Here is a 57,671-nt window from a genome sequence, read left to right on the forward strand (position 1 = left end):
GCGGCTCACTTTTGAAGAGCGCAAAAGTAAGCAAAACGCTCTTGCCCCAACACTCGGCACCTCGCTCACGCTCGGTGTGCCCGTAATCCGACAGGTATTTGGGGGGCCGCCGCCACGCGCCATCCATGGCGCGGGGCGGCTAAACCGGCATCCCTGCCGGTTTACCCCCCAAATCCCTGTCGAATTCCGGCCAGCGTGTTTGACGGGGCGCCTCAGATCAAAAGCGAGATCAAGATCAAGATCAAGAGCGGCTCGCTTCGCATCGTGGTTAGCGTTGGTTGCTACAGCGTTGTGTCGGTACCTATGGCCATCGTAGGCAAGCCAGCTCTCGCAGGGTTAATCGTATTTAGGTGGTTGTCTTGGGGGGCGTCAGGCACTCGATGGAGCGATCCACGGTGGTCTTGGCAATCTCCAGTAAATGCCACACCGCCAGGATCTTCGCCCGCTCGGGATTATCCAGTGTCTCTCCACAATCCAGCGCGGTCGCCGATGCACTGTCGAGCAAGCTGGCGGTGTAGAGCAGAGCGTCTTCGAAGCTGAGGTCTTCGTTGATGGAGTGGAAGCCCTGGGTGGGCAGGTAGTGATCGATGGCGCGGTTGAAGGCGGCGCGGTCTTTGGTGGGGTCGTTTGCGTCTTTGTTCATTGTTTAGCTTCCTTTTGGACTCAGGGAGCCGAACCTTCCGCGACTAAACGTAGGGTGGCGGCTGTACGCAGGTTAGTCGACCGGCCAAAAGGCAAAATCCGGCGCACCCAAGGGCGCCCTGCGCACAGCCACCATTAAACCTCATGGAGGATCATGCGCCTTTTGGAATACCGGGCGACTAAACCCGATCACTGAATTGGCAGCGACGGACCGCAGACTAGCCACCGATTCCAGCAGGCACAAGGCGGCGAGGATTGTCTAGGAAACGTCCTGCAATTAAAAGGGACCTGCCTTGCTGGCCCTTTACAAACCATGACCAAATGCCACTAACCGCTCGCGGGCGGGTCGTCTCGCAGGCCTATGGCTTCAACTGTTTCCATTCAATGGCAAAGCGGGCCAGGTATTTGGTGGTGGTCGCTTCACCACGCCGCACATGAGCGACCATCTGCACAGCAATATGCAGGTGGTCCAACGCTTCCTGCCCGTGGTGATCGAGTGCCGCGCCCGCTAGAGGTTCTCCGACGTCACAATCTGCGGCGATATATACACCCGATGCCGCACCGGATCGAACCCCTCGGTGCGCTCCCGTTCCTCACTCTGCAAGGCCACCAGCAACTGCACCAGTGCGGTCGCCGTCTGCCCCGGCTGCGAATCCATCACCACATCGATCAACCCCTGGCGCAGCGCCTGGCGTGACAGCTCGGTCGACTCCTGCAAGATGCAGCACAGCGCTGGTCGCTTGGGCAACTGCGCCAGGGCGCTGATGATGCCGTCACCGCCGCCGCCCACCACGCACAGGCCGCGCAGGTCGCTGTGGCGGCTGATCAGGTCAAGAGTGGCTTCCTCGGTGATGTCGCAGTTATCCAGGTTGATCAACGGCTCGAGCGGCTTGAGCCCCGGCGCGTGTTCGGCCAGGTAGCTGTGCAAGCCTTCGACCCGCGCCTGGTGGCCGAGAAAACGATGGCCGCCGAGCAGGATCCCCACGCTGCCTTTGCGCGCGCCGCCAGTGCGCGCGAGCAACCAGCCCATGGTGCGGCCGACCACGTGGTTGTCCTGGCCCACGTAGGGCTCCAGGGCTTGCTCGTGGATATCCGAGAGCAGGGCGACCACGGGCACGCCGGCTTCGCGGATCTGCTTGAGGCAGGCGTTGATCAGCGGATGGGCAAAGCTGACCACCGCGAGGCCATCGCATTGCACGGCCAACTGTTCGATCTGCGCAACGATAGCGCTGGGGGTGCGATCCACGATGTATTCGAACTGGCACGTCAGGTTGGCCGTGGCGTGATGCTGCGCCGCGGTGCTGATCGACTGCGCCAGGTTGGCATAGAACGCTTGGGCGGTCCCCAGCAAGAGGATGCCGAAACGATAAGTCGGCCGACGTTCGCGAATGCGCTGGCCGATCAGCCGCGCGGCAAAATAGCCCACGGCTTCGGCGGCCTGGAACACCTGCTCGGCGGTGTCCGGGTTGACCGGCGCACGCGCATTCAATACGCGGTCGACGGTGGCCACACTCAGCCCTGCATGGGCGGCAACGGTGGCGATGGTTGGGCGTTTATTGTTGTTCATGACAAGCCCTTTGAACGTCTTGATAGAAAACTATCAAGCTCCGCTAGGCCTGGATGATAGCTTGATAGGGAATGGAATCAAGGCCTTGAGGGGGATTTACCGGTTCTCTATGGTGGGTTTCGTAAAGCACTAGAAACCACCGCTTGCGGAGAACAATAACAATGCCTGAACACACCGCTCACACCGCCCGTCGCGACTACAGCCTCACCGGCCCCGAAGCCGCCCGCGCCGCTGAAAAAGGCCTGGTCTCGGCCAACTGGTACCAGTCGCCCATCTCGCGTAAACGCATGAAAGAACTGATGCAGCGCCGTGACGGCCCGGCCTTGCTCGACACCGCCATCTGGGTGGTCGCGCTGTTGGCCGCAGGCTTCGGGGCTTATTGGTTCTGGGGCACTTGGGCCTGCGTGCCGCTCTTCCTCGTCTATGGCGTGCTGTACGGCACCGCGTCCAACCCGCGCTGGCACGAAACCGGCCACGGCACCGCATTCAAGACCCGTTGGATGAACGACGTGCTGTACCAGGTCGCCAGCTTCATGTGCATCTTCGAACCCCACGTGTGGCGCTGGAGCCATGCCCGTCACCACACCGACACCATCGTGGTCGGCCGCGACCCGGAGATCGTCGAGCCGCGTCCACCGAGTTTCTTGATGATGTTCCTGAGCCTGTTCAATTTGCCCTTGGCCTGGAAGACATTCGGCGGCGTGGCGCGCCATGCCATTGGCAAGATGAGTGCCCAGGAAGCGGACTTCATCCCCGAATCCGAATGGCCCAAAGTGTTTCGCGCAGCGCGGATCTGGGTCGGCATTTATGCCGTGGTGATTGGCACCGCCTTGTACCTGCATAGCTGGTTGCCGCTGATGCTGATTGGATTGCCGAGTCTCTACGGCGCTTGGCTCGGCTACGTCTTCGGCCTTACCCAACACGTCGGCCTGGCCGAAGACGTGCTGGACCACCGCAGTAACTGCCGCACCATCTACATGAACCGCGTGCTGCGTTTTATCTACATGGACATGAACTACCACCTCGAACACCACATGTACCCGATGGTGCCGTACCACGCGCTCAAGCACCTGCACGAAGAAATCCGCAGCGACTGCCCGCCGCCCTACGCCAACCTGTTCGAAGCGTACAAAGAGATCCTGCCGACGATCTGGAAACAGCGCAGCGACCCGACCTATTTCGTCCAGCGCCCACTGGCGAACGACGCTGAGGGTGGCGAGGGAGCTTGCTCGCGCTGGGCTGCGCAGCAGCCCCAATAAAACCACCGCATTCATTCAGACATAACTCGACTGCCGATCTTGGGGCCGCTTCGCCGCAGCCCAGCGCGAGCAAGCTCGCTCGCCACAACAAGCGCGCTTGCCACAGGGGCAGTCAGTCATTTGGAGACAAACGCCATGAACGATCAATGGATCGACGTCTGCGCCGTGGGCGAAATAGACGAAGAAGACGTGCTGCGCTTTGACCACGGGCCGCATACCTACGCGGTGTACCGTTCGGCCGAGAATGAGTTTTTCGCCACCGCCGGCCTGTGCACCCACGAGAAAATCCACCTGGCCGACGGCCTGGTGATGGACCACGTGATCGAGTGCCCCAAGCACAACGGGCGCTTCGATTACCGCACCGGCAAAGCCATGGGCGCGCCGGTGTGCGTCAACCTCAAGACCTACCCGGTGCGGGTCGAAGCGGGGCGGGTGTTGCTCGCCGTCACGGCGTGACCATGAGCGCACCCCTGATCATCGTCGGTGCCGGCCATGCCGGTGGCCGTGCAGCGCTGACCCTGCGCGAAGAGGGTTACACCGGGCGCCTGATCCTGATCGGCGATGAGCCGCACTTGCCCTACGAGCGACCACCGCTGTCCAAGGCTGTGCTGCAGGGCACCGTGGACCTGGCCGGGTGCAGCCTGTGCGACAGCGCACGGCTGGCAGAGTTGGGTATCGAGCATATCGCCGGTGACCCGGTGACCCAATTGGAGCCGGAACACCATCGCCTGCAACTCGCCGACGGCCAGTGGCTGCCGTATGCCGGTCTGCTGCTGGCCACTGGCGGACGGGCACGACGCTTGCCCCAAGAGCAGGCCCATGTGCTTTACCTGCGCACCCACGATGAAGCGCTGGCCCTGCGCAACGCGCTAAAGGCCGGGACGCGGCTGGTGGTGGTCGGTGGCGGTTTTATCGGCCTGGAAGTGGCAGCCACGGCACGTGGCTTGGGCTGTGAAGTCACGCTGCTCGAAGCCGGGCCGCGTTTGGCGGGGCGGGTATTGCCGCCGGTCATCAGCGAGGCGCTGCTGGCGCTGCATCGCCAACACGGCGTGGATGTGCGCTTGAATGTGGCCTTGGAGTCCATCCAGGCCGACGCCGTGCTGCTGGTGGACGGGCAACGGTTGCCGTGCGATCTGGTTGTCGTCGGCATCGGCATGCAGCCCAATATCGAGTTGGCCACGGCGGCGGGGCTGGACGTGGGGCAGGGCATTCGTGTCGATACGCACCTGCGCACCAGCGCGCCCGACATCTATGCCGCCGGTGACGTGTGTGAGTTTCGCCTGGGCGGTCTCTACCAGCGCCAGGAAACCTGGCGCAACGCCGAGGTCCAGGGGCGGCATGCGGCGTTGAATCTGCTGGGGCGCGACGTGCCGTTCGACGCGCTCCCCGGTTTCTGGTCCGACCAGTACGACTGGGGCTTGCAGACCGTGGGCGTGATCACGCCCTTGACGGTCAGCCGCCCATTGGCGGGCGGCGGCGTGCTGCTGTTCTACCTGGATGCCGAGCACCGTTTGCACGGTGCCTGCGGTTGGGCGCCGGGCAACAGCGTGGCCAAAGACATCAAGCTGTGTGAGCGCCTGATCAGCGCACGTATACCGCTCAACGCGGCCAGCCTGGCCGACCCCGAGCTGTCCCTCAAACACCTGCTGCGAGGCTGATATGCGCCAATTCCTGGTGTTCCAATCCCTGTGGGCGATGCAAACCGAGCCTGGCACCCTCGACGACCAACTCGACCGCATCAAGGCCGCCGGTTTCGACGGCATTACCGACCATTACTACACACCCGCCGACGTCGCCCGCTTGCACGCCGCCGCCACGGCCAGGGGCCTGCAGATCGAAGGCCAGCTGTTCCCGCATTCGGTGGATGACCTGGCGGCCGCGCTGGATGTGATCAGCGGCTACGGCTGTCACCACCTCACCCTGCAAGCCGACGTGCGCCCGCGTACTCAACGCGAAGCGGCGCGACTGGTCGAAGGCTGGCAACGCCTGGCCGAGCAGGTGGACTTTCCGGTGCTGCTGGAAACCCACCGTTATCGGCTCACCAATGACCTGCTGTTCACCCTCGACCTGCTGGCGCAGATGCCCGACTTGAAACTGCTGGCCGATCTGTCCCACTACGTGGTCGGGCGTGAACTGCCGGAGCCTGGTGCCGCCGAGGACGATGAACAGATCCGCACTGTCCTGCGCCACAGCTGGGGGTTTCACGGCCGCGTGGCCAGCAGCGAACAGGTGCAGGTGTCGTTGGATTTCCCCCAGCATCACGCCTGGGTGCAACGTTTCACCGAGTGGTGGCGCTACGGGATTGAACACTGGCTGGCGCGGCCCGACGCACCACAGAGCCTGTCGTTCACCTGTGAACTGGGCCCGCCGCCCTATGCGATCACCGGCGCAGATGGCCGTGAAATCAGCGATCGCTGGGCCGAAGCGCTGAAGATGCAGGCGTTGATTCGACAGGTGTGGCAGCGCTGTCAGTGATGACCTTGAACCCGCTCAGTCATGAGCACTGTGTTCAAGACCAAGCAGTTCGAATTGCGATAACCCTAGGTATCTACGCATCTTTTGACTGTAGTGAGCGGGCTTGCCCCGCGCTGGGCTGTGGAGCAGCCCCAAAAAGGAGGAACCTGGTGTATCAGATACGCTTCATCGGTCGGTTTTAGGGCGGCTTCGCAGCCCAGCGCGGGGCAAGCCCGCTCACTACAGTGTCGTACTGGGGGTGTGGCGAGGGCGCTTGCTCCCGTGGCCGCTGCTTTCAGCTCAGCAGCCCGGTGCTGACCGCCACAATCAGAAACACCCCCAGCAGCGCGCGGTAGATCACGAACGGCCAGGTGGAGAACCGCTCCAAAAACTTCATCAGCCCCCAGATCGCAAAAAATGCCGAGATGCTCGCCACCACCAGGCCGAACAGCAGGTGCGGCCAGGCATGCACGGGCATATCGGCATGCAGCAACACCCACAATTCTTTCAAACCGGCGAGGGCGATGGCGGGCAGGCCCAGCAGGAAGGAAAACCGTGCGGCTTCCTCACGCTTGAAGTTGAGGAACAGCGCGGCGGTCAGCGTGGAGCCGGAACGCGAGACGCCAGGAATCAACGCACCAATTTGCGCAATCCCCACGATCAACGCATCCCGCAGGCGCATTTCGCTGACTTCGCGGGTGTGGCGTGCACGCACTTCCGCCACCGCCAACAGCACCGCCATGACCACGCAGGAAATACCGATCACCATCAACCCGCGCAACGGCGAGTTGCAGGCATTCAACGTCGACGACAACGCCAGCCCGGCAATGCCGATGGGGATCGTCGCCAGCACAATCGCCACCGCCAGCTTGAACCAGGGGTCGTTGTAGTCGCCCCGGCGCACGGCGCCGATGCTGCCGGTGGTCACCTGGCGCACATCCCGCCAGAAGTAACTAACCACCGCCGCCAGCGCCGCCAACTGCATGGCCGCGGAAAACGCCGAGCCGGGGTCTTGCCAGCCGAGCAGGGCGGGTACCACGCGCATATGGGCGGTGGACGACACCGGCAACAGTTCGGTAACGCCCTGGATCACGCCCAGGATGAAGATCTGCAGGTAGTCCAGGGAGGCAAACCCCACATCCAGGCCGGCGGAACAGACGTTGCTCACAATACGTGTCCTTGAAAAAGAGAGGCAATTTCGCGGAGTTTATTCGAAATGTTTCAGGGTTTCGGGGGAGGCAACGCCTATTTGCAATTGGTTCAGCAAGTAGAAAGGTTGGCGACTCTATTGGACTGTCCCGGCGTTTTGTGAACAATGGCGCCCTGCATTTTTGACCGAGAGCCCCATGCCTGAAACCACCGTCGAACTGATCCAGACCGGCCCGGAGCACGCCGAGCTGATCCGCAATCTCTACCAGTACTACGCCTACGAGTCGTCGGACTGGGAACAGGAAGATGTCGAGGCGGATGGCCGCTTCTATATCCATGACGAACACCTGACCCGTTACTGGCAGGACCCGCAATGGAGCGCCAACCTGTTGCTGGTCGACGGCTACATCGCCGGTTTCCTGCTGATCGAAGGCAGCGAACTGCCGGGCATCGACGCCCTGGAACTGGCCGACCTGTTCATCCTCAAGCGCTATCGCCGCAAAGGCATTGGCCGCGCCATCGCCACCCAGGTGCTGTGCAGCGGCGAGGCCAATTGGCTGGTGCGGTTCTATGATCAGGACGAAGTGTCCCAGGCGTTCTGGCGCACGGTGCTGGATAACCTGCCGCGCCCGGTGCAGACGATTGAACTGGAGGATGACCCGCAGTTGGTGAGTTACCTGATTACGCGGGCGGCGCTGCATTAAAGGCCTGCTGCATCACCTGCGGCGGTTGCCCGAACGCCCTTAAAAACGCCTGGCGCATGCGCTCGCGATCACCAAACCCGGTCTCGCGGGCCACCACCTCGACCGGGTGGCGACTGGTTTCCATCAGCGCCCGGGCGGCTTCGACCCGCAGGGACTCGATGGCCTTGGCCGGTGTCTGCCCGGTTTCTTCACGGAACACCCGGCTGAACTGGCGCGGGCTGAGCCGCGCGACATCGGCCAGGGCTTCCACCGAGAGGTCATGGGTCAGGTTCTCGCGGGCGTAGGCCAGGGCCAGTTGCACGCGGTCCGATTTAGGGTCCAGCTCCAGCAGGGCCGACAACTGCGATTGCTCGCTGCCGCGACGCTGGGCGATCACCAGTTTGCGTGCAATGCGCCGCGCCAGGTCGCTGCCCAGGTCGTTCTCTACCATCGCCAACGCCAGGTCCACGCCGGCGCTCATGCCGGCGCCGGTCCAGATGTGGCCGTCGACGATAAACAGCTTGTCCTCTTCCAGGCGGATATCCGGGTAGCGCTTGCGAAAGGCCGGTGCGTGGATCCAGTGGGTGGTGGTGCGCTTGCCTTCGAGCAGACCGGCTTCGGCCAGCACGAAGATGCCCATGCACAGCGAGGCCACACGCCGCGACTGGGCGGAGGCGGCCTTGACCAGTTCCAGCAGGTTGGCTTCCGGCAGGCGGAATTCCAGGTAGCCGCTGACGATCAGCGTGTCGTAACCCTCCGGCCGGATCGGTGTGGTGTTCACCGAAAAACCCTGGGACGTCATCACCGCGCCGCCGCTTTCCGACACCAGGTGAAACTCATAGGCCGGCTCACCGCGCAGCAGGTTCGCGCACTCGAATACCGAGCCCAGGCTGAGGCTCAGGGATTGGAAGTTCGGGTAAACCATCAGCGCAACGCTGTGCATCGCATGTCTCCAGGGGTGTGGGGGGCAGGGATTGTCGGCGGCTGCCGGGAAAACGGCAACCCACTTTGGCGCATGTCCGAAATCCTTGCGGATCTGACATTGTGCGCGTTTCGCCTGGCTCCTAACATTCACTCAACGAACTAGACGACTGGTCTAATCGATCGAGATGAAGCATGAGCCGCGAAACTAAAAGTGCAAGGCAGGCGATTCTGGAAACGGCGCAGCCGATTGTGGGCGCCAAGGGATTTTCTGCGGTGGGGTTGAACGAAATACTTCACGCCGCCGATGTGCCTAAAGGCTCGTTCTATCACTACTTCAACTCTAAAGACGCGTTCGGGGTGGTATTGCTCGATACCTATTTCGATAACTACTTGAACGTTATGCAACAGCTGTTCAATCAGCCGGGCTTATCTCAACACGCCAAGTTGATGTGTTATTGGCAAAGCTGGATCAACAACCAGACCGGCTGCACCGACGCCGGCAAATGCCTTGCCGTCAAACTCGGTGCAGAGGTGTCAGACCTTTCAGAGCCGATGCGCCTGGCCCTGCAACGCGGCACCGCACGCACCATCGGGTTGCTCAGCGAGGCCTTGCAGCAGGGCGTCGAAGACGGCTCGGTAACGATCACGCAACACCCCGAAAGCCTGGCCCGGCGCCTGTATGCGTTGTGGCTGGGGACCAGCGTCATGAGCAAGATCACCCATACAGCGGCGCCGTTCGACGAGGCGCTGGGGCTGACCCGACAGTTGTTGGGGCAGCCGGAAGAAACTGACACTCACCCCTATCGAGGCACTGGAAAATGAAAGTATTAATGGTACTGACCTCTCACGACCAGCTCGGCGATACCGGACGCAAGACCGGCTTCTGGCTCGAAGAATTTGCCGCTCCCTACTACGCGTTCAAAGACGCCGGTGCCGACGTGGTGCTGGCATCCCCGGCCGGCGGTCAACCGCCGCTGGACCCGGTCAGCGACCAGCCGGACGCCCAGACCGAACAGACCCATCGCTTCGCCGCCGACCCGGCCGCCCAGCAAGCCCTGGCCACCACGGTGAAACTGGACACGGTCAACGCCGACGACTTCGACACCGTGTTCTACCCAGGCGGCCACGGCCCGCTGTGGGACCTGGCGGAATCGCCGGTGTCGATCGCGCTGATCGAGTCCTTCGAGCGCGCCGGTAAGCCCATCGGTTTCGTCTGCCATGCACCGGGTGCCCTGCGTCACGTCAAGGCAGTCAATGGTGAGTCGTTGATCAAGGGCCGTCGTGTCACCGGGTTCTCCAACTCGGAAGAGGCGGCGGTGGAGTTGACCGATGTGGTGCCGTTCCTGATTGAAGACGAGTTCAAGAAACTCGGCGGCCACTATGAGAAGGGGGCCGATTGGCAATCCTTTGTGATTACCGATGGCCTGCTGGTCACCGGGCAAAACCCTGGCAGTTCCAGTGATGTGGCTAAAGCCCTGCTGACACTCACCGCTTAATTAACTAACCGCTTGATGCATTGGCGACTTTTATAAGTCGCTAATGCTTTAGCGCGCCCGCTATTTGGACAGTATTCAATGAATGACCCTATTTTAAGTACCCCGGTAAAACTGGGGCACCACACGCTGAACAACCGTATTGTGCTGCCGCCGTTGACGCGCCAGCGCAGTGCCCAGCCCGGCGATATCGCCACCAACTTGATGGCCGAGTATTACCGCCAGCGCGCCACGGCCGGTTTTATGGTCAGCGAAGGCACGCAGATTGAACCGCGTGGCCAGGGTTACGCGTGGACGCCGGGTATCTACACCCCGGCGCAGATCGACGGCTGGCGCACCGTCACCGAGGCTGTGCATGCCGAAGGCGGGGTGATCTTTGCCCAGTTGTGGCATGTCGGTCGCGTGTCCCACAACGCGTTGCAGCCAGACGGCGCCGCCCCTGTCGCGCCGTCGGCGATCCAGGCGTTGCAGGCCAAGGCCTTTATCGAAACCGGGCCTGGCATGGGCGAACTGAAGCAGCCGCCGGTGCCACGTGCATTGTCCGTGCTTGAAATCGAAGAATTGGTCGGGCACTACGCCCAGGCCGCCCGCAATGCGCTGGATGCCGGGTTTGACGGGGTGGAAATCCATTCGGCCAATGGTTACCTGGTCAACCAATTCATCTCCGCCCATTCCAACCAGCGCGAGGATGAATACGGTGGCTCGCTGCACAACCGCCTGCGCTTTCTGCGCGAGATCGTCGAAGCCGTGAGCGCCGTGGTCGGGCCGCAGCGTCTGGGCGTACGGTTCTCGCCGTTATTCAGCGGCACCGATCAGGACCGTGTCTACATCGGCCTGGTGGAAGACGACCCGCACCACACCTACATCGAAGCGATCAAAGTGCTGGAAGAGTCGGGCATCGCCTACGTTTCCATCGCCGAAGCCGACTGGGACAACGCCCCGGTGTTGCCCGAGTCGTTCCGCCGAGCGGTGCGTGAGACCTTCAGCGGGCGGATCATCTACGCCGGTCGTTACACCGCTGAGCGCGGTGCTGATCTGGTCGAAGCGGGTCTGGCGGACCTGATTGCGTTCGGGCGGCCGTTCATTGCCAACCCGGATCTGCCACAACGGATTTTCAATGGCTGGCCGTTGAACCCGCTGAAGGCGGAAGGGCTGTATGGCGGGACAGAAGCGGGTTACATCGATTACCCGGTCTACCGCCCGGTAGCCCGGTAGCCCGGTAGCGCTGTAACGCTGAACCCTGTGGGCGCTGGCTTGCCTGCGAAAGTATCACCTGGGTACGCCTGACTCACCACGTTGCCTGCATCGCCGGCAAGACTGCTCCACACCACTCAAGCCGGCTGTCAGGCCGCTGTGCTTTTGCTTTTGATCTTGATCTTGATCTCAAGCGCCCCGTCAAACACGCTGGCCGGAATTCGGCAGGGATTTGGGGGGTAAACCGGCAGGGATGCCGGTTTAGCCGCCCCGCGCCATGGATGGCGCGTGGCGGCGGCCCCCCGAATTCCTGTCGGATTACGGGCACACCGAGCGTGAGCGAGGTGCCGAGTGTTGGGGCAAGAGCGTTTTGCTTACTTTTGCGCTCTTCAAAAGTGAGCCGCTGTAAAAGCGGAACCCATAGCAGCCGTTACCTAAATAACGGATATGTACCCTGTCTGATCCAACATCCTGGTCGTCTGCCAGGCCGCCAACGGGAGCAAGCTCCCTCGCCACAGGTTCGCCGCCATACCCGAAATGGTGTAGATACCGATGCACCGCTATCGGGGGCAAGCCCCCTCCCACATTTGGATCGCGGTCTAACCGTTAGATGGCGGTCGTCTGCCAGGCCGCCAACGGGAGCAAGCTCCCTCGCCACAGGTTCGCCGCCATACCCGAAATGGTGTAGATACCGATGCACCGCTATCGGGGGCAAGCCCCCTCCCACATTTGAATCGCGGTCTAACCGTTAGATGGCGGTCGTCTGCCAGGCCGCCAACGGGAGCAAGCTCCCTCGCCACAGGTCCGACGCCATACCCAGAATTGTGTAGATACCTATGGGTATCGCAGGCAAGCCCGCTCCCTGTATTACTCCACCCGCAACACAATCTTGCCAATATGATCCCCACCCTCCATCCGCGCATGAGCCTGGGCCGCGTCGGTGTAGGCGTACACCTTGTCAATGATCGGCAAGCAACGCCCGGCGGCCAGCACTGGCCAAATGTACTCGCGCAACTGTTCAGCGATGGCGGCTTTTTCGTCTTTGCTGCGTGCTCGCAGAAGTGACCCGGTAATCACCGCGCGTTTGGCGAGAATGCTCAGCAGGTCGACATCATTGGCCTTGCCACCGCCGAGAAAGCCCAGCATCACCAGGTGACCGTCCATGGCCAGGGCCTTGAGGTTGTTGTTGAGGTAGGAGGCGCCCATGATGTCAAGGATGACATTCACGCCCTGGTCATCGGTCTTCTGGGCGATGACCTCGGCAAAATCCTGCTCGCGGTAATTGATCGGCTCAGCGCCCAGCGTGGCAATGGCTGCGCATTTGTCGGCGCTGCCGGCGGTGGCGAAGGCCTGGATGCCGAACTCGCGGCACAGCATCAGCGCGGTGGTGCCGATACCGCTGGTGCCGCCATGGATCAGCACGCGCTGACCGGTGTGCGCATCGCCAAGGCCAAACAGGTTGGCCCAGACAGTGAAGAAGGTTTCCGGCACAGCGGCGGCTTGGATCCAGTCCATGCCCTCGGGGATCGGCAGGGCCTGGCTGGCCGGTACGCTGCAGAACTGCGCGTAGCCGCCGCCATTGGTCAGGGCGCAAACCTTGTCGCCCAACTGGTATTCGCTCACGCCATCGCCCAACGCCACCACTTCACCGGCCACCTCCAACCCTGGGATCGGGCTGAAGCCGGGTTTCATCGGGTACTTGCCGGCGCGTTGCAGGGCGTCAGGGCGGTTGACCCCGGCGGCATGCACGCGGATCAGGATCTCGCCGGGGCCTGCGACAGGCACCTCGGCGCGGCGCGGTTGCAGCACTTCAGGCCCGCCGGGGGTGGTGATTTCGATCAGGGTCATTTCTTGAGGAAGCGTCATTTCAGAGTACCTGCAGCGATGAGCGTATGGGTTGGGACCGTACCAAGCGGTCGACGGTTCAGCATAATCATGCCCAGTTCCAGCGCCAGCGCGACCACGATGGCCCCGGCGGCGATCATGAACAACAGCGCATGCTGGCCGCCGCTGGTGTTGAACAGCGCCGAGTAGGCAAACCCGGACAGCGCCTGGAACGTCGCGAAGGACACAGTAGCGCGGCTCCAGGCCACTTGCTGCTGGTGATGATTCGGCAACAGTTCATGCACCCGCGCCAGTGCCAGCGGCACGATGCCCGGCGGGAAAGAGCCGAGGATCACCGCCAGCACCGCGAGGGCGCTGAACGAGCCGGCGAATGGCAACAAACCGACGGCAATCGCCTGCACCACCAGCACCACGCGGATACTCAAGCGTGCACCGAGTTTATCGGCGAGGAAACCGTAGGACACCGGCCCCACAATCGCGCCCAGGCCGTACATCACCCAGATCATCGCGCCGACGTGTGCGCCGTCACCCAGGCCACGGGCCACGTAATCCACCAGGAACACCATCGCCGGCACCAGGCCCGCCGCCATGAAGGCGTACTGGGCAAACAACAGGTACACGCCGGACGGCGTCCGCGCTGAGGTGTCCGCGGGGGCCGCGGCTTCCTGCAGCGTACCGGTGGGCCAGGCGAACCAACTGGCGGCCGTCAACACCAGCGCCAACAGGCCCAGGCCAAACCAGGTCTGCTGCAACCCCAGGCTCAGCAGCGGCGGCACGAGGGTGCCGGAGCCGGCAATGCCCAGGCCGATGCCAAGGAAGATCGCGCCGCTGGCCAGGCCCCGACGCGCCGCCGGTACATGGGGCAGCACGGTCGCTGCTACCAGCACCATGATCGCGCCCCCGGCAATGCCCGAGAGCAGGCGCCAGGCAAAGAACCACACCACCGACAGCGGGAAGCCACAGGCGAAGAACGCCAAGGTCACCGCCACCATCATGATGCGCAGGGCGGTCTTGTTGGAGGTGCGCTGGGCGATGGGCCGACCGATCAGCGCGCCGATCAGGTAACCCACCAGGTTGGCGGCACCGAGGTAGACCACGTCGCTGGCGGAAAACCACTGCGCCTGGATCAAGGTCGGGATCAACGGCGTGTAGGCGAACCGCGCCAGGCCGATGCTGACCAGGCTGGCGCAGAGGCCGGCGAAGATCGGCAGCCAGACTGAGCGGCGAGGTGGGGTGGGGGCGTCGAGCATGATGGCGGTCCTGGGTATTTTTCTCTGGCGCCCAGCATATCCAGATTTGTTGATGCAATAATGCTGCGATTACACGGCATAGCGATGCATATATGCATCACAAGGGGCAGGTATGAATTGGGATGATGCGCGAGTGTTCCTGGCGGTCTGCCGCGAATCCACGCTGCGCGGTGCCGCAAGGGTGCTGGGCGTGGATCAGGCCACGGTGGGCCGGCGGGTCAACGCCCTGGAAAAGTCCCTGAGCGCCACCTTGTTCCTGCGCACGTCCGAGGGGTATGCGCTCACGGCGGTAGGCGAGGCAGCCTTGCTCTCGGTGGAGAAAATGGAGCGCTCGGCCCTCGACCTTGAGCGCCAGATCCAAGGCCTGGACGAGCGCTTGACCGGCACCGTGCGGGTCAGCACCACCGACTCCCTGGCCATCGATTTCCTGATCCCCGCGATCGCCTGCCTGCACGCCAAACACCCCGACGTGCGCGTGCAGTTGGACGCTTCTACGCAGATCCTCAGCCTGGCCAAGCGTGAAGCCGATATTGCCGTGCGCAACACCCGCCCCGATAACCCCGACCTGATCGCACGGCGCATCGCCCGTTGGTCGGTCGGGCTGTTTGCCTCCCAGGGCTACATCGACCGCCACGGCGTGCCCGAGCCCGGCAGCCTGTTCGACGGGCATGACTTGGTCGTCTACCAGCCCTACCTGCAAAGCCAGAAGGACATGGCCTTGGTCTCTGAACCCCTGGGGCGCGGGCGTATCGTCGCGGCCTTGAGTTCCAGCCTGCTGGTGCGCCGCTCCATCGCTGCCGGCATCGGCATCGGCGAGATCCCGGTGTACACCGGCGAGCGCGACGGGCTGGTGCGCCTGTGGCCCGAGCGCACGCGGCCCTTGCCGTATGACGTGTGGCTGGTGACCCACGCCGACCTGCGCCACACGGCGCGGGTGCGCGTGGTGATCGACGAAATCGTCGCCGCCTTTGCCGGCACCGGGGGCTGAGGTCAGCACAGGCTTGCAAGCAGGCGGAGGGCTTGGTCGACACAATCGACGTTTGTAGCCACCCACCGAGAGCACGTATGAACGAATCGAAAAGTCAGGACTTGGGGCTGTTGTTTCTGCGGGTCAGCGGGGCGCTGTTCCTGCTGTGGGTACACGGTTTGCCCAAGTTGTTGAATTACAGCGAACAACTGAAGCTGATCGAGGACCCGTTTCACTTGGGCGCCCACGTCACGCTGCTGCTGGCAATATTCGCCGAAGTGCTGTGCCCGGTGCTGATCATTGCCGGGGTGTTGGTGCGCCTGGCGTGCCTGCCGATCCTGGCGGTGCTGTTGATCGCCATGGTGGTGGTGCACCCGGAGTGGACGTTGTTCGAAGGGCAGTTCGGCTGGCTGCTGTTGATCATTTTCACCAGCGTATTGATCGCCGGACCAGGGCGCCTGGTCTTGAGCCAGCGTTTCTCCTGAGCAAAAAAAAGGCCGGGCAAGCCCTAATGCCAGTCAGTTAAGAAGCAGCAAGAGCGAAAAGTAACCTGTGGCGAGGGAGCTTGCTCCCGCTGGACTGCGCAGCAGTCCCAGTCTTTTGAAACAAAGAGCTGGGGCCGCTTCGCGACCCAGCGGGAGCAAGCTCCCTCGCCACAGGTACGGTGCTCACCCTTAACTGACTGGCATGACGGGCAAGCCCGGCCAAAATAAGGAGAGGGTGGTTCAGGCGTTTCAGCGGTTCAGGAACGCCAGCAGGTCTTCATTCAACTGCTGCGCGTGGGTCACGGCGAACCCGTGTGGCGCGTCCTTGTAGACTTTCAGTTCGGCGCCCTTGATCGAGGCCGCGGCGACTTTACCGGTGGTTTCGAACGGAACGATCTGGTCGCCATCGCCGTGGATGACCAGGGTCGGCACGTCGATCTTGGCCATGTCCGGGCGGAAGTCGGTTTCAGAGAATGCAGTGACGCAATCCACGGTCGACTTCAGGGACGCCTGCAAGGCGATCTGCAGGGTCTGGGTCAACACGCCTGCGGAGACGGTCTGGCCCTTGTTGATGCCGAAGAACGGCGTATTGAAGTCGGCGATGAACTGCGCGCGATCCTTCAGCAGGCCAGCCTTGATGCCATCGAACACTTCAGTCGGCACGCCCTGCGGGTAATCCGGTTTCTGGCCGAAGAGCGGCGTCACCGCACCCAGCAGCACCAGGCCGGCAACCCGTGCGCTGCCGTGGCGGGCGATGTAGCGCGCGACGTCGCCGCCGCCCATGGAGAAGCCCACCAGGGTCACGTCCTTGAGGTCCAGGTGCTCGATCAACTGCGCGATGTCGTCGGCGAAGGTGTCGTAGTCGTTACCGGTCCAGGGTTGGTCCGAGCGGCCAAAGCCACGGCGGTCGAACGCGAGGGTGCGAAAGCCACGGCTGCTCAGGTATTCCATCTGGTATTCCCACATGTCTGCATCCAGCGGCCAGCCGTGGCTGAACAGCACGGGCTTACCGCTGCCCCAGTCCTTGAAGTAGATCTGGGTACCGTCTTTGGCAACAAATGTGCTCATGGAAAACTCCTTGGTAGTGGGAAAATGGCTCAGCATCACTATGGGTATAAAGCGTGCGCCGGGCTTGTATGGGTGTGCTTGGTTGGGGCTACCAGCTGAATTTCAGCTCGACGCCCAGGTAATTGCTGTCATCACCGCCGGCATCGCGCAGGGTTCGGCCGACCGCGTAATGCACGGCTTCGACGGCGCCGGTGAGGTTCGGCGTAAACACATAGTCGGTACGCAGCTGACCGTAGGCGCCCGTCCAACGTTCACCTTGGCCGGCGGTTCCGGCGACGGGCAGGTTTGGTTGGGTATAAACCGCATCATGGGTGGTTTGTCGCCACAGTAGGCCGATGGCGGTTTGCACGCTGAGCTTGTCGATCGGCTTGACGGTGATCGACGGCTTGACGTGAATCAAGTTGCTGTAGCCGGTGTAGCCCGCGAGGGAAAAGTAATAGCCGTTGGGGAACAGCGGGTTGAACGTGCCGAGGGTGCCGTCCCCGGTTTTACGGTCGCCCGAGGCGATGTCCAGTTGCAGGCCCAGGCGCGGTGTCCAGGCCAGGCTGTCGAAGGTGTAGCCGGTGCGGCTGCCACCGGCCCAGGCGCGGATATCCTTGCTGCCCACCGAGCCGCTTTGCAGCATCGCTTCGACGTCCCAGTCAAACCCCATGGCCGCGCCGCCCAGACGAGCGTCGAACAGGTGGCGGGTCTCGTCGCCGTCCGCGTCGAGGTAATGCGCCGCGCTGCGTTCATACACGCCGTAGTAGGCCGACAGTTCGTTCTTGCCGCCCACCAGCCGCTCCACGCGCAGCATGTGGAAGCGCGCATCGCTGTTGGATTTGTCGTCGAAGTGCCGCCCGTCCTGGTACTGCACCGGCTGGCTGGCAATCCCGATAAAACGCCAGTTGGACGTCTCCCAGTCGGCCCACAGCGCATCGAAGGACTGCCGCACATTCGGGCCGTCCCGCGACGAGATGAAACGCTGCAAATCGAAGGCGAAATCCTGGCGCCCGACGCGGGCCTTCAGCGTGCCGCTGCTGAAGGTATTCACGTATTCGGCAAAGGCCAGGCGCAGGTCGACACGGTTCTGGTCGGCGCCGCCAATCGTGGTTTTGTCGTAGGCGCGCACGTCTTCGAGTTGGGTGAATACCCGCCAGTTTTCGTTCAGGTGCAGGTCGGCATGCACCTGGAAACGCTGGATCAGGTAGCGGTCACGCTTCACGTCGCGCACGCCGAAACCACTGGCGTCGTTCATCTCGAAGCGCTCGCGCAACGTCGCACCGAGGGACAGGTAGGTCAACGGGTCGACACTCGACAACGGGATGTACTTCAAGGTGTCCAGCGGCTGCGTGCGCAGCGCCGGGTTCTGCAGCACCGACCAGTCTTCCTGCCAGCGGTTGGCCTTGATGGCCGGGCGTGTCGCTTGCTCATCGGCGTGGACGCTGCCGGCGAGCAGCGGCCACAGCACGGCCAGGCCCCAGCCTGTGCGACGCGTCATTTTGCTGCGTTGAGTTGATGAATCTCCGCGACATAGCCGCCGGGGAATTCCACCAGTGCACTGCGACGGCCTTTACTCTCAAAGGCCGGCACCACCACGGTGGCGCCGGAACCGGTGGCTTTGCCCAGCGTGCCCGTCAGGTCAGCCACTTGATAGCCGGTGGTCTCATGGCCGAACGGGTAGGGCAGTTGGCCGTTGGTGACCAGTACCGCCATGCGCCCGAACGGCGACTCGATGTCGACACGTCGATAGCTGCCGTTGGCTTGACCGATGTCCACGCCCGGCGCGTGTTTGTCATCGGCCAGGACTTTGCCGTGGGAGAAGCCGAGGAACGCCTTGATAAAGCGGTCGGCACGGTCGGCGCTGAGGTACACGCGGTTTTCCGGCACGGTCTGGAACGCTGCGTAATCCGGGGTCTTGGTGTGCCAGTAGAATTGCATGTTCACACCGCCTGGCCACTGCACCACCGCGTCACGGCCGATCGGGTCGGGGAAGTCGCTGACGATCACCGCCGCGCCGTTTTCCCGCGCGGCCTTGAGGGCGACGTCCATGTCCTTGACCAGGTAACCGTTGCGCTCCTGGCCGAACGGGTGCGGGATCGGCGTGGTGAAACCAAACAGCGACACCGTGCCCGCCGGCGTCTGCAGCAATTGCGAGGTGGTGCTGCTGGGCACCGGCAGCACATTCACCACCACCTGGGCGGTGCTTTTACCGCCGAAGGTGGCCAGGAAACTCTGGGCGAAACGGTCGACATCGGCCGGCGCCACATAGACGTGGCTGGTGTCGTATTGCGGGGCCACGGCCACGCTCGGGGTTGCCGCGAAGGCATTGCCCATCATTGCGCTCGCCAGCAGCGTCAATGCCACAGATACCTTGATTGCTTTGCTACGCATGCCCACTCTCCAGCACTTCTACGCGATTGAAGCCGTGAGGTTAGGGGCACAGAGGCGAAGGAAATTGTACAGACGTGCTCGGTTGAACGGTTCAGCATCTATGCTGGTCCACTGACTTCTACCGTCAGATCACACAGGTGAACGAAATGGCCAAGACTTACAGCTACGCCGCCCAGAACGCCAAGGATGCCCTCAAACCCTTCACCTTCGAGCGCCGCGCGCCGGGGGCGGATGACGTACAGATCGACATTCTCTATTGCGGCGTGTGCCACTCCGACCTGCACACCGCGCGCAACGAGTGGAAGAACACCCTTTACCCCTCCGTGCCGGGCCATGAAATTGTCGGCCGCGTGACGGCGGTCGGGGGCAATGTGACGACCTTCAAGGTCGGCGACCTGGCCGGTGTCGGCTGCATGGTCGACAGCTGCCAGCACTGCGCGTCGTGCGCCGAAGGCGAGGAGCAATACTGCGAGAGCGGCTTTACCGGCACCTACAACGGTCCGGTTTTCGGGGGTGAAAACACCTTTGGCGGCTACTCGGACAGCATCGTGGTCAAGGAGAAGTTCGTGCTGCGCATCTCCCACGACGATTCCAACCTGGCCGCTGTCGCGCCGTTGCTGTGCGCGGGCATCACCACCTACTCGCCGCTGCATCACTGGAAGGTCGGCCCCGGCAAGAAGGTCGGTGTGGTGGGCCTCGGTGGGCTGGGGCATATGGCGGTGAAGATCGCCCACGCCATGGGCGCGCACGTCACGTTGTTCACCACCTCGCCGAACAAGCGCGAAGACGGCCTGCGCCTGGGCGCCGACCAAGTGGTGGTGTCGAAGAACCCGGACGAAATGGCCAAGGTCGCCAACAGCCTGGACTTCATCCTCAACACCGTCGCCGCGCCGCACGACCTCGACGCCTTTCTCAACCTGCTCAAGCGCGACGGCACCATGACCCTGGTCGGCGCCCCCGACAGCCCGCACCCGTCGCCGACCGTGTTCAACCTGATCTTCAAGCGCCGCAGCCTGGCCGGTTCGCTGATCGGTGGGATCCAGGAGACCCAGGACATGCTGGACTTCTGCGCCAAGCACGGGATTGTCTCCGACATCGAGATGATCGATATCCAGGGCATCAACGAGGCCTATGAGCGCATGCTCAAGGGCGATGTGAAGTATCGGTTCGTGATCGACATGGACAGCTTGAAAAAGGAAAGCCACGCGGCTTGAAACGCACGCTATAAACCCCTGTAGAACCCCGTGGGAGGGGGCTTGCTCCCGATAGCGGTGTTCCGGTCAGAACGTCTGTGACTGACCCACCGCCATCGGGAGCAAGCCCCCTCCCACAATTTTATGGGCGCACTGCAGATCGAGAGAGGCTATCTGCCTGACGGCTTAGGGCCGCTGCGGTTTCACCGACGTACCGAAGGTGTTGCCCATACGCACACTGGTCGCCGCCGGAGTGGCTAAACCCACTTTATTGGGCAGGCGCTTTTCGACGGCGATGTGCTGCGCCTCGCGGTTTTTTTGCGTCGCTGTTGTCGCATTCGTTTCACTGCCCATCTGTTGGCTGAGGCAGCCATAGTCAGGCGCCTTGTAGCCATCCACCGTGACCTCTGCGCAAGTGTCGGCATGGGCGATCAAGGGCAGGGCAGTGCACAGCAACAGGCTGGCAAGGGACGCTAACACTTTCATCGGAGCCTCCTGGCGGGCCCGCAGGAGTGGGCCAGTAAGGCTTGAGAGTCTAGTGCAGCTGGCTGCTCGTCACCGTGATGTTTTTTTTGCTATCACCGTAACATCAGGTTCATAAACTGGCCTCAGGATGACGGTTTTCTAGGGCGCGTCGGCCGTGCAGCGATGCAGAGCAGGGGGTGGACAGGGGGGCTGGCGGCGCGCCGTGTGCGCCCTGGTCTTGCTGTTGCTGCTGCTCGGTGGTCGCGCCGCGCAGGCCGAGGCTCCGCTGCTGTCGTTGAACCTTGCGGCGCAAGACCTGGAACACGCACTGCAAGCGTATAGCCGCGCCACCGGGATGGCCGTGCTGGTGGACCGCGAGTTGACGCGGGGCCGGCGCTCCATCGCGGTGCGCGGGCGCTTTACGGCGCAAGAAGCACTGGCAATGTTGCTGACAGGGAGTGGCCTGATGGCACGTTATGCACGCAGCGATGCATTTACCTTGCAGCTGCCCGATGTCAGCCCGCCACCCCCGACCCAGGGGGCGGCGGCACGGCATACAGCGCGGATCAACACCAGCTATGCGACGGCATTGCAGCACGCCATCGAGACCAGCCTGTGCCGTTCGCCGCTGACCCGGCCCGGCGGTTTTCGTGCGCTGGTGCAAGTATGGGTCAACCCGGACGGGGTGATTGCACACAGCCGGTTGGTCAGCTCCACCGGCGACGAACAACGCGATGAAGCACTGGTACGCAGCCTGGCGACAACACGGGTCGAACGCCCCGCACCCAGCTCACTGCGCCAACCCGTGACTTTACTTTTGATGCCTGACACCACAGGAACGCGCATGGAATGCACAGTAGCGAAAGGAGCCTCGGGCGGATGAAAAACTCCGGGCACAGCACCATGGTCAGCTTGTTCCTGGCCTCCTACGAAGACTTCAAGGTGCGTTTGCGCAAGCGCCTGGGCTCGGAGGACCTGGCCAACGACGTGCTGCACGAAACCTACCTGCGGGTCGACCGCATGGAGGTGCCGCCAAACCTGCAACAGCCCAATGCCTACCTGTACCGCATGGCCTTGAACATCGCCGCCGACCGCCGCCAGGCCGACGCGCGCTTGCTCACCGGCAGCGAGGTCGAAGAATTGTTGCAAAGCGCCGACGAAGCCCAGGACCCCTCGCGTGTGGTAGGCGGCCAGAAAGAAATCCAATCCCTGGTCAAAGCCCTTTACGAGTTGCCGGCACGCCGCCGCAAAATCCTGATCGCCGCCCGCCTGGAAGAGGCGCCGCACCTGGAAATTTCCCAGCGTTTCGGCATCTCCACGCGCATGGTCGAGAAAGAAATCAAGGCCGCCCTGGGCCATTGTGCCAAGCGGCTGGAAAGAAAAGTGATTCAGCGGTTCGGTCCCGGTGCCGGAAAACCGTCTTAGTGTCGAGTCCCTGATAAATCCGTGAGTACGTGCGCGCTTGAATATTTTTAGCTTCTCCACCGCCCGGCAGTCCGCCGCCAGCCCCCTGCACGATGAAGCCCGCGACTGGCTGGTCCTGCTGACCTCGGGCCGCGCCACCGTGGCCGATGCCAAGGCCCTCAAGGCGTGGTGCGCGCAGAGCCCCGCGCATGCCCAAGCATTCGAGCAGGCCAAGACGCTGTGGCAGCAAGTGGCACCGGCGCTCGATCATGTGTCGCAACCGCGCAGCTTTGGCCGGCGTGCCTTCCTTGGCGGTGCGCTCGCCGCTTCGGCGGCCGTGGTGATGGTGCGCGTCGGCGTACCGGGCGGTTTTGCCGGGCTCACGGCTGACTATCGCACCGCCGTCGGCGAGCAGCGCCAAGTGGTGTTGAGCGAGGGGGTTAGCCTGGAACTCAATACCCAGACCCGCATCAGCCGGGTCGGGCAGGGCATTGAATTGCTCGAAGGTGAAGTCGAGGTGTTCGCCCACGTTGCCCAACCGCTCAAGGTCCAGGCCGGCGAGGGCTGGGTGAGTGCGGCGCAGGCGCGGTTCAATGTGCGCAACACCGACCATAACGTGTGTATCACCTGTATCCAGGGTTCGCTCTCGGTGGATATCGCCGGGCGCAGTGTGCGCCTGGACCAAGGCCGACAATTGACCTACGGCGCCGCCGGAATCAGCGACGTGACAAGCGTGGACACCCAGGCGGTGCTGGCCTGGCGCGAACAGGTGCTGGTGTTCAACAACGCCACGCTGGCGACGGTGGTGGATGAGATCAACCGGTATCGGCCGGGGATGCTGGTGTTGCTGAATAAACAACTGGGCCAGCGCCGGGTGCAGGCGCGGTTCAGTTTGCAGCAGCTGGCGGGCGTGGCGTTGTTGATCCGGGATGCCTATGGGGCCAAGTGCACGGAGTTGCCGGGTGGGGTGGTGTTGTTGAGCTGACTCACTTCAACGGCCCCACCACCTGCCTATACGTTTCCACCCCCTGCGGCGTCTGCCGTACCAGGCTGATTTCCAATCCCAACGGATCCTCGCGCCGATTCCCGCTTAACTGCCGCCAGCCCTTATCCGGCTCCCACACTCGCACCTGCAGGTCACTCACGCCGGTCAACACCACCAGCCCATCCTTCGCCGCCGGCAACGGGTAGCGGTCACGTGTCGGCGCGGCGGCCCGATACAGGGCGTCGCCCTTGAGCCACCAGCGCACCCGTTGCAGGCCATCGCCTGCCACCGGGGCGCTGCGGATCACGTCGAGACGGAAGCCTTTGCTGTCGGAACTGCGCACCGTGATTGCGGCCAAGCCTGTGTCTTGCGGCGCGTCTGGGGCTGTCAGTTCAACACTGGCCCGCAGGCTGATATCCCGCTGCATCTGGTTCAACGCTCTCAGCAACACCTCGGTTTGCTCGGTACTCGCCTGCAAGTGCTGATCCGCACGGGTGACGCTGTCCAGCCCGCGCCAGGCGATCAGGCTGACCACCGCCATGAGCATGATCGCCACCATCACTTCGATCAGGGTGAAGCCGTGCTGGGATCGGTTCATGGCTGGCTCACCACGCGCATCAAGCCGGCGGCGTCGCGTTGCAGGCTGAGGCTGTGTTGCCCGTCGGACAGCACCACGCGCAGCGGTGGGTTGATCCATTCGGCATTAAGCACCAGGGTTTGCCGGGGTTCGATGTTGATTTGCATCGGTGTGCTTTCCCATAGGCGCGGGCGCAGTTGGCTGTCGCCCTGGAAGGATTCCACGCTCGCGCCATCATCGCTGCGGCGGTTGAAGCGAAAGCCCTTGGCGTCGGCGCGCCAGGTGATGGGGCGGCCGTCGGCGTGGGCTTCGGCCTGGGCGACTTGCAGCAGTTGGCTCAGGCGTTCGGCGTCCTTGCGCAGCAGGTGCAGCGGGTCGGGTTTGATCGTGAGGCTGATGGCGGCGCTGGCGATGCCGATGATCACCAGCACCACCATCAGCTCGATCAGGGTGAAGCCTTGCTGTTTCATCGCGTACTTCCTGGAACACTGGGGAGTGTGTGAAATAAAAGCGTGCGAATTGACCTGTAGGCTGGTGCGACGGACAAACAGGAGGTCCTCCCCATGACATTTGCCCCTCGTATCACCCTGGCCCACGGCGTGCAGGCGCTGGGCGTATTGGCCGCCTTGGCGGGCGTGGCGGTATGGACGCCGCTGCTGCTCACCCGCGCCGAATCCCACACCCCGCAAGCCACGCCCCAGGCGTTGGCGGCGCGCAGCGATAACCCGGCGCTGCAATGGTTTTCGAATGCGCCGACGGCGCTCCAGGTCAAAGTCACAGGCGTGCTCGCAGGTGCCCGTGGTGCGGTGGCGATCCTCAGTCTGAATGACGGCCCGCCGCGCAGCTTTCTGTTGGGTGAGCGGCTCAGCCCCGGCGTGCGGCTGACGGCCATCGAAGGCGACGGTGTGGAGATCGAACGCGGTGGCGAGAAGCTGCGCGTCAACCTCGAAAAGCTGCCGCAGGGCCCCGCGCTGCCGCTGCTCACTCGGCCATGACCTGGGTGTCCAGGCGCGCCAGGGGCGGCGCTTCGCGGCTGGCGTCGAGCACCTGCAGGTTGACCTGAAACAGGCGGCCATCGGCGTTGATGGTCTGCTCGCAACGCAGCTTCAAGCGGCCTTGGTCACACACGAAGGTGCGCTTGCCGCTGCGCAAGTGTCCTTCCAGGCGCAGTTCCGCCAGGCGACTCTGCGCCGCCAGCAACGCGATCGACTTGTCCCGCAGCAAGCCGTTGCTTTGGGTCATCAGCCCGGCCACGCGCACCGCGGCGGCCATGGCCACGGCGATAATCGCCAGCGCCACCAGCACTTCGATCAGGGTAAAACCTTGCGCGTTGCGACGGCCGTACATGGCGCTCTCAAAGCCGGGAAACAGGTCCGCAGACTAGCGCCGGCAGTTGACCGATTGGCGACCGAAACTCCCGAGGATTTTCAATACGACTGACATGTGTTCTTGCAACACTGCGCCACCAATGAACTCCAGCCAAGGAATGTCGAGATGGATATCGCGCGCCTAACGTCCCCATTGCCAGGCCCTCGCGGCCAGCGTGGCTTCACGTTGATCGAGATCATGGTGGTCGTGGTCATCCTCGGGATCCTGGCGGCGATGGTGGTGCCCAAGGTGCTCGATCGGCCGGACCAGGCACGGGCCACGGCGGCCAAGCAGGACATCGGCGGTTTGATGCAGGCGTTGAAACTCTATCGCCTGGACCACGGCACTTACCCGAGCATGAACCAGGGCTTGAAAGTGCTGGTGGAACGGCCGGCGGATGCGAAGAACAGTAATTGGCGCGCCTACCTGGAACGCTTACCCAACGACCCCTGGGGCCACCCTTATCACTACCTCAACCCGGGCGCCAACGGTGAGGTCGATGTGTTCTCCCTCGGTGCCGACGGCCAACCGGATGGCGATGGCGTCAATGCCGATATCGGCTCCTGGCAGTTGTAAGGCCCGTCATGAAAGGGTATTCGCCCCCAGCGGCGAAGCAGCGCGGCATGGCGATTATCAGCGCCTTGCTGATCGCGGCGGTGGTGGCGGTTCTGGCCGGCGCCATGCTCACACGCCAGACCGTGTTCACCCGCAGCCTGGAGGCCGAGCAACTGCGCATCCAGGGCCAGTGGCTGTTGCAAGGCGGCCTGGAACGCAGCAGGCAGATGCTCTGGGACGCGCGCCAAAAGGAGGTGCTGACGCGCCTTGATCAATCCTGGGCCCGTGCCCAAGGCGGCGCGTTCGAGGGGCGGATTGAGGACGAGCAAGGCAAGTTCAACCTGCGCAATTTGGTCAATCGCCAGCAGGTGGACAGCGAGCAGTTGCAGAGTTTCGAGCGGCTGTGCCAGTTGATCGGCGTCGACCCGGTGGTGAGTCGCCGCGTCAGCCAGCGAGTGATCGCCTCTTATCTCCCCCCGGTCAAATACCCGATGCTGCGCAGCCTGGATGACTTGAGTGGCCTCGAAGGCCTCGACCCCCTCGTGTTGCAGCGCATGCAGGCGTACATCAGCGTGTTGCCTGGGCCTACTTGGGTCAACGGCAACACTGCCAGCGCCGAAGTGCTCAGCGCGGTGGTGCCGCAGCTCAGCCTGTCCCAGGCCCATGGGCTGGTGGCTGAGCGTGACAGCGGGCAGTGGTTTATCAACCGTGGAGACTTCGTCAACCGCCTGCATTTACCCCAGGTGGTGATGGATTCGGTGCAGGTCGGCATTACCAGTGAGTGGTTTCGCCTGCAGGGCCAGGCCCGGCGTGAGCAGCGCCGGGTCACGATCGACGCGTTGCTGCATCGGCCCGAAGACCGTCAGCCACGAGTGATCTGGTCGCGGGTGGGCGTATGAAACGCTTGCGCATCGGCTTGCCGCCGCTGGATCAATTGACCGCTGAAAGCCAGGTCAGGTTTGCCTGGCTGGAGCGTGGCGTGGTCGTTGAAGAGGGCTATGAACACCTTGCGCAGTTGGGTAAGTCCCGCCAGGCAGTGGACTGCTTCCTGCACCCCCAGGACAGTCTGCTGACCCGCCTGGATCTGCCGCCATTACCGGCGGCGAAAACCGCTGCCGCCGTGGCCTGTGCCGCCCAGGCGCTGATACTCGGCCCGGTGGACCAGATGCAGGTGGCCCACGGCCCGCGTGACAGCGATGGGGGCGTGCAGGTGGCCTGGGTGCCCAAGGCCGGGTTGGCGCGGCTGGCGCAACTGCCACTCAAGCTGCGCGGCCTGTACCCGGCGCCCTATGCCTTGCCGGTGGGCGCGGCGGCGTTGGACGAAGGCTATCTGTTGACGCGTGACAGCCTGCAACAAGGCGCGGTGCACCCGTTGGGGTTGCAGGCGCTGGATGTGCCGCTGGTGGAGGCCACGCAGCGTTGGAGCGGGCCGGTGCCGGCTTGGGGATTGCACGGTCGCCTCAACCAACCCTCGACCGGCGGATGGGGCAGGGCGCTGGCCTGTGTGGCGCTGGCCACGGCCATCTGGACCGTCGGCCTCAACCTCTACGCGGCCCGCCAGGTGGAGGAAGGCCAGCGACTCAAGGCATCGATGAGCCAGCAGGTGCGCCAGGCCTTTCCCGAATTGCCGGTGGTGCTCAACCCGTTGCAACAGGCGCGTCAACAATTGGCCGCCCGCCAGACCGGCGCGGCGGCCGACCCAGGGCAACGCTTCGCCAGCCTGGTGCAACTGGCGGGTAATAACCTGCCCTTCATGGTGGGCAGCGTCGACAACCTGAGCTTTGAGCAGGGGCGCCTGCACGTTGAATTACTCGCCGACAGTCGCAACCCAAAGGCCGAAGGTGAATGGCAGGCAGCGTTGGCCCAGGCCGGTTTTACCGCCAGCCGCGATGAGCATGGCTGGACCCTTGCCCCGGCGCAGGCCGCAGAACAACCCGCAGGGGCCGGTGATGAATAAAGTCCAGCGACTGCGCAGCCAGGCCCAGGTGTTCTGGAACGGCCTGGCCCTGCGCGAAAAGCGCCTGCTCGGTGGGGCCGGCCTGGTCCTGGCGAGCCTGCTGACCTGGCTCGTACTGGTGCAGCCCGCGCTGAAGAAGATCGATTACTGGCAGGCCGAAACCCCCAAGCTGCGCGCCCAGGCCGAAGCCTTGCAAGTGCTGTTGCAGGATGTCGCCGCGCCCAGGCCGGGCGACGACACCGCACTGCGCCAAGCCCTGGATGGCGCCGGTCTGCAAGGCCATTACCAATTGCAGGCACTGGAATCCGGCGGTTGGCGCCTGACCTTCGACAACGCCCCGGCGGATGCGGTGGTGGGCTGGCTGTTGGGCAATGCCCGTTCGTTTTCCCTGGAGGTGTCTGAGGCGCGTTTGCAGCGCGCCCTCGATACCGTCGATAACTCGGCCGGCACTGTGTCCGGGACCGTTCGCATGGATCAGGCGCTTGGCGCTAAGGAAGCTTCATGAAGTGGTCAGTCCCCTCTTTTCGTAGGGTCGCGCCTTTGCTGGTGCTGGCGTTGAGTGCGTGCAGCAACCCGTCAACCACGCCGTTGCTGGTGGACAGCGAACTCGGTCAACCGTTGGCGAACACCCAGCGCAGCGGCGAGAACGTGTTGGACCGCCAGCGCGACCTCGCATCCAAGCCGCCCGTACAGCACCGCGTGACCAACAGCGCCCGTGGCCACGCCCCGGCGGCCGTGAAGGCGCGCAACCCGCTGGGTGACCAGCCGGTGCAGCTCAATTTTGTCGATGCGGACATCCAGGCGGTGGTCCGCGCACTGTCCCGCGCCACCGGCCAGCAGTTCCTGGTGGACCCGCGTGTAAAGGGCAACCTCACCCTGGTCAGCGAAGGCCAGGTGCCGGCGCACCAGGCCTACGACATGCTGTTGGCGGCGCTGCGCATGCAGGGCTTCAGCGTGGTCGATGTGGGCGGTGTCGCCCAGGTCGTGCCCGAAGCCGATGCCAAGTTGCTCGGCGGGCCGATCTACAGCGCCGGTAGCAGCGGCATGCAGACCCGCACCTTTCGCCTGCAATATGAAAACGCGGTGAACCTGATCCCGGTGCTGCGCCCCATCGTGTCGCCGAACAACCCGATCAATGCCTACCCCGGCAACAACAGCATCGTCATCACCGACTACGCGGAAAACCTTGCGCGGGTGGCGCAGATCATCAGCGGCATCGACACCCCCAGCGCCATCGACACCGACGTGGTGATGGTCCAGAACGGCATCGCCGTGGACATCGCCGCCATGGTCTCGGAGCTGCTGGAAACCCAGGGTGCCGACCAGACCCAAAAGATCAACGTGATCGGCGACCCACGCTCCAACTCGATCATCATCCGTTCCGGCAGCCCGGAACGCACGGAACTGGCGCGCAACCTGATCTACAAGCTCGACAACGCGCAGAGCAACCCCAGCAATATGCACGTGGTGTACCTGCGCAACGCCCAGGCGAGCAAGTTGGCCCAGTCGCTGCGCGGATTGCTCACTGGGGAAAGCGATTCCGGCGTCAGCGACGACGCGCGTGGCAAGCTCAGCGCCATGGGCGGTAACGGCAAGGACACCCAAGGCACCAGCAACGCGCAAAACAGCAGCGGCACGCCGACCGGCAGTGGTGTGCAGTCGGGGTATGGGCAAACCACCGGTTCGACTCCCAGCACCAGCGGCACCTCCACTGAGAACCAGGACACCGCGTTCAGCGCCGGCGGCGTGACCATCCAGGCGGACGCCACCACTAACACCCTGCTGATTTCCGCGCCGGACCCGCTGTACCGCAACCTGCGCGAAGTGATCGACATGCTCGACCAACGCCGCGCCCAGGTGGTGATCGAAAGCCTGATCGTGGAAGTCGGCGAAGACGATGCCACCGAATTCGGCGTGCAATGGCAGGCCGGCAACCTCGCCGGCAAGGGCGGTTTTGGCGGGGTCAACCTGGGCGGTAGCGGCGTGAACAGCACGCCGACCAGCAAGACCAGCATCGACGTGTTGCCCAAGGGCCTGAACGTGGGGCTGGTCAACGGCACGGTGGATATTCCCGGTATCGGCAAGGTACTCGACCTCAAAGTCTTGGCCCGGGCGCTGAAGAGCAAGGGCGGCACCAACGTGCTGTCGACGCCGAACCTGCTGACCCTGGACAACGAAGCGGCGAGCATTTTCGTCGGCCAGACCATTCCGTTTGTCACCGGCAGCTATGTGACCGGTGGCGGGGGGACCAGCAACAACCCGTTCCAGACGGTGCAGCGTGAAGAAGTGGGGCTCAAGCTGAATGTGCGGCCGCAGATTTCCGAAGGGGGCACGGTGAAGCTGGATATCTACCAGGAGGTCAGCACCGTGGATACACGGGCGTCGGTGGACGCGGGCACGGTGACCAACAAGCGGGCGATCGATACCAGTATTTTGTTGGATGACGGGCAGATCATGGTGCTCGGCGGGTTGCTGCAGGATGGGTATAGCCAGAGTAATGATGCGGTGCCGTGGTTGTCGGATATTCCGGGGTTGGGGGCGTTGTTTCGTAATGAGAAGCGCAGTGTGAACAAGACCAACCTGATGGTGTTTTTGCGGCCGTATATTATTCGGGACAGTGGGGCGGGGCGCAGTATTACCTTGAACCGGTATGAATTTATGCGCAGGGCGCAGGGGGGGCTGCAGCCGGAACATAGTTGGGCGATGCCGGATGTGCAGGCGCCGCAGTTGCCTTCGGTGGAGAAGGCGATTCCTGGGGGGCAGCAGCAGGGGCCTAGGGCTGTGATTCGGGCGGTGCCTAAGTGAGCGTACCTATCCGTTGCTGCGGTAACGGCCGCTTAGGGTTCGGCTCTTACAGCGGGTCACTTTTGGCAAACGCCCCAAAAGTAACCAAAAGGTCTTCGCCCCACCACTCGGCACCTCGCCTGGGCTCGGTGTGCCCTCACTCCGGCCAGCGTGGTTTTACGGGGCGCCGAAGATCAAGAGCAAGATCAAAAGCGGCTCGCTACGCATCGTGGGTACGCTGTTTTGTCGGCGTCGGATTGCCGGCGAAAAACGGGCGGGCATTGCCTTCTGTCTGGTGTTTTATGAGTTCAAATGAAGATCCAAATGTGGGAGGGGGCTTGCCCCCGATAGCGGTGGTTCAGTTTCAAATGGGTTGGCTGACACACCGCCATCGGGGGCAAGCCCCCTCCCACATTGGCACTGTGTATTCCTGCAGGAGATGGGTATGAGCCTGCTCCCCTACGCCTGGGCCAAATCCCAACGCATCCTCCTGCGCCCCGGCGAGAACGGCATGCTGCTGACCGTCTGCCCCTCAACCCCCGGCTGGTCGATCAGCGAGGTGCAGCGCCAGTTCGGTCAGTCGCAGGTTGAGCAGATACGCGATGACGAACTCGACGGCCTCCTGGCCAGCGCCTACGCCGACACCGGCAGCGCCGCCGCCGTGGTGGGCGCCGCCGAAAACGAGGTCGACCTCGACCGCCTCATGCAAGACATGCCCGAAATCACCGACCTGCTCGACACCCAGGACGGCGCCCCGGTGATCCGCATGATCAACGCGTTGCTCACCCAGGCCGCCCGCGACGAGGCCAGCGACATCCACATCGAACCCTACGAAACTCACTCCGTGGTGCGCTACCGCGTCGACGGCACCCTGCGGGACGTGGTCTCACCCCGCAAGGCCTTGCATGGCGCGCTGGTGTCGCGGATCAAGATCATGGCCCAGCTCGATATCGCCGAAAAACGCCTGCCCCAGGATGGGCGTATTGCACTGCGTGTGGCCGGGCGGCCCATCGACATTCGGGTGTCGACCGTGCCCACCGGGCATGGCGAACGAGTCGTCATGCGGCTGCTGGACAAACAAGCCGGGCGCTTGCAGCTGGAAACCCTGGGCATGGAGGCGCAGTTGCTGGCGCGCCTGGATACGTTGATCCGCCAGCCCCACGGCATCGTACTGGTCACCGGCCCTACCGGCAGCGGCAAGACCACCAGTCTGTACGCCGCCTTGGCACGGCTGGACGCGAGCACCAGCAATATCCTCACCGTGGAAGACCCGGTGGAATACGACCTGCCGGGCATCAGCCAGATCCAGGTCAACGCCAAGATCGACATGACCTTCGGCCTGGCCCTGCGCGCGATCCTGCGCCAGGACCCCGACATCATCATGATCGGTGAGATCCGTGACCTGGAGACCGCACAAATCGCCGTGCAGGCTTCGCTCACCGGTCACCTGGTGCTGGCGACCTTGCACACCAACGATGCGGTGTCGGCGGTCAATCGCTTGATCGATATGGGCGTTGAACCGTTTCTGTTGGCTTCGTCATTGCTCGGCGTGTTGGCCCAGCGCCTGGTGCGCCGCCTGTGCCCGCACTGCAAGCAGGAGGACCCTGCGGCGCCCGGCACCTGGCGCCCGGTGGGCTGTGCGCAGTGCAACCAGATCGGCTACAGCGGGCGTACCGGTATCCATGAATTGTTTTGCGTCGACGACGATGTGCGCAGCCTGATCCACCAGGGCGCCAACGAGCAGGACTTGCGCCTGGCCGCACGCCGCGCCGGGATGTTCAGCATGCGTGAAGACGGCGAACGCTGGGTGCGCAGCGGTGCCACCGCGCCCGAAGAAATCCTGCGCGTGACACGGGACGCCTGATGAATCGCTATCGCTACGAGGCCGCCGATGCCAGCGGCAAAGTCGAGGCCGGGCATGTGGAGGCCGACAGCCAGAGTGCGGCCTTCGCCAGTTTGCGCAGCCGGGGTTTGACCGCGTTGCTGGTGCAGATCGAAGGCGGCCAGCCAGCGGCGGCGGGCAGCAGCCTGTTCACTGCCAAACTCTCAGACAATGATTTGGCCTGGGCCACGCGGCAACTGGCGAGCCTGCTGGGCGCCAGCCTGCCGTTGGAGGCGGCGTTAAGCGCCACGGTGGAGCAGGCCGAGAAAAAACACATCGCCCAGACCCTCGCCGGTGTGCGCGCCGATGTGCGTGGCGGCATGCGCCTGGCGGAGGCGTTGGCGGCGCGGCCACGGGATTTTCCGTCGATCTACCGCGCGCTGATCGCGGCGGGGGAGGAGTCCGGCGACCTGGCCCAGGTGATGGAACGCCTGGCTGACTACATCGAGGAGCGCAACAACCTGCGCGGCAAGATCCTCACCGCGTTTATTTACCCCGGTGTAGTGGGACTGGTGTCCATCGGCATTGTGATTTTCCTGTTGAGCTACGTGGTGCCCCAGGTGGTCAGCGCGTTTTCCCAGGCGCGCCAGGACCTGCCCGGGCTGACCCTGGCGATGCTCAACGCCAGCGACTTCATTCGCGCCTGGGGTTGGCTGTGTTTCGGCGGGATCGTCGGCGGTTTCTGGAGTTGGCGCCTGTATTTGCGCAACCCGGTGGCGCGTTTGAATTGGCATAGCCGCGTCTTGCGCCTGCCGCTGATTGGGCGTTTTGTGCTGGGCCTGAACACCGCGCGGTTTGCCTCGACCCTGGCGATTCTCGGCGGGGCCGGCGTGCCGCTGTTGCGTGCCCTGGAAGCGGCGCGGCAGACCCTGTCCAATGACCGCCTGAGCCAGTGCGTCAACGACGCCACCGCCAAAGTGCGCGAAGGCGTCAACCTGGCCCCGGCACTGGCGGTAGAAAAGGTGTTCCCGCCGGTGCTGATCCACCTGATCGCCAGCGGCGAAAAAACCGGCTCGCTGCCCCCCATGCTCGAGCGCGCGGCGCAGACGCTGTCGCGGGACATCGAACGCCGCGCCATGGGCATGACCGCGTTGCTGGAGCCGCTGATGATCGTGGTGATGGGTGCCGTGGTGCTGGTGATCGTCATGGCGGTGTTGTTGCCGATCATCGAGATCAACCAACTGGTCACCTGAATACACGCGGTCAAAAAAGTGTGGGAGCTGGCTTGCCTGCGATGGCCATAGGTATCTAAACAACTTTCAAAGACTGAAAAGTTTCCCTACAAAGGGGTGTAGATACCTATGGCCATCGCAGGCAAGCCAGCTCCCACATTTGGATCAGGTTTCTTCAGTTGCGTTTTCCGGTACTTGATGCCGCCACGTCCAACCTCGGGTTCCTCATTCCGTCACATCTCGTCCCCCTACGAGGCCTCCAGGCCCGCAGGCTGAAACCTCGCTGTCACTTCCCTCCAAACCGCTCAAAACCATGACTAAAACACCCGAGAATCTTTTTAAAAATCAAGCCCTTCCTCCCGAGGTTTTTTCCTTTTGCTGTCATCGGAAGCTGCGAAATTTCCTACCCATGGCCTCACCCCTCGCCACCCCCGCAAACCGGCTTGGGACCGAAGCCATGGCGTCATGCAAGAGCCATCTACCCCAACGTACAAACACGACGAAAGGAGATTCTTCATGTTTAAGCGCAACGTTCTCGCGGTATCCATGACCCTCGCTGCACTGTGCTCGGCACAGGCTGCAATGGCTGACATCAACGGCGGTGGTGCCACCCTGCCACAAGCGCTGTACCAGACCTCCGGCGTGTTGACTGCCGGTTTCGCCCAGTACATTGGTGTCGGCAGCGGTAACGGCAAGGCAGCCTTCCTGAACAACGACTACACCAAGTTCCAGGCTGGCGTGACGAACAAGAACGTGCACTGGGCGGGCAGCGACTCCAAGCTGAGCGCCACTGAGTTGTCGACTTACGCTTCTGCCAAGCAACCGACCTGGGGCAAGTTGATCCAGGTGCCATCGGTGGGGACTTCGGTTGCCATTCCTTTCAATAAAAGCGGTTCCGCCGCTGTAGACCTGAGCGTTCAAGAGTTGTGCGGCGTGTTCTCGGGCCGTATCAATACCTGGGACGGTATTTCCGGTTCTGGCCGTACCGGTCCGATCGTTGTGGTTTATCGCAGCGAAAGCAGTGGTACCACTGAGCTGTTCACCCGTTTCCTCAATGCCAAGTGCAACGCAGAAACAGGCAACTTCGCCGTCACCACCACCTTCGGCACCAGCTTCTCCGGTGGCTTGCCTGCCGGCGCCGTTGCTGCTACTGGCAGCCAAGGTGTAATGACTGCCCTGGCCGCCGGCGATGGCCGCATCACCTACATGAGCCCTGACTTCGCCGCCCCTACATTGGCCGGTCTGGACGACGCTACCAAAGTGGCTCGCGTGGGCAAAAACGTCGCCACTAACACCCAGGGCGTTTCGCCTGCCGCCGCCAACGTGTCTGCCGCTATCGGCGCAGTACCGGTACCGGCTGCCGCTGATCGTTCCAACCCGGACGCCTGGGTTCCAGTCTTCGGTCCGGACAACACCGCCGGTGTACAGCCTTACCCAACCTCGGGCTACCCGATCCTGGGCTTTACCAACCTGATCTTCAGCCAGTGCTACGCCGACGCGACCCAGACCACCCAAGTGCGTGATTTCTTCACCAAGCACTACGGCGCCTCCAACAACAACGATGCAGCCATCACCGCCAACGCTTTCGTTCCACTGCCAACCGCTTGGAAAGCCACCGTTCGCGCCAGTTTCCTGACCGCGAGCAACGCCCTGAGCATCGGCAACACCAACGTCTGCAACGGTATCGGTCGTCCGCTGTAACCCACGCTTTCAACGACCTGCACCCCCTGATCAGCAACGGCCCGTGCCGTTGCTGATTTTTGCGTTTGTGCGGTTTTTCGACCCGTTACCAGCCCTCTATGAACTTTGCATGACAGAAGTTCAGTCGCGCCCCTCGCCAACCGCCTAACCCTCATACGTGAGCCTGTCTTGCTCCCTGCGTGATAACAAAGAAGGAAGAACCCCGATGGTCCGCTGCAAATCACCGGTCAACCTGAAAGCCCAAGAAACCGTGCTGCGCCTCAAGCCCCTGGCTCAGGCCATTGCCTTGTTGATGGTGGCCGGTAATGCCCATGCAGCCACGGCGTTCAGTTCCAGTTGGTTTGCCGAAAAAGGCGCGACCCAGGCGGCAACGGCGGCGCGGCTCAGTGCCGGGCAGGTGCCGGGGATTCCGTCGCTGAACGAGCAAGCGCGGGTCAACCAGCAGTTGGCGCGCTCCATCAGTACGCTGAACACCAGTGTGGCGGCGATTGCCGCGCAGCAGGCCGCGCAAGCGGCGGGACGCCAGGCTGCGTTCGGCCAGGTCTCGACGATTCCGGATGGCCTGGGCAAGGGCGGCCTGCAGGTCGACAACAGCCTGACCCAGGGCTGGATCAACGCCAAGAACCCGACCCAGAGCCAGTCCGGCGGCAAGACCACGGTGACTATCGAGCAGACCGCCGACAAGGCGATCCTCAACTGGGAGACCTTCAACGTCGGGCGCAACACCACCGTGGATTTCCAGCAGCAGTCCAGCTGGGCCGTGCTCAACCGCGTCAACGACCCCAATGCGCGGCCCAGTGAGATCCAGGGCCAGATCAATGGCGCCGGTACGGTGATGATCGTGAACCGCAACGGTGTGGTCTTCAGTGGCACCAGCCAGGTCAACGTACGTAACCTGGTGGCCGCCGCCGCGAACATCACCGATGAGCAGTTCACCCAGCGCGGGATTTATGTCGATAGCACGGGCTCCCAGCCAACCTTTATCGACGCGGCGGGCAAGGTCCAGGTGCAGCGCGGTGCATTGATCCAGACCCACAACCCGGCGACCTCCACCGATTCGGGCGGCTACGCCCTGCTGCTCGGTTCGGAAGTGGAAAACGCCGGCACGATCACTACCGCCAAGGGCCAGGCCACCCTGGCGGCCGGCGACAGCTTCTACATCCGCAAGGGCGTGGGCACCACGGGCAACGACCGCTCCACCACGCGCGGCAATGAAGTGGCGACCAGCCTCAAGGCCGGCAGCAGCGCCGGCAAGGTCACCAACAGCGGCCTGATCATGGCCTCTACCGGCGACATCACCCTGACCGGGCATCAGGTGCAGCAAAACGGCGTTGCGCTGGCCAGCACGTCGGTGGACACCCGCGGCACCATTCACTTGCTCAACGCTGCCAGCGACAGCACCGGCAGCGTGACCCTGGGCGAAGGCAGCACCACCGCGATCCTGCTGGACAGCAGCGGCAGTACCGCGCTGAACAGCCAAAAGGGCAACGGCCTGATCAAGCTCGACGGCACCCCCGCCAACCTGATTACCGGCGCGTTCAACAACCTCAGCGCCGTGGCCGACCGCACCGACCAGTCGCGTATCGAGATCGTCAGCGGCGGCACCGTGGACTTCCAGAAAGGCTCGACCACCCTGGCCACGGGCGGGCAGGTGGCGGTCAGCGCGGCCGGGCGCAGCCTGGTGCGTGATGGGGCGATGATCGACGTGTCTGGTGCCATCGGCGTCAGGGTGTCGATGGAGTCCAACAACATCAAGATCAACGTGCAGGGCAACGAGCAGCGCGATGCGCCGGTCAACCGTGACGGCGGCCAGTTGATCAACAATGACGTGTGGGTCGACCTGCGTGAGCTGGTGTTTGTGCCGGCCGGTACCAACGGTTACGCAACGGACCGCTGGTACACCGCCGGCGGCTTGCTGGAGGTGGGCGGTTACCTCGGCACCCAGGGTCACTCGATGGGCGAGTGGATGGCCCAGGGCGGCACCGTGACCTTTACCGGCAAGGATGTCGTGACCCAGCAGGGCGCGCAGATCAACCTGTCGGGCGGCACCGTGGATGTGCAGGCCGGGTATATCCAGCAGACCTGGCTCAAGGGCCCGGACGGGCGCTTGTATGAGCTGTCCAATGCGCCGGGCGATATTCTCTATTCCGGGTTCTACAAGGGCTACGAAGACACCAGCAAGCGCTGGGGCCAGACCGATTACTACTACAACCCGATGATCGCCAAGCAACGCCGTTACGAGAGCGGTTACACCGTCGGCCGTGATGCCGGCAAGCTGGTGATCGGCACCACCAGCGCAGTGCTCGAAGGCCAGGTGATCAGCGACGTGTTCCAGGGCACCCGCCAGACCCAGGCCCCGAACATGAACCTCGACGGCTACCAACAGTCGCAGAAGGCCATGGCCCAGCGCGCGCAGTTGATCATTGGCGGGTACACGCCGGTCTACAACAAGACCACCGGTACCCTGCGGTATGCCCTGACCGGCAACGCCGACCAGGTACTGATCGACAGCAACACGCAGAAAATCGCTGACGGCCTGGACCTCACCACCGCCTTGCCGGCGGATCGCCAGGGCAAGATGGTACTCGACAGTGATCAGCTCAATGGCTATGAGCTGGGCGCGATCAAGGTCGGGGCCACCCGGCAGATCACGGTCAACGGCGCGCTCCAGGTGGCGGACGGTGGTGATATCACCCTGTTCGGGCCTGGCGTCAATATCACTGCCAATCTCACCGCCCACGGCGGCAGCATCAATGCCGGTAACATCCTCAACCAGATCGATCCGCTCAAAGGCACTGTCCTCGATGCAATCGTGGCGGGGAATGGCGGCGTCAACCTGGCCTCCGGGGTCAAGCTGGACACCACTGGGCGCTGGAGCAACCTGCTGCTGGAACCGACCAACAACAGCGGCGTGGCTTATGTGAACGCCGGCAAGGTGTCGTTGCGCAGCACCGGCAACGTGAACCTGGCGGCCGGCAGTGTGGTGGATGCATCCTCCGGCGGCATCCTCGGCCTGGATGGCAAGCTTATCGGTGGCAAGGGCGGCGATGTGACCTTGGCGTCCCTCAGTAGCCTCGGGCTGGACGGCGAGATTCGCGGCTATGGCGTCAGCGGTGGCGGTACCCTGGCGTTGCAGGCGCGCAAGGTACAGATCGGCACCCGCGCCACGGCACCTGACGCAGGCACCGTGCAACTGGCGGGCGATTTCTTCAATAAGGGCTTCTCGGCCTATGACATCACCGGCAACGAAGGGCTGCTGGTCACGGACGGCACCCAGGTGGATGTCACCACGCCGGTCTACCGCGTGGGCGAGCAGACAGTGGCTGCGTCGAGTGGCAGCGACCCCGCCACCGCACTGGAACGCTGGACGCCAGCGCTCTACCAGGAAAACCCGACCCAAGGCGTCCTGACCCAGCGTCGCGGTGCCAGCCTCACGTTGACGGCTGGCTCCAAGGACTCCACCGCCGCACAACTGGCGACCACTGCCCTGACCGTGGGCCAGGGCGCGGTGATCAATGTCGACCCCGGCCAGGGCATCAACCTGCGCAGCGTTGGCCAGTTGACCCTGAACGGCAGCCTGAATGCCTGGGGTGGCAGTGTCAGCCTGGGCGGCCTGAGCGTGTCGCCACAGGCCTGGGAACAGCCGATTGCGGCTGGCCATGACCGCTCGATCTGGGTGGGAGAAAATGCGCTGATTGACGTTGCATCGCGAGCGGTCACGGCGGTGAGCAATCGGGGCAACGTGTACGGCCAGGTCCTCAATGGCGGCAAGATCAGCATTGGCGGCGATATCAACCTCGCCACCGGCATTGCCAGTGCCGGCGATGTGTTTGTGGTGGTCCGTGAGGGCGCGCGCCTGGACGCGTCCGGTGCCCAGGCGATGCTCGACGTGCCCGGTCAGGGCCGTGTGCCGGTATCCAGCAATGGCGGCAGTATCAGCTTTGCGTCGAACAACGGCCTGTACCTGGACGGCAGCTTCGTTGCCCGTGCGGGCGGGGCGGGGGCGGCGGGCGGCAGCTTGGCCCTTGCGCTGGAAAGCCCGTATTACCTCAAGGCCGGCGTCAACGACAGTGTGCTCAACGTGCGTGAACTGGTGCTCAGCCAGACCCATCAAACCAGCCCGAACGCCAACCTGGAATACGGCCATGGCCATCTCGGGGTGGACCAGGTCACCGCCGGCGGCTTTGACAATCTTGCGCTGCTCAGCAACGGCTTGCTGAGTTTTGACGGTGATGTGTCGTTGAACATGGGCCAGAGCCTGCGCCTGTACGGTGGCAGCTATAACCTCAGTGAAAGCGCCGCGGCCAATTCACGGGTCAACCTGTCGGCGCCGTACCTGCTGTTGGCCGGCCTGCTCGCGCCCGCAGAAACCGGCAAGGAGGCCTACACCCGTGCAGTGCCGGTTTTGCCCAATCCATCGGTGCTGGCCACCACGGCGCAGTTCAACGCCAACGCCAACCTGATCGACGTGCGTGGCAATGTGGTGTTCGGCAACAAGAGCTATCTGTTGCGACCCGACAACAGCCAGGCCAGCCTTGAACGGCGTGGGTTTGATGATGTGCAACTGACCAGCCAGGGCGACTTGCGCTTCCTGGCGGGGGCCGGTGCGGATGTGATTGCCCAGGGCATCAGCACGCAATTAGTGACCGGTGGTGACATGACCCTGCGTGCGGCGCAGTTGTATCCGGCGACTGAAGTCGGCGCCCGGGTACTGGCGGGCTATGTGAATAATGCTGCCAGCAATGGCACAGGCTTCAATTATGATCCGACACGCACCCTGACCATCGCACGCACCGCCAATAGCAATGCCGCCATGCCTTACTCGGTCTTTGGTCGTCTGCAATTGGGCGGGCCGACCATCAAGCAGGGCGGGGTGGTGCGTGCGCCCCTGGGGCTGATCGAGATCGGCAACCTGGGTTCTACAGACGTGCAACTGCTGCCGGGCAGCCTCACGTCGGTGAGTGGCAAGGGCCTGGTATTGCCTTACGGCGGGACCGTGGATGGGCAGATCTACAAGTACAACGGCAAGACAGTAACGTTTATAGGCCAAGGTGGCGGCAACGTTGCAGGCAGTCTGAACGTCGGGGTGATTCTCGGTGGCCAGGCGGTGGAGGTGCTGCCGCAGGCGACGTTGGATCTGTCCGGCGGTGGTGAACTGCTCGGCGCTGGATTTATTTCCGGGCGCGGGGGGTCTACGGATGCACGTTACAACCCACTGGTACAGTTCGGTGCGAACGGCGGGTTTGTACTGCCGGGTCTGAGCACCAACCCGATCTATGCGATTGTGCCGGGCGTGCAACCGGGCTATGCCCCGGTGGCGCCGGAAGGTGGCGCGGTCGATCCGTTGATCGGCCAGCAGATCACAATCGGCGCCGGCGTGCCGGGCCTGGCGGCCGGCACCTATACCCTGATGCCGTCCACCTATGCGTTGATGCCTGGGGCTTTCCGGCTGGAGATCAACGGCCTGGCCGGGATGGGCGCCGACGGTGCGACCCAGGCATTGCGCAATGGCTCATGGGCCACGGCAGGGCGCTTGTCCATCGCCAATACCGGTATCAGCAACAGCACGGCCAGCCAGGTGATTCTCACGTCGGCCGATATGTTGCGTCGTTACTCCCAATACAACGAAACCGGCTACGCACAGTTCGCCGTGGCCGACGCCACCAGGCTTGGTATACCTCGGGCACTGCTGCCGGTGGATGCCAAAACCCTGCAACTGGCCCTGCGGCCAGGCGCAGGTGCGGATGCCTTTTCGTTCCAGGGGATCGGCCGCTTCGAGGCCGCTGATGGCGGTTACGGCGGTACCGTATCGCTGATAAACGAAGAAAAGGGCAGCTTGGGAAGGGACATCGAAATTGTCGCGGCAGGCAACGCGGCTACCGCCAATTTCAAAGGCATTACGGTGGATGCGGACAGCCTGAATGCAATGGGCGCGGCTCGCCTGCTGATCGGTGGAATGACCTATGTCACGTACGGCCAGGGTGGCAACTACATCAACCTCCCCAGCAGTATCACCAGTTCCATCATCCTGCGCGACGGCGCGAACCTGGCGGCACCGGAGGTATTACTGGTGACCTCCACCGGAAAAATTACGCTCGAACAAGGCGCCTCGATCAACACGATAGGCCAGGGCAAGGCCAGCTACGACGCACGTGACGGCTTTATCTACAACCTGAGCAATGTGCTGGCGGTGTCCAACGGTTTGCTCAACGTAGTCGCCGCGCCGTCATTGGGCGAAGTCATCAGTGGGGGCATCCAGTTAGGCGTGTGCAACAGCGCGCCCTGCAGCGGCCAGACAGCCCTGTATTCCGAAGGCAGCATCGTTACCTTGACCGACAGCTCCCTGCAGATGGGCGATGAGGTGCGCTATGGCACCCGTCACCTGAACCTGGGCGTGTCCAGCATCAACGTCGGCAGTCCCGAAGCCCTGGCCGCTGCAGCCGCCAACAATCGCCTGCCGGTAGGCATGACCCTCAACCAGCAAGTGCTGGAACGCCTGCTGCGCGGTGACACCCAATTCGGCGCCCCGGCCCTGGAAACCCTGCAACTGTCAGCGCGTGACAGCTTTAACTTCTACGGCACCACCACCCTGGACACTTATGACGCCGTGACCGGCAAGTCGATGCTGAGCAACCTGATGCTCTCCACGCCGGCGATCTACGGCTCTGGCGGCTTGAACGACGTGGCGACTGTCCACACCGCCAACCTGATCTGGCAAGGTGCCGTCGCGCCGCCTGTGGCGGCGGTGACCGGCGGTGCTGGCACCGGCAGCGGGCGCCTGGACATCAATGCCGAGCGTATCGAATTCGGCTATGGGGATTTTGCCCAGCCGAGCACGACCAAGACCTTCGACCGCCTCGCCTTGGGCTTTGCCAACGTCAACCTCATTGCCAGTGAGCGCATCACCGCCAACCACAAGGGCAGCCTCTCGGTGTACCAGAGCCAGGGCGCGTTTGATGCGATCAAGGGCTTTGCCTACAGCGGCGGCAACCTGAATATCCTCACGCCGCTGATGACCGGTGAAGCCGGTTCGGTCAACCGTATTACCGCCGGTGGCGCGATTGATGTCAGCGCCTCGGCTGGCGCAGTAGGCAAGGTGGACGGTATCGGCGGCGAATTGTCACTGCAAGGCGATAGCCTTCGCCTGGCCACTGCCGTGGTACTGCCCAGCGGCAAGGTGACCTTGGGCGCGCGGGGCGACGTGGTATTGACCGATGCCGCCTCGATTGATGTGTCCGGCCGGGCCATTGCCTTCAACGACCTGACCAAATACAGCGCAGGCGGCGAGGTGTTGCTGGAAAGCCGTGCCGGCAATGTGCAGCAGGCCGCCGGTTCGACCATCGACCTGTCGGCGCAGCACAACCAGGCGGGCAAGTTGCGCGCGGTGGCGGTGGACGGCGCTGCGGGGATCGTCGACTTGGCAGGCAAGATCATCGCTGGCAGCAGCGGTGACTACGATGCCGGTGGCACGCGGGTGCCCTACCTCGCGGGTGCGGTGGAGATTCAGGCCCAGCGCCTGGGCGGCAGCGGTACGCTCAGCGACCAGTTCGCAGCGCTCAACCAACGCCTCAACCAGGGCCAGGTCTACGGTGCGCGCAGCTTCCAGCTCAAGCAGGGCGACCTGACGATCGGTAATGACGTCAAGGCCAACAGCGTCAACGTCTCGATCGACAATGGCAGCCTGCGCGTGACCGGCCTGGTGGATGCCAGCGGCGAGCGCGTGGGCAGCATCAACCTGGCGGCCAAGAACGGCCTGAGCCTGGACGGCACGGCGGTGCTCGATGCCCATGGCAGCCAACTGCGGTTGGACAGCTACGGCAAGATCATCGATTCGCCCAACCGCGCCATCGTGGTGCTGGGCTCGGGCCTGGGCCAACTGACCCTGGCCGAGGGGGCGCGCATCGACCTGCGTCACGGTACTGCTGCTGCGACCGGCAATGACGGGCGCAGCCGTGGCACGCTGGAACTCAACGCGCCGCGAGTGGGCGGCAATGACATCGCCATCGACGCCCGTGGGCAGTTGACTATCCAAGGCGCGCGTTCGATTGCGCTCAATGGCATGAGAACCTACGACGATGCCCCGACCAAAACCGACGAAACGCCCAATGGCCGCCCGTACCAAGTGATTGATCAGACCTACCTGCAGGGCGTCAATGACGCGAATACGACATTCATCGACGCTGCGCGCGTTAACGACAACTTGCTGCGCAAACTCGCCGGCTTGAACAACGCCACGTACGGCGATGTTTTCCACCTGCGCCCCGGCGTAGAGATCATCAGCAAAACCCCGGATGGAGACCTGGTAGTGCAGGGCGATCTGGACCTCTCCAGCTATCGCTACGCCAGCCTCAAATCAACGGCCAAGACCGAGTCCGGCAGCCTGACCCTGCGTGCCGGTGGCGACCTGAATATCTATGGCAGCATCAACGACGGCTTTGCCGCGCCACCGGCCACCGACGATGACAATGGCTGGGTGCTGCGCGCCGGTATCGACTACACCGGCGGCACCGTGGTGATACCGGGCAGCGGCGTGACCCTGGAGGTGGGCACCGTGTTCCCCGCGGGCGCTGCGCTTAATTTCGATGTACTGACCAACCCCCTGTTTTTGCCGCCGGGCACCCGATTGCCCGTCGCGGCTACGCTCAAACAACCGTTGGTACTCCCGGCGGGTACGGTGTTGGCGGCGGCTGTTCGGGATGCCTCGGGCAATGTGCTGTTCGCGGCGGGCACGTTGCTGACTCAGAGCCAGACCCTCGCCATCGGCAGTGTCCTGGATGCCGGCAGTTTGTTGAGCACGTCAGCCAGTGTCGACGGCTTGATCTGGCCCAAGGGCGTGCCATTGGCCACCAAGGTGACCCTGACCGCCAGCCAAGTGCTGCCCAGGGGCGCCCTGTTGCCGTCGGGGACAGACGTGAAGCTGCCGGGCGGCGTGGAGTCGGTGACGTTGCGTGACGCCGGCCATCCGGGCAAGAACTGGGCAATTGCACCCATGCTGGAGGAGGGTGCGCAGTCGTGGTCGATTCGCCTGGTCGCGGGGGCCGATACCGAGGCGGCGGACAGTCGCCTGCTGCAACCGCATCCGGTAAGCGGCAATCTGCGATTGGCGGACAGTCACTATGGGGCGTTCGGGAAAGGAGCCCAGGTCTGGACCGAGGAGGGCTCTATAGGGTGGTTCGGCGATGACAGCATGGTAGGCCAACCGGTTGATTTCGACGCAATACAATACCCAGGTGTATGTGACGACTTCCCGGAATACTGCGTTGTCAGTGGTGAGGCCTATACGCTGCTGGTGGGCGGCAGTAGTCGCTTCAGCGTAATCCGCACTGGCGCTGCAGACCTTGACCTGCTGGCCGCCGGCAACCTGAGCATGGAGTCGCTGTTCGGCGTCTACACGGCAGGCAGCTCGTCCACCGGCACCTCGACCAACGATCCGTATAACCTCAAGCGAGCCCTGGGCAGCAATGGCAAGGTATTGGCTAACGCCGGGGGCAACGAAAAGCTGGTCAACGCAGACACCGGCAGTCTGTACCGTGCCTGGTACCCGGATACGGGCGGCAACTTGCTGCTTAAAGTGGGCGGCAACCTGACGGGTAATATCACCAGCCCGGCGCAGAATGGCGTTGGTCGTCCGGTACCGAGCGACCAGGGTCAGGATTCAGCCAACGTCGGCAACTGGCTGTGGCGTCAGGGCAATGGGCTCAGTGGGAGCCAGGCGCAAGCCACCGCCTGGTGGATCAATTTTGGTTCCTACGTCGCTACCGACCGGGCGGACCAGATGGTCGGGTTCACCGGGTTTGGCACCCTGGGAGGCGGCAACCTGAATGTTGATGTGGGTGGCGATGCAGGACTCATCAGCCCTGTCTCGTCAACAGCTCTGAACGTCAGTCGGCGCAGCCAAGGCCTGGTACTGGCAGTCGGCAGTACCGGTCGGGTCGGGGCCGATGGCAGTGTGCAACTGACGGGTGGCGGTGATCTGAACCTGCGGGTCGGCGGAGCGGTTAACCCCGCCAGCCAGACCTTTGTAGAGCACCTCAATGGTGCACTGGTGAACCTGCGTGGGCACGTGCAATTGACCGGCGGCGCCCTGGGCAGTCTGACGCTGCGGTATGGCAATCAACGCAAAGACCAGAGTCCCAGTGAGGTACGCGCCTATGATCCGTTGCGCGCCACTTCGGCCTTTGCTGCGGGAGGTTTGAGCCTATTGCCGGGCGACGCCACTTTCAGCCTGTCCACCCGTGGCGACCTGGTGTTGCAGGACGTCGCCGACCCTGGGCGCGCGCCGCAGATGAACGCCTTGACCTACGTCAATAAGGGGGTCAACGGGATTGGGCAAAGCTGGTTCAGCCTGTGGACCGACCGCACAGCAGTGGACCTGTTCTCTGCCGGGGGCAACCTCACGCCCCTGACCCAGACCCTGGAAACCGATATGGCGGCGGTCTATCCCGCGACATTGCGTGCGGTTGCTGCTAACGGCAGTCTCTATTACGGCAGCGCCTCGACCAGTAATCCTGGCGACGTGCAGCCGCTCAGGGCGTTGGTGCTCGCACCTTCGTCCAATGGGCAACTGGAATTGCTGGCCGGTGATTCGATCTCCGGCGGCGATCTGACGATCAGCCGCTCCAGTGCGGCACCCAATAGCCTGGCGACTATTCTGCGTCCGGCCTTCGCCGGTTTCCTGACTGATCAAAAAACGGCAATAGTGGGCAGTGGCAATCTTTCCAGCGATGGCAACATTGCAACCTTAACGGTTTCTCCACTGTTTGCCTTTGGCCCCAACACCGCCAGCATGGCTTGGGGTGATGCCCTGGAGCCCGCGCGTTTCTATGCACTGAGTGGGGACCTGCTGGGCGTCAACAGTGGGCGCGCCCTCACGATCACGGGGGTGGGTGACGCTCGGTTCGGGCAAACCTTTTACGAAGGCGCAGGCCCGGTATGGATGCAAGCCGGACGCGATATTGTCGGCAGCGGCACGCGCTTGAGCGGTGCCAGCGCAGGTGTCACGGATACGGGTCAATACACCTTTACCGGCAACCTGTTCGTGCACAACAGCCCCACCGATATCTCCATCGCCAGCGCTGGCCGCGACATCCTCTACAGCAGCTTTAACGTTGCCGGCCCCGGTACCCTGGAGCTGACGGCGGGGCGCAACATTCAGATGGAAGACAAAGTCGCGGTGAACAGTCTGGGCGCTGTCGCGGCCGGCGACAGCCGCCCTGGCGCAAGCATCGTCATGCAAGCCGGCATGGGCCCCAACGGCCCGGACTACCGCCGCTTCGTCGAGGCCTACCTGAACCCCGCCAACCTGGCGCAACCGGGTGAGTCGTTGCAGGGCAGCAAAGTCGCCAAGACCTACGAGAATGAACTGGTGTCCTGGCTCACCGAACGCTTCGGCTTCGCCGGCGACAGCGAACAGGCCCGTACCTACTACGCCGCACTGCCCGCCGAACAACAACGGATCTTCGCCCGTGACGTGTACTTCGCCGAACTCAAGGCCGCCGGCCGTGAGTACAACCAGGACGGCAGTGTGCGCCAGGGCAGCTATGTGCGTGGCCGTACGGCGATTGCCCGGTTGTTCCCCGAGACCGACGTGGCCGGCAACCCGATCACCTACAAAGGCGACATCACGATGTTCGGCGGCGCGGGCGTGCACACCAACTTCGGTGGCTCGATCCAGATGCTCACGCCGGGTGGCCGCCAGACGTTCGGCATCGAAGGCGCTGCGCCACCGTCGACGGCTGGCGTGATCACTCAGGGCGCAGGCGATATCCAGTTGTATTCGCTCGGCAGCATCCTGCTTGGGCAGAGCCGCATCATGACCACCTTCGGCGGCTCGATCATGGGCTGGACCAGCGAGGGCGACATCAACGCCGGGCGCGGTTCCAAGACTACCGTGGTGTACACGCCGCCCAAGCGCGTCTATGACAACTGGGGCAACGTGGGCCTGTCGCCGTCGGTACCGAGTACCGGTGCGGGGATCGCCACGCTGAACCCGATTCCGGAAGTGCCGGCGGGGGATATCGACCTGATCGCGCCGATGGGCACCATCGATGCGGGGGAGGCGGGGATTCGGGTGTCGGGTAACGTCAACATCGCTGCCTTGCGGGTGGTGAACGCGGCGAACATCCAGAGCCAGGGCAAGTCGTCCGGGGTACCGGTGTCGGCCACCGTTAACACCGGGGCCATGAGCTCGGCCAGCGCGGCGGGGGCGGCGGCGTCCCAGGCGGCGGAAGATGCGGCGCGCAGTCAGCAGGCGGCGGCCAAGCAGGGTCGGCCGTCGATCATGACGGTTGAGGTGTTGAGCCTGGGCAGTGAGCCGCTGCCGCGTGAGCCGGAGCCGGCGCAGAAAACTTCCGGGTACAACCCCAGCAGCCCGGTGCAGGTGCTGGGCGCGGGGCCGCTGAGTGAGCAGGCGCGGGCGCGGTTGACGGATGAGGAGCGTCAGCAGATCAGTTTGTAAGGCTTTGGAAAGGACCTCTCGATGTACCGTTTGGGGCGATCAATGATCGCCCTGTTTTTTTGCGGTAGTGTTCGGTCTTGAGTTGGATAAAGACAGCAATGGTATTGATCGCAGGATGTGCTCTTTTGTCGATGTTGGTGGTGTGGGTGGGGTACATATCCGTTGTTTAGGTAACGGCTGAAATGGGTTCCGCCCTTACGGCGGGTCACTTTTGGAAGAGCGCCAAAAGTAACCAAAAACGCTTCGCCCCAACACTCGGCACCTCGCCTAGGCTCGGTGTGCCCTCACTCCGGCTTGAATCCGTGGGCCGCCGCCACGCGCCATCCATGGCGCGGGGCGGCTAACCCGGCGTCCTGCCGGGTTACCCACGGATTCAAGCCTGCGTTCGGCCAGCGTGTTTGACGGGGCGCCTAAGATCAAGATCAAAAGCAAGAGCACGGCGGCCTGGTAGCCGACCTGAGTGGTGTGGAGCAAAAGCAGATCTGAGTGATCCCTCAGCCGAGAGTAGCGGCCTTAGAGCCGGCCGGGTTCTTACTGTCGATCTCGGTTAAGTGTGGGAGGGGGCTTGCCCCCGATGGCGGTGGGGCAGTCACAGATGCATGAGCTGACACACTGCTATCGGGAGCAAGCCCCCTCCCACAGTTTGATCTCCATGCATCAGGTAGATATCAGCCTGCTTTTGATCTGGCTTGTGATCTTGATCTTAGGCGCCCAGCGTGTTTGACGGGGCGCCTAAGATCAAGATCAAAAGCAAGAGCACGGCGGCCTGGTAGCCGACCTGAGTGGTGTGGAGCAAAAGCAGATCTGAGTGATCCCTCAGCCGAGAGTAGCGGCCTTAGAGCCGGCCGGGTTCTTGCTGTCGATCTCGGTTAAGTGTGGGAGGGGGCTTGCCCCCGATGGCGGTGGGGCAGTCACAGATGCATGAGCTGACACACTGCTATCGGGAGCAAGCCCCCTCCCACAGTTTGATCTCCATGCATCAGGTGTATGCCCCGGTGTCAGGGCGGAACCCATACCAGTCACCCCCCAAATAACGGATATAGACACCACAAAAAATTGCCCCCCACCCAATCCAAAATGAAGCTTTCATGACAAAAGTTCGGTAGTCCCCAGCCACTCCCGTCTCTCCTGTGTAACGCGCTTGAGCCCACCAGAAAGGTGGGCTTTTCAGCCGCAAGCAGGATGCCAGGAGTGGGGCGATGGGAACTATGGAACGTTACTCGAAAGTGGGCATGCAGGAGCTCGACCAGCGCCTGTCGAAGATCGTCGAAGCGGCGCGCAAGAAGCCGGTGTCGGTCTATCGCTACGGCGCGCCTTGGGTATGGATCGTCTCCCAGGACGATTGGCAGGGCACCCGCAAGGAAGTCTCCAGCTATATCCCGGCCAGCCATTCCCTGGTGTTGCTGCGCCCGCAGATCGATGAAGTGCTCGACCAGCACCGCGACTGGCTGGTGGCCGAAGCCCCGATGTCGATCGCCCCGCAGACCGTGCTGCAGATCCTGCTGCTGCAATTGCTGTATTCGGTACCCAGCGAGCAGCAACTGCATGAACAGCTGAACTACAACCTGCTGTTCCGCTGGTTCGTCGGCCTGGACCTCAACCAGAAGGTCTGGAGCATCCAGGCACTGACCCGCGACATCGCCACGCTGCTGAACAACCCGCGTGCGGTGCAACTCATCCAGAAAATCATCGGTGACGTGTTTTGTGGCGCCTTGCTGCACATGCCGGAGTTCTCGCTGAACTTCGCCCTGTTGCACACCTGGCTGGCCCGCCACGGCAACACCTCGATCACCAGCAATTGAGCAGGCCTTGCGCCGGGCAATCGGCGGCGGCGGATAAAATCAGAATGTCAGGGGGCGGTGTGGAGCATCTGTTCAAATTAACGCTGGCGCTGTGTTGCGTGACGCTGGGGAGCCTGGCGCAACCGGTGTTGGCCGAGGAAGAGGCGGTGGCGCGCAAGGTCGACGTCAACGAGTACTTCGTGCGCGGCAACACGGTGCTCGATGCGGCGACGATTGAGGAGGCGGTGTATCCGTTTCTCGGCCCGCAAAAGACCCTGGGCGATATCGAAGGCGCCCGCGATGCTTTGCAGAAGATCTACCAGTCGCGTGGCTACCAGTCGGTGTTTGTCGAGCTGCCGGAGCAGAAGGTCGATGACGGCATCGTCTACCTGCAAGTCAGCGAAACCAAGGTTGGCCGCGTGCGCGTGGTCGGCGCCAAGCACTATTCGCCGGTGGAAATCCGCGAGCAGGTGCCGGCCCTGGAGGAGGGCGCGGTGCCGGACTTTGCCACGGTGCAGACCCAGCTGGCCGGGCTCAACCGCAGTGCCGGGCGCCAGGTTACGCCGCTGGTACGCGAGGGCCAGCGCCCGGGCACCATGGATGTGGACCTGCAGGTCGAAGACCAGAACCCTTGGCACGCCAGCATCGGCCTGAACAACGACTACAGCGCCGACACCGAGAAGCTGCGGTCGGTCGCGACCCTGGGCTACGACAACCTTTGGCAACTGGGCCACAGCATTTCCCTGACTTACTTCACCGCGCCCCAGGACACCGAGAATGCCAAGGTTTGGTCGGGTTCCTACACCGCACCGTTGAATGAGCGCTGGACCTTGCAGTTCTCCGGTTACCAGTCCGACAGCAACATTGCCACCATCGGCGGCAGCAACGTGTTGGGCAAGGGCCATTCCTACGGTGTGTCGGCCATCTACAACCTGCCGGCTGCCGGTAACTGGGCCAACTCATTCTCGTTCGGGATCGATTTCAAGGACTTCGACGAGGAAATGAAATTCGGCGCCAGCAGTGACCAGGTGCCGCTCAAATACGCGCCATTCACCCTGGGCTACAACGGCTATCGCTACACCGAGCAATCCCAATTGGGCCTCGGTCTGAACCTGATCGTCGGTACCCGCGCCTTCTTTGGCTACGGCAGCGATGCCGAGGCGTTCGACTACAAGCGCTACAAGGCCAGCGCCAGTTTTGCCGTGCTCAAGGGTGACCTGAATTACACCTATACCTTCGCCAACGATTGGCAGTCGGCGACCAAAGGCGGCTTCCAACTCGCCTCGGGACCGCTGGTCTCCAACGAGCAGTACTCGGCCGGCGGCGCCACGTCGGTGCGCGGCTACTTGGCGGCCGAGCGCACCGGGGACGAGGGCTACTTGCTCTCCCAGGAATTGCGCACGCCGTCCCTGGCCAAGTTTCTCGGCAGTTATGTGCAGGAGTGGCGCTTCTACGCGTTCGCTGAAGGCGCGCGCATGCGCCTGCACGACCCACTGCCCGAGCAAGAAGACGAATACAGCCTGGCCAGTGTCGGCCTGGGCACCCGCGCCAGTTTGAGCAAATGGTTGTCCGGCAGCCTGGATTGGGGTTACCCGCTGCTCGATGGACCGAACACCCAGAAACAGGACTCGCGACTGCACTTCAGTGTGCAGGCGACTTTCTGACTTTTTCTTCCGGAGACTTCACCCATGCAACGCCTATTCCTGAGCCTGTTGATCTGCCTGGGCTTCGCGCTCCCGGCCACCGCCCATGCCTGGTGGCAGGACGACTGGCACTACCGCAAACAGATCTCGGTCGACACCACCGCGCAAGGGGCCGCGATCAACCAGGCCCTGGGTCGTACCGCGCTGTTGGTGCGCCTGCACACCGGTAATTTCACCTTTGACGGGGTCAAGGATGACGGTGCCGACCTGCGCTTTGTGAGTGCCGATGACAAGACCGTGTTCAACCATCAGATCGAAAGCTTCGACCCGTTGATGGGCATGGCGCTGATCTGGGTCGATGTGCCCAAGGTCGAAGGCGGCCAGCGCCAGGACCTGTGGATGTACTACGGCAACCAGAAGGCCCCGGCCACGGCCAACGGCCAGTTGACCTTCGACCCGAACTACACCGCGCTCTACCATTTTGATGGCGCCAATGGCACGCCGGCCCGGGACACCACGGCTTACGCCAACACCGCGTTGAACGCCACTGGCGCCGCCATCGATGGCGTGATCGGCCGCGCCTTGCAGTTCGGCGGCCAACCCGTGATGTTGCCGGCCAGCCCGTCGCTGCAACATGCGGCAGGCGGCGCGTTCACCTTCAGCGCCTGGTTGCGCTTGGACCAAGCCAGTGGCGAGCAAGTGGTGCTGGCCCGGCGTGACGGCACCCATAGCCTGTTGCTGGGCTTGAACCAGGGCATGCCGTTTGTGGACATCGACGGCCAGCGCGCTGTCTCGACCCAGCCGCTGAACCCCGGCCAATGGCAGCACCTGGCGTTCACCGCCGAGGGTGAAAAGGTCACGCTGTATGTGAATGGCCGCGAAACCGTGACCCTCGCGGTGGCCATGCCGGCCTTTAATTCCCAGATGGCCATCGGTGCCGACCTGCCGGAAGCGGGCAGCACGCACCTGCCATTCGCCGGGGCCATCGATGAGCTGCGCCTGTCCAAGGTGGCGCGTCCGGCCGCGCTGCTGCTGGCCGATGCCAGCGCCCAGGGCGCCGAATCGAAACTGGTGGCCTACGGGGTGGATGAAGAACAGTCCGGCTTCGGTTTCGGCAGCCTGGGCTTCTTGCTCAACGCCGTACCGGTGGATGCCTGGGTAATCATCCTGGTGCTGGTGGCGATGATGTTTCAGTCCTGGGTCATCATGCTGCGCAAGAACCGCCAGGTCAGCCGTTTAAGCAGTGCCAACGAAGTGTTCCGTGAGCACTTCGCGCAGATCGGCACACGCCTGGAGATGTACGCCGACGACGCCCAGTTGGGCGAGCGCCTGACCCATTCCTCGCTGTGGCGCCTGTACCTGGTGGCGGTCAAGGAGATCCGCACCCGTCGCGCCCAAGGCGCCGACACCTCGTCGGTGTCGGCCGCGACCATCGAAGCCATCCGCTGTTCCATGGACGGCGTGCGCACCCGCGAAAACCAGGCGCTCAGTTCCAAACTCTCGACCCTGTCCAACGCCATCGCCGGCGGCCCGTACATCGGCCTGCTCGGGACGGTGCTGGGGATCATGGTGGTGTTCCTCGGCACGGCCATGGCCGGTGACGTGAACATCAACGCCATCGCCCCGGGCATGGCCGCAGCCTTGCTGGCCACGGCCATGGGCCTGTTCGTCGCGATCCCGGCGCTGTTTGGCTACAACCGCCTGATCACCCGCAACAAGGAAGTCAGTGCGGATATGCGCGTGTTTGTCGACGAGTTCATCACCCGCCTGGCGGAGATGCACGGCGAGAGCCAGCACAGTGAAGCCGCGCACCGCGCACCGCATCACGCATCGGTTCCGGCCTGAGGAGAATCGCCATGGCTTCCGTAAATGCCTCCCACGACGATGACGACGATGCCGCCGTCGACAGCATCAACATCACGCCTCTGGTGGACGTGCTGATGGTGGTACTGGTGATGTTTATTTTGACCGCCACCGCTCAGGTCTCGGGCATCCAGATTCACCTGCCCAAGGCCAGCGCCTCGGTGTCGTTGTCGGAGGCCAAGACCAAGGCCATTTCCGTGAACGACGGCGGCCAGGTGTTCCTCGACGCCTACCCGGTCACCCTCGGCGAGCTGGAAGAGCGCCTGCGTATCGAGAAAGCGTTGAACCCGGACTTCCCGGTGATCGTGCGCGGCGACGCGATGGTGCAGTACCAGAAGGTGATTGAGGTACTCGACTTGCTGCGCCGGCTGGAGCTGTCCCAGGTCGGGCTGGTCACCGGCAAACCGAGTCAGGGCTGAGTCATGACCGCACAGATCCCGATTGCGCCAATACCGGTGAAAAAGAAACCGCCGTTGCGCCCGCTGAAGTGGGGCGCCGGCCTGTTGTTGGGGGCCGTGGCGGCCTGGTTTTTGTGGCAGTGGGCCAACGACATGAGTGGCGTGCGCCGCGAAGCGCCGAAGGTGCCGACGATTATCCCGTTGCCGCCGCCACCACCGCCGCCGCCGGAAAAACCCAAGGAGCCCGAGCCTCAGGTCGAAGAAAAAGTCCCGGAGCCGGTGCCCAGCCCGGAACCCGAAGAGGTCAAGCCGGCCGAGGAAGCACCGCCTTCACCTAACGAAGACCTGGCCAACCCGATGCAGATCGACGGCGACGCCCAGTCCGGCAATGACGGTTTCAACATCGGCGCTGGTAAGGGCGGTGGCATGGCCGGCAGCGGTGGCGGCGGGCTGGGTACCGGCACGTACAAGCAGTATCTGGCCGGCACCTATCAACGGCTGATGCGCGAAGACCCGGAATTACGCAAGAAAGCTTTCTCGATACAGATAGACCTGTGGTTGGGCACCGATGGCCAAGTCACTAAAGCGCTGGTGGCCAAGTCCAGCGGTGATGCCGAGACCGACGCCCAGATGCTCGCGCTGATACGTGCACCGCGTGCCGCACAGAAGCCGCCGGCGTCACTGACGCTGCCCATGCGCCTGTCCCTCAAGGGCCGGCGCCCGGATTGACTGAACCTTTTTTAACGGATTTTTACAGGAGTTGCGTACACATGATTTCCCCCGTGAATCGACTGACCCTGGCGGTTGGCATGGTCATCGCGACCCTGGTTGGCCAGGCGGCTGCAGCCCCGGTTGCGCCTTCGGAAAACGTCACCATCAACCTGATCCGTCTGCTGGTGCAGCAAGGTGTGCTGACCCAGGCCACCGCCAATGGGCTGATCGCCCAGGCTGAAAAAGAGGCCCAGCAGGCACGCCAGGCCAATGCCGTGCCAGTGGTTGCCGCAGGACCGACCGCAGCGCCCGGCGATGTGCGTGTGCAGTATGTGCCGCAGGCGGTCAAGGATCAGATTCGCGACCAGGTCAAGGCCGAAGTCATGGCCACCGCCAAGCAGGAAAACTGGGCACAGCCCAATACCTTCCCCGATTGGATCTCGCGCATCAGCTTTGATGGCGATATTCGTTTGCGCGACGAGTCACGCTACTTTTCGGGTAATAACAGCAACAACATCACCGACTTCGCCAAGCTCAATGACACGGGGCCCTACGACGTCAATAAAAACTCCAACACTAAGTTGCCGCCCTTGCTCAACACCCGCGAGGACCGCGAGAACCTGTTCCGCCTGCGCGCACGCCTGGGCATGAAAGCGGTGATCTCGCCGGAGTGGACCGCCGGCATTCGCATCGCCACCGGCTCTGACAATAACCCGGTGTCGACCACCCAGACCCTGGGCGGCGGCTTCGGCAAAAAAGACATCTGGCTGGATCAGGGTTACCTGACCTGGAAAACCACTGACTACATGACGTTGACTGCCGGGCGCATCGGCAACCCGTTCTATTCCACCGACATGATGTATTCCAACGACCTCAACTTCGACGGCGTGGCCGCGATCTTCAACCACCGCCTCAACAGCGAGTGGGGGCTGTTCGGTACCCTCGGTGCCTTCCCGGTCGAGTACACCGCCGACACCGCCAGCACCAATGGCATCGACAAGGAAGACAGCGACACCAAATGGCTGTTTGGCGGGCAGATTGGCGCTGACTGGAAGATCAACCGCAGCAACCGTCTCAAACTTGCCGCCGCTTACTACCAGTTCCAGGACATCGAAGGCGAACGTTCCAGCCCTTGCTCCACGTGGCAGGGCGCGCCCGCCTGTGACACTGACGGCACGCGTGTTGCCTTCATGCAAAAAGGCAACTCGGTGTTCAACCTGCGCAACAACACCACCAACCCGACTGACCCGGCCAGAACGCCGGACCCTCAATTCGTCGGCCTGGCGTCCAAGTTCGATGTGCTGGACCTCAACCTGGTCTGGGACAGCGACCTGCCCAGCGATTTCAAGCTGCGCACCCAGGGCAACTTCATCCACAACCTGGCCTACGACAAGGGCGAAATGCTCAAGCGCAGCGAAGGCGAGATCGTCAACAACATCAACAGCAAGGGCCAGTTTGAAAGTGGCGGCAATGCGCTGATGGTGTCGTTCACCCTGGGCAGCGCGCTGGAGATGCGCAAGCGCGGCGACTGGAACGTGTTGGCCGGCTACAAGTACATCCAGCCCGACGCCTTGCCCGACGGCTTCAACGACTCTTCGTTCCACCTGGGCGGCACCAACGCCAAGGGTTACTTCATTGGCGCCAACTACGGCATCGACAAGAATATTTACGCCAGTGCGCGTTGGTTGAGCGCTTCCGAAGTGTATGGCCAGCCGTTCGAAGTCGATGTGATGCAACTGGAACTCAACACGCGCTTTTGATGCGCAGGGAGATGCCACATGAACACGCGAATCTGCGGGCTGTTACTGCTGCTGGTCACCACCGGCGCCGCGGCCGAAGGCATGGAGGAGCGCCTGCGCACGCAACTGCGCAGCACCACTCAGCAATTGCAGGCACTGCAAAGCGAGCAGGCCCAGGCCAGTGCGGCGCGTATTGCTGCTGAAACCCAAGCCAAGCAGGCCCAGGCGCAAATCAAGCAACTGACGGCTGAGCTGGAGAAGACCCGTGGCGCGGCCGAGCAATTGGCCGGCCAGCAACAGAGCCTGCACAGTCAGGCACAGGCCCAGGTGGCGGCCAGCAACGAGCAGATCGGCAAATTCAAGAAGGCCTACGACGAACTGCTGGTGCTCGCCAAGGGCAAAGAAGCCGAGCGTGCCCGCTTGCAGGCGCAACTAAGCGAACGTGACACACAAGTGCAGCAATGTTCAGTCAAGAATCAACAGATGTACGGCGTGGCCCAGCAACTGCTCGCGGCCTACGAAAAGATCGATGTGGCCGAGGTGATGAGTATTCGCCAGCCGTTCGCCAGCAGCGCGCGGGTCAAGTTCGAGGAACTGGCCCAGGGTTTTGGCGACGATTTGTACAAGAGCCGTTTTGATGCACCCCAGGCAACCGCCAATCATTGATAGACAGGGAAGAGATCACCATGAGCGAATTGATCACCAGCGTCACCACCCAGCGCCTCACCGAGTTGCTGCAGGAAGCCGGCTACCGGGTTAACCCGAGCGAACAAAATGGCGTCGTGCAATTGCTCAGCGCCAGCCAGGGCATCGGCTTTGCGGTGCGCTTCGGCAACCCGGCGGCAGAGCAGGGCAGCTATGTGGATTTCACCTACAGCTGTGCGCTGCGTATCCAGGGCGAGTTGCCCGAGGGCCTGGCCCAGGTGTGGAACGCGTCGCGCCGCTTTGCGCGGTTGTCGGTGCAGGGCGAATTCCTGCTGATGGAAATGGACGTGGTGGTGGCCGGCGTCGGCGCCACGCACTTGCGTAGCCAGCTGGAGTTGTGGGACCGCCTGTTGCAGGAATTCATCGTCTACCTGCGTGAATACAGCCAGCAGGCCGCGCAGTTGCAGGCAGCAGCGGTGGGCGAAGAGGCACCGGTATTGTGAAAAAACCAACCCTGATGGTCGGCGCGGGTGCGCTGGCCTTGCTGGTGGTGGCGGTGGGCTTGAGCCTGCGGCCGGGCAGCGATCCAGTGGCGGCGCAGCAACCGGCGCCGGTGATCAATCCAGCCGCGAGCGGGCCGGCGGTGGCGCGCTTGGGCAACCAGCAAATCGACCTGCCTGAACTGAAAACCGTGTTGGCCAGCCTGCCGGCCGAATCCCGTGAGCAACTGCGCGGCAACCGTGGTGCGTTGGAAACCTGGATCCGCTCACGCCTGGCGCAGAAGGCCGTGCTTGAACAGGCCGACGCCCAGGGCTGGCGCCAGCGCCCTGAGGTGGAACAACAGACCCGCGCCGCCACCGAGCAGATCGTGTTCCGCGACTACATGCTCTCGGTCAGCCAGGTGCCGGCGGATTACCCCAGCGCGGCTGAATTGCAGCAGGCCTACGACAGCGGCAAGGCGCAATGGGTAACGCCACCGTTGTACCGTGTGAGCCAGATTTTCCTCGCGGCGAATGACCCGCAAACCCTCGACACGGT

45 protein-coding genes and 1 pseudogene (1 of these 46 running past the window's edge) are annotated in these 57,671 nt (G+C 63.2%); 33 read left to right on the plus strand and 13 right to left on the minus strand.

Translation table 11 applies throughout. The annotated features are described in order from the left end of the window. Positions 1-346 precede the first annotated feature (346 nt). Together BM403_RS29060 and BM403_RS29065 are read right to left on the minus strand one after the other, a co-directional pair. Positions 347-643 (minus strand): DUF6124 family protein, encoded by a 297-nt coding sequence (locus tag BM403_RS29060; protein ID WP_012723611.1) that lies wholly within the window; start codon positions 641-643, stop codon positions 347-349. Between the two features lie 507 nt (positions 644-1,150). Next, the gene (locus tag BM403_RS29065; protein ID WP_012723612.1) at positions 1,151-2,209 is read right to left on the minus strand and encodes a LacI family DNA-binding transcriptional regulator; all 1,059 of its coding nucleotides are present in this window, start codon (positions 2,207-2,209) and stop codon (positions 1,151-1,153) included. A 161-nt stretch (positions 2,210-2,370) separates the two neighbouring features. Here BM403_RS29065 and BM403_RS29070 point away from each other — a divergent pair, with 161 nt between their 5' ends. The 4 genes from BM403_RS29070 to BM403_RS29085 all read left to right on the plus strand — a co-directional run bounded on the left by BM403_RS29070 (position 2,371) and on the right by BM403_RS29085 (position 5,943). Continuing rightward, positions 2,371-3,468, plus strand: a complete 1,098-nt coding sequence (locus tag BM403_RS29070; RefSeq protein WP_093546552.1) for a fatty acid desaturase family protein — start codon at positions 2,371-2,373, stop codon at positions 3,466-3,468. A gap of 135 nt (positions 3,469-3,603) precedes the next feature. Further along, positions 3,604-3,924, plus strand: coding sequence for a MocE family 2Fe-2S type ferredoxin (locus BM403_RS29075; protein WP_046036525.1), 321 nt, complete (start codon positions 3,604-3,606; stop codon positions 3,922-3,924). A gap of 2 nt (positions 3,925-3,926) precedes the next feature. Next, positions 3,927-5,126 carry an NAD(P)/FAD-dependent oxidoreductase gene (locus tag BM403_RS29080; RefSeq protein WP_093546555.1) on the plus strand — a complete coding sequence of 400 codons (1,200 nt, stop codon included), beginning with the start codon at positions 3,927-3,929 and terminating at the stop codon, positions 5,124-5,126. Between the two features lies 1 nt (position 5,127). After that, positions 5,128-5,943 (plus strand): sugar phosphate isomerase/epimerase family protein, encoded by an 816-nt coding sequence (locus BM403_RS29085; protein ID WP_093546558.1) that lies wholly within the window; start codon positions 5,128-5,130, stop codon positions 5,941-5,943. A gap of 274 nt (positions 5,944-6,217) precedes the next feature. Here BM403_RS29085 and BM403_RS29090 read toward each other — a convergent pair whose 3' ends face one another. After that, positions 6,218-7,090 (minus strand): undecaprenyl-diphosphate phosphatase, encoded by an 873-nt coding sequence (locus tag BM403_RS29090; RefSeq protein ID WP_093546561.1) that lies wholly within the window; start codon positions 7,088-7,090, stop codon positions 6,218-6,220. 140 nt (positions 7,091-7,230) lie between these two features. On the opposite strand from BM403_RS29090, the pseudogene BM403_RS29095 reads away from it, so the two are divergent. Continuing rightward, positions 7,231-7,775 (plus strand): annotated as a pseudogene (locus BM403_RS29095) (GNAT family N-acetyltransferase). Here the strand turns inward: BM403_RS29095 and BM403_RS29100 are convergent. After that, entirely contained in the window at positions 7,753-8,697 is a 945-nt protein-coding gene (locus BM403_RS29100) for a GlxA family transcriptional regulator (RefSeq protein ID WP_012723619.1), read from the minus strand. The pseudogene BM403_RS29095 and the gene BM403_RS29100 sit on opposite strands and share 23 nt — an antisense overlap. A 173-nt stretch (positions 8,698-8,870) precedes the next feature. Between BM403_RS29100 and BM403_RS29105 the strand changes: the two genes are divergently transcribed. The 3 genes from BM403_RS29105 (at position 8,871) to BM403_RS29115 (ending at position 11,386) form a co-directional block, all read left to right on the plus strand. Further along, positions 8,871-9,500, plus strand: coding sequence for a TetR/AcrR family transcriptional regulator (locus tag BM403_RS29105; protein WP_093546564.1), 630 nt, complete (start codon positions 8,871-8,873; stop codon positions 9,498-9,500). Then, entirely contained in the window at positions 9,497-10,174 is a 678-nt protein-coding gene (locus tag BM403_RS29110) for a type 1 glutamine amidotransferase domain-containing protein (RefSeq protein WP_012723621.1), read from the plus strand. The genes BM403_RS29105 and BM403_RS29110 overlap by 4 nt, the downstream gene beginning before the upstream one ends. A 78-nt stretch (positions 10,175-10,252) precedes the next feature. Next, positions 10,253-11,386, plus strand: coding sequence for an alkene reductase (locus BM403_RS29115; protein ID WP_093546567.1), 1,134 nt, complete (start codon positions 10,253-10,255; stop codon positions 11,384-11,386). 846 nt (positions 11,387-12,232) lie between these two features. On the opposite strand, the gene BM403_RS29120 is transcribed toward BM403_RS29115, so the two are convergent. Next, on the minus strand, positions 12,233-13,231 hold the full coding sequence (locus tag BM403_RS29120) for an NAD(P)H-quinone oxidoreductase (protein WP_012723625.1): 999 nt from the start codon (positions 13,229-13,231) through the stop codon (positions 12,233-12,235). Continuing rightward, the gene (locus BM403_RS29125; protein ID WP_046036224.1) at positions 13,228-14,460 is read right to left on the minus strand and encodes a YbfB/YjiJ family MFS transporter; all 1,233 of its coding nucleotides are present in this window, start codon (positions 14,458-14,460) and stop codon (positions 13,228-13,230) included. The genes BM403_RS29120 and BM403_RS29125 overlap by 4 nt, the downstream gene beginning before the upstream one ends. A gap of 112 nt (positions 14,461-14,572) precedes the next feature. Between BM403_RS29125 and BM403_RS29130 the strand changes: the two genes are divergently transcribed. Continuing rightward, positions 14,573-15,448 (plus strand): LysR family transcriptional regulator, encoded by an 876-nt coding sequence (locus tag BM403_RS29130; protein WP_012723627.1) that lies wholly within the window; start codon positions 14,573-14,575, stop codon positions 15,446-15,448. Between the two features lie 77 nt (positions 15,449-15,525). Next, positions 15,526-15,912 carry a DoxX family protein gene (locus BM403_RS29135; protein WP_046036222.1) on the plus strand — a complete coding sequence of 129 codons (387 nt, stop codon included), beginning with the start codon at positions 15,526-15,528 and terminating at the stop codon, positions 15,910-15,912. Between the two features lie 249 nt (positions 15,913-16,161). Here the strand turns inward: BM403_RS29135 and BM403_RS29140 are convergent, their stop codons facing one another. The 3 genes from BM403_RS29140 to BM403_RS29150 all read right to left on the minus strand — a co-directional run bounded on the left by BM403_RS29140 (position 16,162) and on the right by BM403_RS29150 (position 19,353). Beyond that, entirely contained in the window at positions 16,162-16,980 is an 819-nt protein-coding gene (locus tag BM403_RS29140; protein WP_046036221.1) for an alpha/beta fold hydrolase, read from the minus strand. 88 nt (positions 16,981-17,068) lie between these two features. Beyond that, positions 17,069-18,460, minus strand: coding sequence for an alginate export family protein (locus tag BM403_RS29145; RefSeq protein WP_093546570.1), 1,392 nt, complete (start codon positions 18,458-18,460; stop codon positions 17,069-17,071). After that, positions 18,457-19,353, minus strand: a complete 897-nt coding sequence (locus BM403_RS29150; protein ID WP_093546573.1) for a glyoxalase — start codon at positions 19,351-19,353, stop codon at positions 18,457-18,459. The genes BM403_RS29145 and BM403_RS29150 overlap by 4 nt, the downstream gene beginning before the upstream one ends. A gap of 146 nt (positions 19,354-19,499) precedes the next feature. Between BM403_RS29150 and BM403_RS29155 the strand changes: the two genes are divergently transcribed. Then, positions 19,500-20,567 carry an NAD(P)-dependent alcohol dehydrogenase gene (locus BM403_RS29155; RefSeq protein WP_012723632.1) on the plus strand — a complete coding sequence of 356 codons (1,068 nt, stop codon included), beginning with the start codon at positions 19,500-19,502 and terminating at the stop codon, positions 20,565-20,567. 165 nt (positions 20,568-20,732) lie between these two features. On the opposite strand, the gene BM403_RS29160 is transcribed toward BM403_RS29155, so the two are convergent. Further along, entirely contained in the window at positions 20,733-21,032 is a 300-nt protein-coding gene (locus tag BM403_RS29160; protein ID WP_012723633.1) for a hypothetical protein, read from the minus strand. Positions 21,033-21,234: 202 nt separating this feature from the next. On the opposite strand from BM403_RS29160, the gene BM403_RS29165 reads away from it, so the two are divergent. The 3 genes from BM403_RS29165 to BM403_RS29175 are packed head-to-tail and all read left to right on the plus strand — an operon-like array spanning position 21,235 to position 23,400. Further along, the gene (locus tag BM403_RS29165; RefSeq protein ID WP_256577232.1) at positions 21,235-21,894 is read left to right on the plus strand and encodes a secretin and TonB N-terminal domain-containing protein; all 660 of its coding nucleotides are present in this window, start codon (positions 21,235-21,237) and stop codon (positions 21,892-21,894) included. Then, a complete protein-coding gene (locus BM403_RS29170) occupies positions 21,891-22,436 on the plus strand; it encodes an RNA polymerase sigma factor (RefSeq protein WP_046036215.1) in 546 nt (181 codons plus the stop codon). Before BM403_RS29165 ends, BM403_RS29170 begins: the two co-directional genes overlap by 4 nt. Positions 22,437-22,473: 37 nt before the next feature. After that, positions 22,474-23,400: a FecR family protein gene (locus tag BM403_RS29175; protein WP_012723636.1), complete on the plus strand. Its 927-nt coding sequence runs from the start codon at positions 22,474-22,476 to the stop codon at positions 23,398-23,400. 1 nt (position 23,401) lies between these two features. On the opposite strand, the gene BM403_RS29180 is transcribed toward BM403_RS29175, so the two are convergent. Both BM403_RS29180 and gspH read right to left on the minus strand, forming a co-directional pair. Beyond that, positions 23,402-23,998 (minus strand): prepilin-type N-terminal cleavage/methylation domain-containing protein, encoded by a 597-nt coding sequence (locus BM403_RS29180; protein ID WP_046036214.1) that lies wholly within the window; start codon positions 23,996-23,998, stop codon positions 23,402-23,404. Continuing rightward, positions 23,995-24,447 carry a type II secretion system minor pseudopilin GspH gene (gene gspH, locus BM403_RS29185; RefSeq protein ID WP_012723638.1) on the minus strand — a complete coding sequence of 151 codons (453 nt, stop codon included), beginning with the start codon at positions 24,445-24,447 and terminating at the stop codon, positions 23,995-23,997. The genes BM403_RS29180 and gspH overlap by 4 nt, the downstream gene beginning before the upstream one ends. 93 nt (positions 24,448-24,540) lie before the next feature. Here gspH and BM403_RS29190 point away from each other — a divergent pair, with 93 nt between their 5' ends. After that, on the plus strand, positions 24,541-24,972 hold the full coding sequence (locus BM403_RS29190; RefSeq protein ID WP_093546575.1) for a type II secretion system protein N: 432 nt from the start codon (positions 24,541-24,543) through the stop codon (positions 24,970-24,972). Here BM403_RS29190 and gspI read toward each other — a convergent pair. Beyond that, a complete protein-coding gene (gspI, locus tag BM403_RS29195; RefSeq protein WP_012723640.1) occupies positions 24,959-25,324 on the minus strand; it encodes a type II secretion system minor pseudopilin GspI in 366 nt (121 codons plus the stop codon). The genes BM403_RS29190 and gspI overlap by 14 nt on opposite strands. A gap of 147 nt (positions 25,325-25,471) precedes the next feature. On the opposite strand from gspI, the gene gspG reads away from it, so the two are divergent. The 18 genes from gspG to BM403_RS29290 form a co-directional block, all read left to right on the plus strand. Further along, complete coding sequence (gene gspG, locus BM403_RS29200; RefSeq protein ID WP_053140795.1) at positions 25,472-25,921, plus strand: type II secretion system major pseudopilin GspG; 450 nt, start codon at positions 25,472-25,474, stop codon at positions 25,919-25,921. 8 nt (positions 25,922-25,929) lie between these two features. Then, positions 25,930-26,799, plus strand: a complete 870-nt coding sequence (gspK, locus tag BM403_RS29205; protein ID WP_175538119.1) for a type II secretion system minor pseudopilin GspK — start codon at positions 25,930-25,932, stop codon at positions 26,797-26,799. Continuing rightward, the gene (gene gspL, locus BM403_RS29210) at positions 26,796-27,857 is read left to right on the plus strand and encodes a type II secretion system protein GspL (protein ID WP_093546581.1); all 1,062 of its coding nucleotides are present in this window, start codon (positions 26,796-26,798) and stop codon (positions 27,855-27,857) included. Before gspK ends, gspL begins: the two co-directional genes overlap by 4 nt. Next, positions 27,850-28,362, plus strand: coding sequence for a type II secretion system protein GspM (gene gspM / locus BM403_RS29215; RefSeq protein WP_012723644.1), 513 nt, complete (start codon positions 27,850-27,852; stop codon positions 28,360-28,362). The genes gspL and gspM overlap by 8 nt, the downstream gene beginning before the upstream one ends. Further along, positions 28,359-30,662: a type II secretion system secretin GspD gene (gene gspD / locus BM403_RS29220; protein ID WP_093546584.1), complete on the plus strand. Its 2,304-nt coding sequence runs from the start codon at positions 28,359-28,361 to the stop codon at positions 30,660-30,662. Before gspM ends, gspD begins: the two co-directional genes overlap by 4 nt. A 424-nt stretch (positions 30,663-31,086) precedes the next feature. After that, positions 31,087-32,505 (plus strand): type II secretion system ATPase GspE, encoded by a 1,419-nt coding sequence (gene gspE / locus BM403_RS29225; RefSeq protein ID WP_012723646.1) that lies wholly within the window; start codon positions 31,087-31,089, stop codon positions 32,503-32,505. Beyond that, positions 32,505-33,716: a type II secretion system inner membrane protein GspF gene (gspF, locus tag BM403_RS29230; protein WP_093546588.1), complete on the plus strand. Its 1,212-nt coding sequence runs from the start codon at positions 32,505-32,507 to the stop codon at positions 33,714-33,716. The genes gspE and gspF overlap by 1 nt, the downstream gene beginning before the upstream one ends. A gap of 495 nt (positions 33,717-34,211) precedes the next feature. Beyond that, positions 34,212-35,396: a substrate-binding domain-containing protein gene (locus BM403_RS29235; RefSeq protein ID WP_012723648.1), complete on the plus strand. Its 1,185-nt coding sequence runs from the start codon at positions 34,212-34,214 to the stop codon at positions 35,394-35,396. 205 nt (positions 35,397-35,601) lie between these two features. Beyond that, entirely contained in the window at positions 35,602-47,853 is a 12,252-nt protein-coding gene (locus BM403_RS29240) for a filamentous haemagglutinin family protein (RefSeq protein WP_093546591.1), read from the plus strand. Positions 47,854-49,061: 1,208 nt separating this feature from the next. Further along, entirely contained in the window at positions 49,062-49,655 is a 594-nt protein-coding gene (locus BM403_RS32720) for a transposase (protein ID WP_043205185.1), read from the plus strand. A 59-nt stretch (positions 49,656-49,714) separates the two neighbouring features. Beyond that, entirely contained in the window at positions 49,715-51,298 is a 1,584-nt protein-coding gene (locus BM403_RS29255; RefSeq protein ID WP_046036728.1) for a ShlB/FhaC/HecB family hemolysin secretion/activation protein, read from the plus strand. Between the two features lie 24 nt (positions 51,299-51,322). Next, on the plus strand, positions 51,323-53,122 hold the full coding sequence (locus BM403_RS29260) for a DUF2341 domain-containing protein (RefSeq protein WP_093546594.1): 1,800 nt from the start codon (positions 51,323-51,325) through the stop codon (positions 53,120-53,122). An 11-nt stretch (positions 53,123-53,133) separates the two neighbouring features. After that, the gene (locus BM403_RS29265; protein WP_010211136.1) at positions 53,134-53,559 is read left to right on the plus strand and encodes an ExbD/TolR family protein; all 426 of its coding nucleotides are present in this window, start codon (positions 53,134-53,136) and stop codon (positions 53,557-53,559) included. 3 nt (positions 53,560-53,562) lie between these two features. Beyond that, complete coding sequence (locus tag BM403_RS29270) at positions 53,563-54,267, plus strand: energy transducer TonB family protein (protein WP_012723653.1); 705 nt, start codon at positions 53,563-53,565, stop codon at positions 54,265-54,267. Positions 54,268-54,308: 41 nt separating this feature from the next. Then, positions 54,309-56,009 carry a putative porin gene (locus BM403_RS29275; protein WP_012723654.1) on the plus strand — a complete coding sequence of 567 codons (1,701 nt, stop codon included), beginning with the start codon at positions 54,309-54,311 and terminating at the stop codon, positions 56,007-56,009. An 18-nt stretch (positions 56,010-56,027) separates the two neighbouring features. Next, complete coding sequence (locus BM403_RS29280; RefSeq protein ID WP_093546597.1) at positions 56,028-56,654, plus strand: DNA repair protein; 627 nt, start codon at positions 56,028-56,030, stop codon at positions 56,652-56,654. 20 nt (positions 56,655-56,674) lie between these two features. Further along, positions 56,675-57,136, plus strand: a complete 462-nt coding sequence (locus BM403_RS29285) for a YbjN domain-containing protein (protein WP_064054404.1) — start codon at positions 56,675-56,677, stop codon at positions 57,134-57,136. Continuing rightward, positions 57,133-57,671, plus strand: partial view of a peptidylprolyl isomerase gene (locus tag BM403_RS29290; RefSeq protein WP_046036725.1) — the 5' portion only. It continues 403 nt past the right edge of the window; the window shows 539 of its 942 coding nt (coding positions 1-539); the start codon lies at positions 57,133-57,135; the stop codon falls past the right edge of the window. The genes BM403_RS29285 and BM403_RS29290 overlap by 4 nt, the downstream gene beginning before the upstream one ends.

This window comes from Pseudomonas sp. OV546 (assembly GCF_900116845.1).
Taxonomy (GTDB): domain Bacteria; phylum Pseudomonadota; class Gammaproteobacteria; order Pseudomonadales; family Pseudomonadaceae; genus Aquipseudomonas; species Aquipseudomonas petroselini.

Excerpts from the sequence above, each read along its gene's own strand:
- BM403_RS29060 (WP_012723611.1), bottom strand. The coding sequence starts at position 643 with ATGAACAAAGACGCAAACGACCCCACCAAAGACCGCGCCGCCTTCAAC.
- BM403_RS29065 (WP_012723612.1), bottom strand. The coding sequence starts at position 2,209 with ATGAACAACAATAAACGCCCAACCATCGCCACCGTTGCCGCCCATGCA.
- BM403_RS29070 (WP_093546552.1), top strand. The coding sequence starts at position 2,371 with ATGCCTGAACACACCGCTCACACCGCCCGTCGCGACTACAGCCTCACC.
- BM403_RS29075 (WP_046036525.1), top strand. The coding sequence starts at position 3,604 with ATGAACGATCAATGGATCGACGTCTGCGCCGTGGGCGAAATAGACGAA.
- BM403_RS29080 (WP_093546555.1), top strand. The coding sequence starts at position 3,927 with ATGAGCGCACCCCTGATCATCGTCGGTGCCGGCCATGCCGGTGGCCGT.
- BM403_RS29085 (WP_093546558.1), top strand. The coding sequence starts at position 5,128 with ATGCGCCAATTCCTGGTGTTCCAATCCCTGTGGGCGATGCAAACCGAG.
- BM403_RS29100 (WP_012723619.1), bottom strand. The coding sequence starts at position 8,697 with ATGCACAGCGTTGCGCTGATGGTTTACCCGAACTTCCAATCCCTGAGC.
- BM403_RS29105 (WP_093546564.1), top strand. The coding sequence starts at position 8,871 with ATGAGCCGCGAAACTAAAAGTGCAAGGCAGGCGATTCTGGAAACGGCG.
- BM403_RS29110 (WP_012723621.1), top strand. The coding sequence starts at position 9,497 with ATGAAAGTATTAATGGTACTGACCTCTCACGACCAGCTCGGCGATACC.
- BM403_RS29115 (WP_093546567.1), top strand. The coding sequence starts at position 10,253 with ATGAATGACCCTATTTTAAGTACCCCGGTAAAACTGGGGCACCACACG.
- BM403_RS29120 (WP_012723625.1), bottom strand. The coding sequence starts at position 13,231 with ATGACGCTTCCTCAAGAAATGACCCTGATCGAAATCACCACCCCCGGC.
- BM403_RS29125 (WP_046036224.1), bottom strand. The coding sequence starts at position 14,460 with ATGCTCGACGCCCCCACCCCACCTCGCCGCTCAGTCTGGCTGCCGATC.
- BM403_RS29130 (WP_012723627.1), top strand. The coding sequence starts at position 14,573 with ATGAATTGGGATGATGCGCGAGTGTTCCTGGCGGTCTGCCGCGAATCC.
- BM403_RS29135 (WP_046036222.1), top strand. The coding sequence starts at position 15,526 with ATGAACGAATCGAAAAGTCAGGACTTGGGGCTGTTGTTTCTGCGGGTC.
- BM403_RS29140 (WP_046036221.1), bottom strand. The coding sequence starts at position 16,980 with ATGAGCACATTTGTTGCCAAAGACGGTACCCAGATCTACTTCAAGGAC.
- BM403_RS29145 (WP_093546570.1), bottom strand. The coding sequence starts at position 18,460 with ATGACGCGTCGCACAGGCTGGGGCCTGGCCGTGCTGTGGCCGCTGCTC.
- BM403_RS29150 (WP_093546573.1), bottom strand. The coding sequence starts at position 19,353 with ATGCGTAGCAAAGCAATCAAGGTATCTGTGGCATTGACGCTGCTGGCG.
- BM403_RS29155 (WP_012723632.1), top strand. The coding sequence starts at position 19,500 with ATGGCCAAGACTTACAGCTACGCCGCCCAGAACGCCAAGGATGCCCTC.
- BM403_RS29160 (WP_012723633.1), bottom strand. The coding sequence starts at position 21,032 with ATGAAAGTGTTAGCGTCCCTTGCCAGCCTGTTGCTGTGCACTGCCCTG.
- BM403_RS29170 (WP_046036215.1), top strand. The coding sequence starts at position 21,891 with ATGAAAAACTCCGGGCACAGCACCATGGTCAGCTTGTTCCTGGCCTCC.
- BM403_RS29180 (WP_046036214.1), bottom strand. The coding sequence starts at position 23,998 with ATGAACCGATCCCAGCACGGCTTCACCCTGATCGAAGTGATGGTGGCG.
- gspH (WP_012723638.1), bottom strand. The coding sequence starts at position 24,447 with ATGAAACAGCAAGGCTTCACCCTGATCGAGCTGATGGTGGTGCTGGTG.
- BM403_RS29190 (WP_093546575.1), top strand. The coding sequence starts at position 24,541 with ATGACATTTGCCCCTCGTATCACCCTGGCCCACGGCGTGCAGGCGCTG.
- gspI (WP_012723640.1), bottom strand. The coding sequence starts at position 25,324 with ATGTACGGCCGTCGCAACGCGCAAGGTTTTACCCTGATCGAAGTGCTG.
- gspG (WP_053140795.1), top strand. The coding sequence starts at position 25,472 with ATGGATATCGCGCGCCTAACGTCCCCATTGCCAGGCCCTCGCGGCCAG.
- gspK (WP_175538119.1), top strand. The coding sequence starts at position 25,930 with ATGAAAGGGTATTCGCCCCCAGCGGCGAAGCAGCGCGGCATGGCGATT.
- gspL (WP_093546581.1), top strand. The coding sequence starts at position 26,796 with ATGAAACGCTTGCGCATCGGCTTGCCGCCGCTGGATCAATTGACCGCT.
- gspM (WP_012723644.1), top strand. The coding sequence starts at position 27,850 with ATGAATAAAGTCCAGCGACTGCGCAGCCAGGCCCAGGTGTTCTGGAAC.
- gspD (WP_093546584.1), top strand. The coding sequence starts at position 28,359 with ATGAAGTGGTCAGTCCCCTCTTTTCGTAGGGTCGCGCCTTTGCTGGTG.
- gspE (WP_012723646.1), top strand. The coding sequence starts at position 31,087 with ATGAGCCTGCTCCCCTACGCCTGGGCCAAATCCCAACGCATCCTCCTG.
- gspF (WP_093546588.1), top strand. The coding sequence starts at position 32,505 with ATGAATCGCTATCGCTACGAGGCCGCCGATGCCAGCGGCAAAGTCGAG.
- BM403_RS29235 (WP_012723648.1), top strand. The coding sequence starts at position 34,212 with ATGTTTAAGCGCAACGTTCTCGCGGTATCCATGACCCTCGCTGCACTG.
- BM403_RS29240 (WP_093546591.1), top strand. The coding sequence starts at position 35,602 with ATGGTCCGCTGCAAATCACCGGTCAACCTGAAAGCCCAAGAAACCGTG.
- BM403_RS32720 (WP_043205185.1), top strand. The coding sequence starts at position 49,062 with ATGGAACGTTACTCGAAAGTGGGCATGCAGGAGCTCGACCAGCGCCTG.
- BM403_RS29260 (WP_093546594.1), top strand. The coding sequence starts at position 51,323 with ATGCAACGCCTATTCCTGAGCCTGTTGATCTGCCTGGGCTTCGCGCTC.
- BM403_RS29265 (WP_010211136.1), top strand. The coding sequence starts at position 53,134 with ATGGCTTCCGTAAATGCCTCCCACGACGATGACGACGATGCCGCCGTC.
- BM403_RS29270 (WP_012723653.1), top strand. The coding sequence starts at position 53,563 with ATGACCGCACAGATCCCGATTGCGCCAATACCGGTGAAAAAGAAACCG.
- BM403_RS29275 (WP_012723654.1), top strand. The coding sequence starts at position 54,309 with ATGATTTCCCCCGTGAATCGACTGACCCTGGCGGTTGGCATGGTCATC.
- BM403_RS29280 (WP_093546597.1), top strand. The coding sequence starts at position 56,028 with ATGAACACGCGAATCTGCGGGCTGTTACTGCTGCTGGTCACCACCGGC.
- BM403_RS29285 (WP_064054404.1), top strand. The coding sequence starts at position 56,675 with ATGAGCGAATTGATCACCAGCGTCACCACCCAGCGCCTCACCGAGTTG.